Here is a 57,671-nt window from a genome sequence, read left to right on the forward strand (position 1 = left end):
GTCTGGACGACGGTTTTGGTAGTTTAAGTAGTAAGCATGCTCCCAAACATCTAAACCGATAACTGGCGTTTTACCTTCAGTTAAAGGAGAATCTTGGTTTGGAGTGCTTGTTACTTCTAACTCACCATTGTTTACTACTAACCAAGCCCAACCAGAACCGAAGCGAGTTGCGCCAGCTTTTGCGAATTCTTCTTTGAATGCATCGAAGCTACCGAATTTTGCTTCAATTGCAGTTGCAAGTTCACCTACAGGTTGTCCTCCGCCGTTTGGAGATAGGATTGTCCAGAAGAATGTATGGTTAGCATGTCCGCCACCATTGTTACGTACTGCTGTACGGATTGCTTCTGGTACTTCGTTTAAGTTTGCAACTAATTCTTCTACGCTTTTGTCAGCTAATTCTGCATGACCTTCTAAAGCAGCGTTTAAGTTTGTAATGTACGTGTTGTGATGTTTTGTATGATGGATGTTCATTGTTTCTTTGTCAAAGTGAGGCTCTAAAGCATCATACGCATAAGGTAAATTTGGTAATTCGTGTTTTGCCATTGTTATATTCCTCCCAGTTTATGTATTGCCACTTAAGTGACATACAACTTCATTCTACCCTAATTGCCATAGGGTGCAAACAAATAAATCACATTGTCTTGCTATCATTAAAGTAGCAAAATTCCCACTTCTTTTCAATTAAAATGCTCATATATTCCGTAAAAAAAGCTTCCTTCTACAAGGAAGCTTCCTGCTAACATAATAAACATGCGAAATGGATATGGACCCTGTAGGACTCGAACCTACGACCGGACGGTTATGAGCCGTCTGCTCTAACCAGCTGAGCTAAGGGTCCACAATTATGTATGTAACAACATATCAAATAAAGGAATTCCTATCGGATATGCCCTTTAAGAAATGTAAGATAAATTTACCATATAGAAAAGAAAAGTGTCAATTGTATTTTTCTTATTTAAAAGAAGAAAGTTAATAAAAAGAAATTTAGTTATCTCCACTATATGTAAATATAATATATCTTGAGATTCTCTAGATTCCTACGTTACAATGATTTTATACATACATAAAGGAAGTGAATCTATGTCCATATTTACCCAATTCGTAAAAAGCATATACTCGCCTAAAGATATGGCGCTATTCCGTTTTCAAAAAATCGGTAAAACCATTTTGTATATTATGCTACTTTGCTTAATTACTACTATTCCAAGAACTTTTTTGTACGGTAGTTTTATCCAAGATGGTGTAGGCATGGTAAATCAAGTCATCGATAAAGATTTACCTGATTTTAAAATTGAAAATGGCGAACTAAAAGCCGATATTGATCAGCCTATTGAAAAAGAAGAAGGAAATGCACTTTTCGTATTTGATCCAAATTCAACAGACCTAGAAAAATATCAAAATAAAACAGGTTTATTTGTTTTAAAAGATAAAGTAGTCTCTATGGGAAATGGTCAAACACAAACGTATTCTTATAACGATTTGTTAGGTGCATCTCTTGAGAAAAAAGATCTACAAGAATTTATTTCTTTATTCGATAATATTTATCCAATTTTATTATTTGTTATTGGATTCTTAGTGTACCTATTCCAATTATTCATCACTTTTGTAGGCGTGACTTTACTTGCGTTCATCGGTTCTGCTATGAGCGGTCAACGTAAACTATCCTATAAACAAGTTTGGACACTAACTGCATACAGCTACACAATCCCAACCATTTTCTTCATGATTATGGATTTATTCAAAATCGTCGTACCTGGCGCAACATTCATTTATATCGCTGTTGTTTTAATCGTTCTATACTTAACGATTAAAGAGGTACCCCAACCGAAAGAAAAATAAAAAAATGCCTAAATAGGCATTTTTTTTTTGGACAAGCATATATTCCTAGCAAAGGAGTGAAGAATATGAAGAGGTTAGGTATATTCCTATTCGTGCTTGTTCTCGGTTATATATTTTATTACGATATAAAAATCGGTACTTTACCGATGTTAAGTTCATATAAAAAAACAACTGCTGCCCAAACGATTAAAAAAGAAAACACAGACAGCCAACAAAATAAAGAGAATAAAACAGAAAAAGAAACGGATACATCTTATAAAACAATTGAAGTAAAAACTGGCGAGACAGTTCTTTCTATTACAGAACAAATTAACAAGAAAAAAATTCCTTCCATAGAAAAAGTCATTGACGACTTTAAACAATTAAACAAAAGTACATCTGCTACAAAAATACAAATTGGAAAGTCTTATAAATTCCCGTTATATCAATAAGCCATCACTTAATCCTTGTCAATTACATAAAGGCGCTGATACAATAGTAAAAGTGAAACCGAGCACTTCGGTTTCTATAGCCCTATATCACGTATACTATCATTGATATGAGGGACTAAATAAGAAACTTCTTTTATAAGGAGAGCGATCTATTCGTGAATGAAATGACTCATCGTACAAAAACACGTCCAGTTAAAGTCGGTAATTTAACAATTGGCGGTAATAATGAATTAATTATACAAAGTATGACAACAACAAAAACACATGATGTTGAAGCAACAGTTGCTGAAATCAAGCGTTTAGAAGAAGCTGGCTGTCAAGTCGTCCGCGTTGCCGTTCCAGATGAACGCGCAGCTAATGCTATTGCTGATATAAAAAAACAAATCAACATTCCACTTGTTGCTGATATTCATTTTGATTATCGCCTTGCTTTAAAAGCAATTGAAGGTGGCATTGATAAAGTACGTATCAATCCAGGTAATATTGGTCGTCGCCATAAAGTAGAAGCTGTTGTAAATGCAGCAAAAGAGCGCGGTATTCCAATCCGTATTGGTGTAAACGCTGGTTCATTAGAGCGCCACATTTTAGAAAAGTACGGATACCCAACTGCTGATGGTATGGTTGAGAGCGCGCTACATCATATTAAAATTTTAGAGGACTTAGATTTCCACGATATTATCGTATCTATGAAAGCCTCTGATGTTAACTTAGCAATCGAAGCATACGAGAAAGCTGCTCGCGCTTTTGATTACCCATTACATTTAGGTATTACAGAATCTGGAACATTGTTTGCTGGAACTGTAAAAAGTGCCGCTGGTCTTGGAGCAATCTTAAGTAAAGGCATCGGAAATACACTACGTATTTCATTAAGTGCTGATCCAGTTGAAGAAGTAAAAGTTGCTCGTGAATTATTAAAATCATTCGGTCTTGCGTCTAACGCAGCGACACTTATCTCTTGTCCAACTTGTGGTCGTATTGAAATCGATTTAATTAGCATCGCTAACGAAGTGGAAGAATACATCTCTACACTTCAAGTACCAATTAAAGTTGCAGTACTTGGTTGCGCTGTAAATGGTCCTGGTGAAGCTCGTGAAGCTGATATCGGTATTGCTGGTGCACGTGGAGAGGGATTATTATTCCGTAAAGGGCAAGTCGTTCGTAAAGTACCAGAAGAAACAATGGTAGAAGAACTGAAAAAAGAAATCGACGTAATTGCTGCTGAAATGGCTGCTGAACGAGAAAAAGAAAAAGAGACACAAGAACAATAAAAAGAAGGTTGCCACAATATTTGTGAGCAACCTTCTTTTCTACGTAAAAAAGCTCGTCAGTTATATAACCGACGAGCTTTTACTTTGCACATTTTGGACAACGACCATATATTTCAAACTTATGACCCGTTACTTCATAACCAGTAAAGTCTTTATTCATAAAATCCATTGGGCAGGAAGTAATCTCTTTCGTCCCACCACAATCCAAACAAATAAAATGATGATGATGTTCCATAATAGAACAAGTGAAACGAAAATGTTTTTCACCATTTAATTCCGTTTGTTCTAAAACACCAATCTCAGCAAAAACTGTTAAGTTACGATAAATCGTATCAAAACTAAGCCCTGGATAATCGTCTTTCATATGCTCTAAAACGTCTTTCGCAGTTAAATAACGATTATGTGCTGCAAATAATCTGAGCATCTCTTCTCTTTTTCCAGTATGTTTGTATCCTTTTTCCTTCATTAGGCGTAAAGCTTCTGTTAGATTCATACCTATCCCTACTTTATGCAGTTTTTTTCTTCTTCCATAAAATCGCACCGATTAAAATAAGAACTGCTATCATAACAATTGTACCACCTGGTGCTAGATCAAGTTGATACGAAGCAAACATTCCACCAATTACTGCAATTTCACCAAATAAAATGGAAAAGAAAATTGTTTGTTTAAATCCTTTAGCAATACGAATACTTGCTGCAACTGGTAACGTCATTAATGATGATACGAGAAGGACCCCTACTACACGCATTGATACTGCAATGACAAGAGCAACTAATATAATGAAAATAAAGTGAATCCATTTCGCTCTTAAACCAGTTGATACTGCGTATTCCTCATCAAATGATAGTAGAAACAGCTCTTTATATAATAAAATAATTGTCGCAACAACAACAATTGCTACAATCCCAATAATAATTAAATCCGTACTTGTTACAGCACTGACACTACCAAATAAATAACTAAATAAGTCTGTGTTAAATCCATTTGCAAGTGAAATGAAAATAACTCCAACTCCCATCCCTGCCGAAAGGATAATTGGAATTGCTAATTCTTGATAGTGCTTATATACAGTTCTTAACTTTTCGATTAATAGCGCTCCACCAATTGAAAAAACCATCCCCATATATAAGGGGTTTAAAAATCCACCTGTAAAAATGGTTTTTTCAAGTAATAAACTTGCTGCAATACCTGATAACGTCACGTGACTTAATGCATCCGCAATAAGAGATAAACGACGAATAACAACAAACACACCTATTAGCGGTGCAACAAGTCCAATTAAAATACCTGCATATAAAGAATTACGTAAAAAGTCATATTGTAAAAAATCTTGTATCATTATATCCTCCCGTGATGCTCATGTTCGTGTTCTAAACGATGAACATGATGTCCATATAAGACGGACATTTCTGCATCTTCTAACTCTCGGAACTTCTCTACATTTCCATGGAAATGTAGATGTTGGTTTAGACATGCAACATGTGTTACTTTTTCGGTAACAGCTCCCATATCATGAGTAACAAGAATTAATGTGATCCCGAGCCTTTTGTTTAAATCCTCTAATATTTCGTAAAAACTTTCCACATTTTTTACATCGATTCCAACAGTAGGCTCGTCTAAAATAAGCAATTCAGGATCACTAACGAGCGCACGAGCAATAAATACACGCTGTTGCTGTCCACCAGAAAGCTCTCCAATATTACGACCTTGAAACTCACTCATCCCTACATCAGCAATTGCTTTTTCTACCTTTTTCTTATCCTCTTTTGTGAAAAAGCGAAAAAGCCCTTTTTTCGAAACAAGTCCCATTGACACAACTTCAGAAACAGTTGCTGGAAAACCAGAATTGAAACTATTTGCTTTTTGGGATACATAACCAACTTTATTCCATTCCTTAAACTTCTTACTATCAACGCCAAACACACGAATGCTTCCTTCTTTTGGCTTTAAAACGCCTAATAAACACTTAAGTAAAGTTGATTTACCTGAACCATTCGGTCCCACTAAACCTAAAAAAGCTCCCTTCGGAACTTGCAAATTAATATTTTCTAACACATTCCGATCTTCGTATCGGAATGTTAAACCTTCAATCTCTAATATATTATTCATAGCATCTCACCTATTTTAATTCAGAATGATTCCGATTTATATCTATTTGAATTATAGTACAGCTTATTATAGTTGTAAACCAATCTGCCTAAAATATATCTATTTTTTCAAGAAACCTTACTATTATAACAAAAAGCAGAGAAAAATTCTCTGCTTTCGAAAAATATTCCTATATACGTTTAGTGAATAGCCGATTTAAACTTACCACCATTTGTCTCTTGCGTGCTCATAATCGTAACAAACGCATTTTCATCAATTTCATGCACAATTGACTTTAACTTCGTCACTTCTAGACGCGTTACAACTGCATAAATAACTTCTTTTTCTTTATCTGTATAACCACCTTTTGCTACAAGCTTTGTAGTTCCACGACCGAGTCGATGTAAAATCGCATTTGATACTTCCTCATATTGATCAGATACAATTAAAACTGCTTTCGTTTCATCTAGCCCTTGAATTACTGTATCGATTGTTTTAAATGCAATATAGTACGTCATAACAGAATACATCGCTTGTTCCACACCAAACACAAATGCTGCCCATGCAAAAATAAATAAGTTCACAAACATTACGAATTCACCAACAGAGAACGGTAATTTCTTCGTTAATAAAATCCCCATAATTTCAGTTCCATCTAACGATCCACCATGACGAATTACAAGTCCTACACCAAGACCTAAAATAAGACCACCAAACACAGTCGCTAAAATAGGCTCTGTTGTAAACGGTGGCACCGCATGTAACGTTGACTCAATGAATGCTAGTGCTACAATACCAAATGCCGAAGATAACATGAATGTTTTTCCAATTTGCTTATAACCCGAATACATAAATGGGATATTGAGAACAACGACTAAAGTAGAAAAACTTAACCACCAAATATTAGGAGTAAGGTAATCTAATATAAGAGAAATACCAATAATTCCACCATCAATAATTTTATTTGGCATTAAAAATAGTTCAATCGCTACCGCTGCGCATGCTGCCCCAAAAATAATCATAACTAAACGATAAATGAGATGAATAACACTTTCTTTTCGATGTTGCTTTTGCTCCATAGGTCCTCCCTTTACTCTTTTTCTGTAGTTTTGTCCTTATATTATAACATACGCTTCTTTTCCTCATGAAAAAAGAAACTCTATACGAATATGTACAAGCTATATGCTCATATATTTCGATAGAAGAACGCCTGAAGGAGGATAACAAGATGAACCTCATTAAACAAATTGTTAATAAAAAATTAAATCATATTTCTACAAAAGAGTTATTAAAATATAGCAAAGAATATGAAGTTTCTATTACGACTGCACAAGCTGACCAAATCGTTTTACTTATGAAAGGTAAAAATATTAATATTTACGATAACAACGAGCGACTAGAGCTCTTAAAACAGATTGCAAAAGTAACTTCCCCTGCCACTGCCCAACAAGTAAATACATTATTTCAGCAATTACTAAAATAAGGAGGGGAAATCCCCTCCTTATTGCGCTTTAATTTTTTCAAGAAGCCCTTCATCAAAAGTACCGTTTTTCAGCATTTCGATTTCCAATTTGTATGGTGGCTTCTTATCTTTTTTATCTTCCCCTACATACGGTGTTTCAAGAATTTTTGGTACATGCATTAACTGTGGATGATGTACAATGTGATGCAACGCTTTATACCCAATGTGACCAAATCCGATGTTTTCATGACGGTCTTTTCCTGCTCCGCGTACATTTTTACTATCATTAATATGAAGTACTTGTAAACGATCTATACCAACGATCTTATCAAATTCGTTTAATACACCGTCAAAATCATTTACAATATCATATCCTGCATCGTGCGTATGACACGTATCAAAGCATACAGATAGCTTTTCATTATATTTTACGCCATCAATGATCTTTGCAATTTCTTCAAAGCTACGACCACATTCTGTTCCTTTTCCTGCCATCGTCTCTAACGCAATGTTAACCGTCTGTTCTGACGTTAGTACTTCATTAAGCCCTTTAATAATTTGTTGAATACCAGCATCTGCTCCAGCACCAACGTGCGCTCCTGGGTGAAGAACAATTTGTTTCGCTACACCTAATGCCGATGTTCTTTCAATTTCCATACGAAGGAAGTCTACGCCTAATTGGAATGTTTCTGGCTTCGTCGTATTCCCAACATTAATAATATACGGCGCATGGACGATAATTTCCTCAATACCATTCAGCTCCATATGTTTTCTTCCTGCTTCTATGTTCAATTCTTCAATTGGTTTTCTTCGTGTATTTTGCGGTGCACCTGTATAAATCATAAACGTTGTTGCACCGTATGAAACAGCCTCTTCACTTGCTGCTAATAACATGTTCTTACCACTCATGGAAACATGAGATCCAATCTTTAACATACAATCACCTCTTCAATATACAATAGATATAATGATAGCATAATTTGTAGAAATATGTAGTGAATTGTTTGTTCACAAAAGACGCACTACACAAATTTATATGAGTATTTAAACAGACTATACTCTTCATTTAAATTAGCGGGATTAAAAAAAGATAAGGGAAACCCCTTATCTTTTTTTATTGCTATATTTTCTCTTCACTTTGTCACGTTCTGTTGCAAGTTTACGTTTATAGTTTGGTTTTACTTTTTTCGGTTTTTTAATAACTTTCGTTGCCATAACGTCAAGTTCGTCATTTGGTTTTTTACGGCTCTTACGACGACGACGCTCACCTAAATCTGCCCACTCATCTCCGCGTAAATCTACATGTTTAAACTCGATATGACGTTGTTTTTCTAAGCTATCTAATGCTTCTTCGTTTGCTGGATCATAAATCGTCACTGCAATACCAGAATGCCCGGCACGTGCTGTTCTTCCAACGCGGTGAACGAAGAAATCTAAATCTGATGGTAGCTCATAGTTAATAACATGGCTAATTCCTTCAATATCGATACCACGTGCTGCTAAATCAGTCGCAACAATATATTGGAATTCAAGGTCACGAATTTGTTTCATCATTTTTTTACGATCACGTGGTGATAAATCCCCGTGAATTCGTCCAACTTTTAAGCCGCGTTCCATTAATCCATCAGCAACTTGATCTGCCATTTTTTTCGTATTCGTGAAAACAACTGCTAAATACGGTTTAAATTGAAGTAGCATTTTATTCACTAAATCAATTTTATTACGATGTTTAGAAGGCACTAAATAGTGTTCAATGTTTCCAGCTGCAACTTGTTTTGGATTGATATGAATATGCTCTGGATTCTCCATATATTTCTTCAGAAACGGTTTTAGTTTTTGAGGAATTGTTGCAGAGAAAACTAGCATTTGCAAGTTTTTAGGCATGCGTGCTGCAATTTTATCTACATCGTGAATGAATCCCATATCAAGCATTAAGTCAGCTTCATCGACAATAATCGTATTTGCTTTATGAACAAATAATGCTTGTTCTTCTACTAAGTCTTTAATACGTCCTGGTGTCCCGACTACGATATGAGGTTGTTTTTTCAACTTTTCAATTGAACGTTGTTTATCAGTTCCACCAATTAAACAACGCGCTGTAATCATTTGATCTTCCGCACAGAATTTTGTTAATTTCACAATCTCTTCGTAAATTTGTTGTGCTAACTCACGAGTAGGTGCTGTAATAACAAGTTGTACTTCTTCACGGCTTGCATTAATTCTGTTCAATGTAGGAAGTAAGTATGCATGTGTTTTCCCAGAACCTGTTTGGGATTGTCCAATTACACTTACACCTTTTTTCACGACCGGGAAAATTTTCTGCTGAATTCCTGTCGGCTCTGTAAAGCGTAGTTCACGAACTGCATCTATTAAAAATGGTTTAAAATCATACTGTGTAAAAGTTTGTTGTGTCATAAGTTACACCTTCTTTCTAAATTTCTACTGCGCGCACAAATCAGTCAAGTCTACATTATATCGAAATCTACAAGTAAAATCCATCTTTAGTTTAGGTTTTCCCTTCAAAAACTAACCTTCTTCCCCCTTATTGCATATTGTATGTGTATATACCTAACTGAAGAAAGGAGGATTTCTCACATGTTTCCAAAATCCCCTACAAGACAAATGTATCCAAATCAAGGGCAGCAACCTTATACACCATATCCAATTCCACAACTACCACCAATGGCACAAAAAAAGAAAGGGTTCCTTGCTAAACTCTTTAAAAAACACGATCCAACCGAACCTTACATGCAAATGGTTCCGCCTTATCGACAAATGGAAGGACCACCACCAATGATGCACCAGCACCAGCAACCGCCACCTCAATATCGGCAACAATATCAACCCCAATATCAACAGCAATACCCACAGCAGTACTCACAGCAATATCAACCATACATGCAGCAGCATCCAGAGCAAATGATTCCCCCTCAAATGTACGAATCAAACGAAACGCGCGGCGGTGCAACAACTACAGCAGCATCCAGTAGCGGCATCGGCAGTTTTTTTGCGAATTTAATTTCGAATCCAACTAATATGATAAACAATATAGAAAAAGTATCCCAAGTCGTTCAATCTGTAAGCCCTGTCGTCGAACAGTACGGCCCTATTATGCGTAACCTACCAAGCATTGTTAAAATCCTCACCTCTGGAAAAAGTACGGAAGAAGATTCAACTAAAAATCAGGCTGAAGACATAACAGAAAAGGTTGAGGTAGCAACTCCGCCTCCTCCACAAAAAAAAAGAAAAAGAAAAAAAATAGTGATTGAGCCAGTCATAGAAAAAGAATTACGAGAGGAGCCTGTTCAAAAAACAGCAACAAAACCAAAACTATATGTGTAACAATCCTTTGTTTTCTATCCACTCCTCCTTTATAATGTAAAAGACTATGCACAAAAGTATCCCTTGTTTAGAAGGAGAGGATTACTCATATGAAAATTGTTAAAATTTCCCCTCGTGGTTATTGCTACGGTGTTGTCGATGCAATGGTAATTGCACGTAACGCCGCATTAGATAAATCATTGCCGAGACCCATTTATATTTTAGGTATGATTGTTCACAATAAACATGTTACAGACGCTTTTGAAGAAGATGGAATCATCACATTAGACGGTCCAAGTCGCTTAGAAATTTTAGATAAAATTGATTCTGGTACTGTTATTTTCACTGCACACGGTGTTTCTCCAGAAGTTAAACAACGCGCAAAAGAAAAAGGTTTAACAACAATCGATGCCACTTGTCCAGATGTTACCAAGACACATGACCTTATCGAAGCTAAGAAAGCGGAAGGGTATCATGTCATTTATATCGGTAAAAAAAATCATCCAGAGCCAGAAGGCGCAGTTGGTATTGCACCTGACATCGTTCACCTTATCGAAAAAGCCGATGATTTAAAAACATTAGAAATCCCAACAGATAAAATTTTAGTAACGAATCAAACAACGATGAGTCAATGGGATGTTCAACATTTAATGGAGGACATTCAAAAAAAATTCCCAACAGCAGAATTCCATAAAGAAATTTGTTTAGCAACTCAAGTTCGCCAAGAAGCTGTCGCTAAACAAGCTGATGTTGCAGACTTAACAATTGTTGTCGGTGATCCGAAAAGTAACAACTCAAACCGTTTAGCACAAGTGTCACAAGAAATTGCTGGTACCAAAGCATACCGCGTTGCAGACGTAAGTGAGATTAAATTAGAGTGGCTACAAGGTGTAGAAAACGTAGCTGTTACAGCAGGTGCTTCTACTCCAACTCCAATTACAAAAGAAGTTATCGCTTTCTTAGATCAATATGACCCAATGAATCCCGCTACATGGGAGAGAGTTCGAAAAGTACCGTTACAAAAAATATTACCTCGTGTAAAAGTGAAAAAAGAACAATAATAAAAACCGTTGCCTATATGAGCAACGGTTTTTATTTTTCTTATACAAATGTAAATGGATCTGTATGTAATTGCGAAGCATGAATGTGTACATTGAGTTTCTTTGCATCCACTTTTTCTTGTAATTGCTTTTGCACACCTTGCTTCATTACTTTTTCAACGTTATGTCCTGGGTCAACTATATTTAAACCGAGCATCATCGCATCATGAGCAACATGATAATACATGTCACCTGTTACATATACATCTGCTCCTTTAAATTTAGCTTGATTGATGTATTTGTTACCATCACCACCAAGTACAGCTACTTTGCGCACTTTATCATCTAATTTCCCAACAACTCGTGCACCCTTTACATCTAATGATTGCTTTACATGTTCTGCAAACTGTCCAAGTGTCATTTCTTCTTTTAAGTATCCTATTTTCCCAAGCCCTAATGTTTCGCCTTTGTTATCAAGTGGATACACATCATACGCTACTTCTTCATATGGATGTGCCGTTACCATTGCTTTAATCACTTTTCGTTGTAGTGAAACTGGAATAATCGTTTCGATCCGCACTTCTTCTACGCGCTCTAACTGTCCAGTTTCCCCTACATAAGGATTTGTCCCCTCTTGAGGTACAAACGTACCTGTACCCTCGCTACTAAACGTACAGTGGCTATAATTGCCGATATGACCAGCACCTGCGTCTCCTAATGCTTTTCGTACTTCCTCTGCATGAGTTACTGGCACAAACACAACAACTTTTTTCATTTCTTCTGCATATGTCGGTGCCAAAACTTCTGTATTTTGCAACCCTAACGCCTCAGCAAGTAAATCATTTACCCCGCCCTTGGCAACATCCACATTTGTATGCGCTGCATAAATGGCAATATCATTTTTAATACACGTTTCAATAATTCTTCCGTACGCTTTATCTGTATGAATCGCTTTTAACGGATTAAAAATTAAAGGATGATGCGCGATAATGACATTCGCTCCTAATTGAATCGCTTCCTCCACAACTTCCTCCGTTACATCTAATGCAATTAATACGTGTTGTACAGATTTATTAAGCGCTCCAATCTGCAGACCAATTTTATCTCCTTCCATCGCCAGATGCTTCGGATACATACTTTCAAATAAAGAAATAATTTCATGGCCGTTTGGAATTTTACTCATGATAAAATCTCCCCTATCATTTTCATTTTCGCTTCTACTTCTGCACGTTTCGCTTTTGTTTCTTCAGAATTAGCCGCACGTTCTAACTGTTTTAAAATATTTTGGAAGTTTTTCAATTCCCCTTCCCATTTTTCAACGAAAGCTTCACTTTTTTCTTTTATTAAAAATGGCCCCATAAACAATCCCGCTTGTTTATTTTCCGAGTAAGGTGCTTCGACATTTCCTCGCTCTCCTACTAAAATCTCATAAATTTTCCCATCTTCTTTTACGATTTTTTCATGGATAAGCTCCCAACCATTTTCAACAAACCATTCACGAATATGATGTGCTGCAATATTCGGCTGTAAAATTAAACGTGTTACACCTTCTAATTTTTCTTTACCACTTTCTAAAATGTCACGAATTAACGCTCCGCCCATTCCAGCAACCGTAATTACATCTACTTCTCCTGGCGCTATAACAGCTAATCCATTCCCTTTACGCACATCTACTTTATCTTGCAAGCCACTTTCAGCTACAGTTGCTTGTGCAGAGCGAAACGGTCCATCTACAACCTCTCCAGCAACTGCTTTTGTAGCAATATTATTTATAATTGTATAACACGGTAAATACGCATGATCCGATCCAATATCAGCAACTGTAGATCCTACCGGTATTTCACGCACAACTTCTTCTAATCGTTTTGAAAGCTTTACTTCATTCATGTATTTCCATTACTCCTTCTCTTGTCAGTCTGTCTCCATGATAATGAATTTATAGTAGTTGTTGCAAGCCCATAACAACAATTCACTTCTCTATCATTCATCGTATTTTAGAAAATATAGAAAAACAAGCCCTTTGCATAAGCAAAAGACTTGTCATACGGAACTTTATTTTTTCTTCGATAACCAATCAGCTACTTTAGTGGCTTGATCAGCTGGAACTATATTAGCAGGCATATTGCCCTTTCCTTTCGAAAGAATTTCTTTAATTTCATCCTTTGAAAGTTTCCCACCAATTTTTTGTAAGTTAGGTCCTACTGCCCCTTGTAACTGATCACCGTGGCAGCTCGTACAGCTTTGCTTCACAATATCCTCTGGTTTTGATGCTGTTTGTGCTGGCTTCCCGCCATTTTTTGCATCAGCTAACTCTTTAGATTTATTTAGCCCCTGAAATGAAAATACAAACATAACGATAATACCCAATGCTGCAATAAGAGCGAACGGAATCAGCGGATTACGTTTCATATCTCTTCTCCCCCCTCTATACCCCTAAATAGTTAGATGATTCAGTCATTTCCATTGTACTTGAAAACGCTCTATCAGAAAAGAGAAAACTACTACTTGTTAAAAATATTCCATAAATTCAGTTTATTGTTTTTTATTGTCATATAGCTTATTATTTCGATAATTATTAACGTTTCTCATCATATTTTTCGCTTTTCTACATATATTTTTGTATAGAATAAACAAAATTAATCGAAAAATCGAAAAATGAGCATTTGCAAATCAAAAGACAATTCTGTAAAATAAATTACAAGAAATTGTAATCGTTGCCGATAGCTAAATTTTAACAAAAATTAACAAAATAAAAAAGTTTACTTCACAAAGGTGAAGTAAACTTAAAAAATAACCTATTCTAAGAAATCCTTAAGACGCTTACTACGACTTGGATGTCTTAATTTACGAAGTGCTTTTGCTTCAATTTGACGGATACGCTCTCTCGTTACGCCGAATACTTTCCCAACTTCTTCAAGCGTACGAGTTCGTCCATCATCTAAACCGAAACGAAGACGCAGAACATTTTCTTCACGATCTGTTAGTGTATCTAACACATCTTCTAATTGTTCTTTTAGCAATTCATAGGCTGCATGGTCCGCAGGCGATGTTGCTTCTTGGTCTTCAATAAAGTCACCTAAATGGGAGTCATCTTCTTCACCAATTGGTGTTTCAAGAGAAACTGGCTCCTGTGCAATTTTTAAGATTTCACGTACTTTTTCTGGAGCAAGATCCATTTCTTCACCAATCTCTTCAGGAGACGGTTCGCGACCTAAATCTTGTAATAATTGACGTTGTACACGAATTAACTTATTAATCGTTTCAACCATATGAACTGGAATACGAATTGTTCGCGCTTGGTCCGCAATCGCACGTGTAATAGCTTGGCGAATCCACCAAGTTGCATACGTACTAAATTTGAAACCTTTACGATAATCGAACTTTTCAACAGCTTTAATTAGACCCATATTACCTTCTTGAATTAAGTCTAAGAAAAGCATACCACGGCCTACGTAGCGCTTTGCAATACTTACTACAAGACGTAAGTTTGCTTCTGCAAGACGACGTTTCGCTTCTTCATCGCCTTCTTCAATACGCGTTGCAAGTCGAATTTCTTCTTCTGCAGATAGTAAGTCTACACGACCAATTTCTTTTAAATACATACGAACAGGATCGTTGATTTTAACCCCAGGTGGTACACTTAAATCATTGAGGTCAAACTCTTCTTCTGTTTTTGTAATTTGGCGATTATTAGGGCCTTCTTCGTTGTCATTATCACCAACTAAGTCAATGCCTTGTTCACCTAAATATTCATAGTATTCATCCATTTGATCGGATTCAATTTCAAATCCATTCATGCGTTCTGCAATCTCTTCATATGTAAGAACGCCACGTTTTTTTCCGAGCTCAGTGAGTTGTTCTTTCACTTGCTCAAGGGTCATTTCAGTTTCAATTTGTTTAGAACGAGCTGGTTTGTCAGCCATCTGTTCCCCTCCTTACGCGAGATACAAACATTCATTATACTAAAACTTTATCAAAAAAGCTATTTTCTCGCTTTTTGATTTTGTAAATATGCTACATAATATTTAGCAGCCTCTACAGGATCTGTTTTTTCCATTTGTTTCACTTTAAAGATAATCTCCATCTTTTCAAGTTTTTCCTGATGCCGTCTAAGCGTCTCCAAATGGCCTTGCAACACTTCTTCTGTGTATTCTGGATTAATAAATTCATCCGTCGAAATATCAGTGATAATATTTTTCAACTTTTCATCAGAGAGCCAACTTAAAAATGTTCCGACTGAAGGTTCATTTCCCTTTTCATAATATGCGTATAGTTCATATAAAATCCCTTTATGTTCTTCTGTATGAAAATCTTCTATATGGGATTCCATACGAACAGCTACTTCTGCACTTTGCAACATATGGTAAATAATTTCTCTTTCCGCTCTTTCAAAACCTGTTAACTTCGGTTTTGTTTGAACGACTTGAGACGGTTTAGCAACCTGCTTTATTTGTTTTTGCTGTACCTTTTGTTCTTTGCGATATTGGTGCAATTGATTCAAAAGTGTTTCCATTGAATACGAAAATTCTTGCGATAATGACTTCAAATATGACTCTGCCTGCATCGCATCTTGTAACAACGATAACTCTTTTAAAACACTTTTCACATATTCTTCTTTGCCAGACTCATCTTGCAAATTTTTCCCTAAACGCAAATAATTTATTTTAAAACCAACAAAACTCACACTTGATTTCACAAGATTTTCAAAAGCGGTAGTCCCATATTGTTGCACATATTCATCAGGATCAAGCTTATCTGGCAAGGATGTGACTTTCACTTGGCAACCAACTTTCAGCAATAATTGCCCTGCTTTCATCGTCGCTTCTCGCCCTGCTTTATCACCATCATAGCAAAGAACAACAGTTTCAACGTTACGTCGCAGAAGTTTTGCTTGTTCTTCAGTTAAAGCTGTTCCCATTGTCGCAACAGCTTCTTCCACACCACTTTTTACCGCAGCTAGTACATCGGCATATCCTTCAAAAAGAACCACTTGCCCACGCTTTCTAATAAACGGTCTTGCTTGGTGGAAGTTATACAACAATTTACTTTTGTGAAAAATCGGTGTTTCAGGGCTATTTAAATATTTCGGAGTGTCATCCCCTAACGCCCTTCCACTAAACGCTATCACCTTACCTTGTAACGTATAGATCGGGAACATAACTCTTCCACGGAAGCGATCGTAATGACTACCATCCTTCTCACTTCTTATTAGAAGGCCAGCTTGTTCCATACTAGACAGCGATAAACCTCTTTTTTGTAAAATTTTCGTCGCTGCATCCCAAGCAGGTGATGCATAACCAATTTCAAACTTCTCAATCATCTCTTTCGTAATACCACGGTTTAATAAATATGAAAGTGCTTCATTTCCCTCTTCCGTATTTACTAATAAATGATGATAATACTTTTTCAATAATTCATGAGCTTGTTGCATGATGACAGTGTCATCAGATATGTCTTCTTGTTGTCCTTGTCCTGATGTGTACTCTGCAACCGCAATTCCATTTCTTTCGCCTAGCTTTTGAACAGCCTCGGTAAAAGCCAGTCCTTCCATTTTCATTAGAAAGGAAAATACATTTCCACCTTCTCCACATCCGAAGCAATGAAAAATTTGCTTATCAGATGAAACAGAGAATGAAGGAGAATTCTCACCATGAAATGGACAAAGGCCGAAATAGTTACGCCCCTGTTTTCTAAGTTGAACGTATTCACCAATGACTTCTACAATATCGGATGATGTCCGAATCTGTTCAACAACTTCTTCGGGAATTCTGTTCCCCATAACTCCATCTCCGTGTCGTATTTTGTATTCGATATAAATTAAAAAATTCCTTTATAATTCGACAATATTTTTCTAAACTTGTTAGAAAGTGTTGCCGATTACATTGTATAAACGATTTTGAACCTTTCCTATAGGTCCTTTATCTGCATAAATCGCATATACATACTTGCTATATAAAATTGTATACATTTGCTCATCTGTTACAAATGTATCTCTTAGAAACAATACATATACACCTTTTTACAAGAAGAGTAGCAAGCCACATATACTGTTTGATCTTGAGATCTGTAACTTTTTCATGTTGATCCATATAACAATCAACTCCATTTTGTTCAGTATCTACAATGATCCAATTGCCTTGCTATTTCCTTAAAGGATGAGCATATGATGCGACAAACAAAATTCCGACATGAAATTCCGCTCCAACTTGCACAATTTCAGCCTTCACGGGATATACATCTACACCAACTAATATGTTGTTGATGTTTTGCATATTTCTGTATTCTACATCCCTTCTGTGAATCCTTCCATAATGTGCGTTTTCTTGTATAGATTTTGTCGATTTAACGTAATTACATGTCTTTTTCGTAAATCCTATCCCTAGTTTATTCTGAAAAATTAAAGTCTAAACGTAAAATATAGGTTTTTATCACAATTTTTTATTATAATATATTTTCTTCAACTACGCTACATATCCCTTTATTTTTTCAGCTTACATTTCAGGATGACAAACTCACACCTTGAATATACTAAAAGACAAAGGAGTATAAGTATAACCATTACACTACAATCTATTACAAAATCCATAGGTATCATATTTCACACGAGCGAAAAAAGCACATTCACCTTTGGTAAATGTGCTAAAACATTTTTTGGTTTTGCACTGCATTCACAATAATATTTGCTGTTTCTTCAATCGCTTTATTCGATACATCGATTACTTGGCAATTTATTTTACTAATTACTTCCTCAAAGTGATCAATTTCTTCTTGAATACGATTAATATTTGCATATGTTGCTCCATCACTTAATCCAAGTGATTTTAATCGTTCTTTTCGAATATGATTTAACTTATCTGGCGTAATTTTCAAACCGAAACATTTTTCTTTTGCCACTTGATATAGTTCTTCAGGTGGGTCAACTTCTGGCACGAGTGGTACATTCGCAACTTTCAAGCGTTTGTTATGAGCTAAATATTGGGAAAGTGGTGTTTTTGATGTACGCGAAACACCAATCAACACGATATCTGCTTTTAAAATACCTCGTGCATCTCTGCCGTCATCATACTTCACAGCAAACTCAATCGCTTCAATCTTTTTAAAGTATTCTTCATCTAACCTACGGACAACACCTGGCTCATATCTCGGCACTTGCCCCGTAATTTCTTCAATTTGATCAATAAGAGGGCCGATAATATCGTATGCCTCTACCCCTTCTTTTGCAGCCTCTGTTACTAAATACTGGCGCATATCAGGCTTAACTAACGTAAAACATATAAGTGCTTGATTACTCTTAGCAATCGAAATCACTTCTTTTAATGTCCCTGTATCTTCTACATACGGTACACGTCTAATATCAGGAGCAAACGGGAATTGCCCCATTGCTGCTCGAACAACCAAATCAGCCGTTTCCCCTACAGAGTCAGATACGACATATACGATTTTATTATCCATTACATTACCTCACTTTAAACAAATTACACTTATTCGTTATTTACTAAATTTACAAACGCACGTGTAATATTTGTCTTTGTAATTCGCCCAATCACTTCTAAACCTTGTTTCGTATCTTTTACAACTGGCATTGCATCAATCTGTCTTTCTATTAATTCCATCGCAATATCATATAAAGAATCCTCTCTACGACACATCGCAATGTTTGGCATCCTTGTCATGATAATATTAACCGGAAGAGAGGTTAAATCCTGCTTTCCTAAGCTCGCTCTTAATAAATCTTTACGAGACACAACACCAACTAATAGAGTCATCTGATCTACAACGAACAATGTACCAACGTCCTCTAAAAACATCGTACAAATTGCATCGTATACGGAAACATTTTTATCAATTACAACCGGTCTAGATTGATAATCTTGTACTTTAATTTTCTTAACAGCTTCAGATAATAGCTGCCCCCCAGTTTTACCCGTATAAAAATAACCTACGCGTGGACGTGCTTCTAAATAACCAGCCATCGTTAAAATTGCTAAGTCTGGTCTTAGCGTCGCACGTGTTAGACCCAATTGCGCTGCAATTGATTCCCCTGTAATAGGACCGTGATCTTTTACAATCTGAATGATATGTTCTTGCCGTTTATTCAGCTCTATGATAATCACCACCTTTAATGCACAACGAAAAAAGTTATACTATCTCTTAAATATTATATACTAAATATGCTATTCGAAAAAGAAAGTATGTAAAAAGGACCGTATACGGCCCAAAATTATATTTGAAACTTATCAAGTTGTTCTAAAAAACGTCTTGATTTCAAATAAATTCCGCAATATTCATCATAATATGTATTCAATACTAAACGCATTTGTTTTTTTGTGCTATCCTTTACTGATACATTTCCGAGCCTATGTAAATCGAAATGGAAGAAAAGACGTAATAATTTATGAACAGCTTCTCCTACCGGTATACGATATGGGTCTTGCTCTGCATGACGTGAGCACAGAAAACCGCCTTCCCTTACGGAGAAGGCGACAAAGTCTGTTTCTTGATGACAAATCGCACATGTATCAAAGTACGGGCGCATCCCTAATACCGGAAGCATTTTCGTTTGATAAATTAATGATAATACTTCTGGATCAACACCCTCACACATATAATGCAACGTTTGATATAACATTTCAAATAAATACGGATTATGTTTTTTATCTTCTGTTGCTTTATCAGTTAACTCAACAATAAATGATGCATAAGCAGTTAAAAATATATCCTCGCGAATTTCTTTCATAGTTGAAATAATCTCGCCTTGTTGCAATGTTCCAAGCCCAGATCCCATTTGAATAAGAAAATGGCCATGTGTCATTAATTGCGACACAGATGCTAATCGGCTTTTCGGTTTTTTTGCCCCTCTTGCCATTGCACTTACCTTACCAAGTTCTCTTGAGAATATTGTAACAATCTTGTTCGTTTCTCCGTAATCTGTCGTACGGATAACGATGCCCTCAACTTTTTGAAACATGTTCGTCACCATCCAAGGTTTGAACAAAACGGGTCAAGAAATTGGAGAGTCTAGATGCGCTAGCTCCTCTTCATGTTGATCCATCTCATCGTTTACGTCTTTTTCCATTTCTTTCAAAAGCAAGTACGTTTCAATGCTTCCTGTTTTGGAGAAAAACTTCCAGGTAAAATCTAGCATAAGAATCCACCTTTCTCAATAAGCGTAGCCTATAAACCAATTTCCTTTGTTGTTATTAAATTGACCCATTTTGTCCATTTTCATGTGAGAAAAATTTTTCCTAATTTATCAAAGTTCATAAAAACCAATAATCAGTGGATGAACCAACCATCCACTGATTACAACTTTACTCTATTTTAGTACTCATCCTCGCGGAAACCTAGGTCACGAAGCTGAGACATTTTATTACGCCAATCTTTTTGCACTTTTACCCATACTTCTAAAAATACTTTAGAACCAAGTAGCGCTTCAATATCAAAACGAGCTCGCTTACCAACTTCTTTTAACATTTTCCCTTGTTTTCCGATGATGATTCCTTTTTGTGATGCACGTTCAACAACAATCGTTGCATTTATATAAACTGCCCCGCCCTCACGCTTTTGAATCGCATCGATAACAACAGCCACAGAATGCGGCACTTCTTCACGTGTTAAATGTAGTACTTTCTCACGAATAAGCTCTGCAATAATAAATCTCTCCGGATGATCCGTTACTTGATTCTCTGGATAGTATTGTGGTCCTTCTGGTAAATACTTTTTAATTGTTCCAATTAAAGCGTCCACATTATTACCGTCTAACGCAGAAATTGGTACAATCTCTGCAAACTCATGTAGTTTACGATATTGATCAATTAACTCTAGTAATTGCTCTGGATGAAGTTGGTCAATTTTATTAATGACTAAAAATACTGGTTGTTTCGTTTCTTTTAATTTCTCAATGATGAATTCCTCACCACGACCAAATCCTTCAACTGCATTAACCATAAACAGAACAATATCAACTTCTTTTAATGTCGTTTGCGCCATCTTTACCATAAAGTCGCCTAATTTATGTTTAGGTTTATGTATTCCTGGTGTATCAATGAAAATAACTTGTGCATCATTTTCTGTATATACACCTTGAATTTTATTACGAGTCGTTTGTGGCTTATCACTCATAATAGCAATTTTCTGGCCGATAATACGGTTTAAAAATGTAGATTTTCCAACATTCGGTCTGCCAATAATAGAGACAAAACCTGATTTATAACCTTTTCTATTCATGTAAATCCTCCGCTAAAAATGCTCCTGGTAACAATTCTCCGACTGTCGTCTCTTGAACGTCACCATGTAAGTTTGATAAGTATACTTTCGTATCCTGTTTACATAATTCTACCATAACTTGTCGACATGCTCCACAAGGAGGTACTGGGCGCTTTGTATCTGCTACAACCGCAATGGCTACAAATTCTTTATCTCCTTCAGAAATCGCCTTAAATAAAGCTGTTCTTTCAGCACAATTACATAAGCCATATGATGCATTCTCAACATTACATCCACGATATACTTTTCCACCGCGCGTTAATAATGCTGCACCTACTTGAAATTTAGAATATGGTACGTACGCTTGTTTACGCGCTTCGATTGCTTCTAGAATTAATTGTTTACTATTCATATTCCCGCATCCTTCCTGTTCACAGCTATGAAGAGATACACTCTCTCATTAAAGGCCCTTACAGCACTTCCAAAGCTTAATAAAAGCTTCGGAATGCAACTATACCATATACGGTAAAAAGATAATAGCACCAATTATAACAGCTATAATTGCAAACAATAAAACCGCTCCTGCCGCAACATCCTTTGCAATTTTTGCAAACGGATGAATATCGGCAGTCGCTAAATCTACCGTTTTTTCCACAGCCGTATTTACCATCTCTAAACTCATTACACTCCCTATTACAATAAGTAATATCATCCACTCTATTTTCGTAATATGGAAATAAAAGCCGCAGCATATAACAATGACTGCGGCTAAATAATGGATTTTCATATTTCGTTCATGACGAAAACAAAAGAATATACCAGCTATAGCATATCCAAAACTATCTATAAGTTTTCCTTTTTTCATCGTCCTAATCCAAAAGCTTCTAAAATTTCTTTTTGTCTTCCGAACATTTCTTTTTCATCTTCTTCTGTCATGTGATCATAACCAAGTAAATGTAAAAAGCCATGTAACGCCAAAAATCCAAGTTCACGATCGAAAGAATGTCCGTACTCTTCAGCTTGCTCTTTCGCTCTTGGAATAGAGATAATAAGATCCCCTAACATGCGCGGCATCTCTGCACCAACAATCTCCATTTCTCCTTCTCCCATCTCTTCCATGGCAAAGGATATTACATCTGTAGGTTGATCTTTATCTCGGTAATCACGATTAATTTCTCTAATGCGCTCATTATCTACAAATGTCACCGATACCTCCGCACCATCCTCGATATTTTCCATTTGAGCTGCTTTTTCTAACACTTCACGAATTAAACTCATATACTCTTCTTTTACTTCTTCTGTTTCATCAATAAAATCAATTAACAAACTCATTCTTTCTCCTTTTCTTCCGGAGGTTCCGGATATGTAATACGCGAATGGAAAATACCATTTAACGTTTCACACAACGTTTTTCCAACGATTTGTAGTTCCTTAAACGTCAAATCACATTCACTAAATTGACCGTCTTGCAGTCGATCTTTAATAATACTTTGCACCAAATTATTAATTTGTTCTGGCGTTGGGTGATTCATAGAACGTACCGCAGCTTCTACACTATCAGCAATACCAACAATTGCCGATTCTTTCGAAGTTGCTTTTGAACCTGGATAACGGAACATCTCTTCTGTATATTTTTCTTTATCTTCTTTAATAGCTTTATAATAAAAATATTTCAGTAACGTTGTACCGTGATGTTGCCCAGCGATATCAATAATTTCTTGTGGAATATGATATTCTTCGAGCATTCTTACTCCATCCGTTACGTGAGCAATTATAATATCTTTACTCGTTACAGGATCTAATTTATCATGCGGGTTTTTAATTCCCATTTGGTTTTCAATAAAGAATTGCGGTTGTACTGTTTTTCCTACATCATGATAATATGCCCCTACACGCGCTAATACACCATTTGCCCCAACTGCTTCACAAGCAGCCTCAGAAAGATTCGCTACCATTACACTATGATGATATGTCCCTGGCGCTTCTAACAAAATTCTGCGTAAAAGCGGATGATTTGGACTTGATAGTTCCATAAGCTTCATACTTGATACGATTCCAAGTCCACTTTCTAAATATGGTAAAATCCCCATAGCCAAAACGGATGATATAATCCCTGAAAGTGAAGCCATTAATAATTGCGTACCAATTTCAAGAGGCGAAAAATTCCCATTACGTAATAATAAGAGCGCCGCTAATACGACTACATTTAATACAGAAACGAGTATACCAGCTTGTAAAATCATTGTACGACGATTTTTTTCTCGCAAGAAAATACTAACCGATAATGAACTTAACAATACGTAAATCCCTACACTATAATTTAATGTACTCGTTACTCCTTCATTAAACATAATACTTCCGCATACAGAAAAAATCATACTCGTTAAAAAGACAAATCGATCACCAATCATTAGTTTTACAAGTATTGTTCCCATCGCAACTGGGACAACATATGCAATCCCTGCGTATTCAAGTTTTTGAAACAAACTAATGATTTTCATTAAGACGATTGTGATAGACAAAATTGTAATATACGCTAAAACATACGGTCTATCTTCTCTTTTTCTCTTTAAAAATAATTCAAATTGTTTATGCATAAAGTATAGTAATACACCAATGAGTACCGCTAATCCAACATAAGGTTGAAAGCCGTTCCCTTTTTCTAACAAACCAACTAATTTCAACTGATTATACACATCACTTGAAATCGTTTCACCTTCTCTAACAAGAACTTGTCCTTGAAGAATATAAACAGGTGGAACTAAATCTTCCTCTGCTTTTCTCTTCTCTTTCGTTAAGATCGGGTCATAAAAATAGTTCGCTGAAATTGCATATCTTCCTAGCGCCTTAATTGACTCTTTTAAACCATTATCAACATTAACACTATTCATCTCACTTACATATCGTTCTTTCGCATCTTTCAATTCGTCCATTTTAATATGCTCAGTCATGATACTATTAATCGCTGTGACCGCAGCATCTTTCGCTAATACTAATTGGCTCGAATCTGCATTAATCAAATTTAGTAAGTTTGAATCAGATAATTCTTTCGTTAAGTCAGCGGGTAGTTTCTTTTTTAACTTATCCACTTTCTCAGCATCAGTCATCTTTTTTTGATCATCCGGTCCAACAGCTTTAATCTCTTGCACCACTTCATCCACTTTAGCAAAGACGTCATTCACAATATCAACTTTGTTTTGTTTATACTCACTTTTATATGTATATTGATCTTCAACTTTTGTAGCGGCTTCTTTTTTCTTTTTATCCGTTGTAACTTTATCTTCAATTTTTATAGGAGAATGGATTGTCTTTTTCGCAATAGAATACATATTAACATCTAATTGTTCTGGTTTTACATTATTCATAAGCGCAAAAAACAGCACTGCTCCTAACACAACGTAAGAAATCCAACTTAGTTTTTTCGAATGTTGTAAATTACGAAACCACTTAGAAATTTCTTGAGATCTTGACATGATTTCAATACCTTCTCCTCTCCAGAAATAAAGTGAAACTATTTATAGCTTTCATTTCTTCTACCCAACGATACTTTGAGGCAACATTTTACACACCAGTACCTATAGTTTATTTTCCTTATCTTTCATGATAGTAAAAAATATGACATTCGCCAACCTTATCATACAAAAAGAAATGATCCTGACAAATAGGATCATTCCATTTTATCATATGCCTCAATAATACGTTGCACCAATGGATGTCTCACAACGTCCGTTTGTTCTAATGTAATAAATGACAGACCTGATACACCAGATAAAATATTAGCAGCTATAGATAGCCCTGATTTTACCCCTTTTGGCAAGTCTACTTGTGAAGGGTCCCCTGTAATAACCATTTTAGAGCTAAAACCTAATCTTGTTAAAAACATTTTTATTTGAGCACCCGTTGTATTTTGAGCCTCATCTAAAATAACAAATGAATCATCAAGCGTACGCCCCCTCATATAAGCAAGCGGAGCTATTTCAATTACTCCTCGCTCCATCATACGCTGCGTATATTCTTGTCCAAGAATATCATGTAAGGCATCATATAATGGACGTAAGTATGGATCTACCTTCTCTTTCAAATCCCCTGGTAAAAAACCTAAATTTTCTCCAGCTTCTACAGCAGGTCTTGTTAAAATAATTTTCTTTACATATCCTTGTTTTAAAGCTCTCACAGCCATTACTACAGCTAAGTATGTTTTTCCAGTTCCTGCAGGCCCTATCCCAAAGACAATATCATTCTTCTTCATCGCATGAATATATCTTCTTTGCCCCATTGTTTTTACACGAATGGATTTACCTTTTGCAGTCTTGAAAATTTCTTCTTCATATAACTCTTCAAATTGAGCAATTTTCCCTTGTTGCGCGAGCTGAATTGCATACGCAACATCTCTCTCTGAAATTGATATACTTTTACGAATTACAACAAGTAATTGCTGTAAGATTTTTTCTACGAGTGTCACCGTTTCAACTGCTCCAGATACATGAACAGTTTCTCCTCTAGTTACAATCGATACATTCATTTCTCGTTCAATTACTTTTAAATGTGCATCATTGACTCCAAAAAGAGCGATTGCTTCGTTAGTATTTTCCAATTGTTGGTTCATTTCTACTAATTGTTCTGCCATTACTCAGTCTCCTTGAATATCGGATTCGGATATTGGTTGTGGCTCTGCAATATTTTCAACCACAGTATAATGCAATGTGACTTTTAGTTGATCCGCCTCAACCTCTTTACTCAAAATCTTATCACTTACAATCATAGCATGTTCATCCAATTTTTTCTTTAGTTCTTTTTCGGCCATCTCCTTCGCTACTTTCAGCGCTTGCTTTTCTGTATATTCTCGATTCGCTTCTTCCTCTTCTCTCACAACATCTTTTTCATATGCAATCGGCAGTGTAAAACCAAATAATTTCACATCATGCTTTACACTTTCAGTACGAGAGCGTTTATACTTATCATGCTGAAATCCCCATATTTTTATTTTCGTATCCCCGAATTTAAGAAAATGTTCATTGTATACATTACCAGTATACACTTGGAATTGCGTCTTTAGCGGAACATCTACCTTAGATGTATACCACGTTTCGCCATACACAATACCTTTCGCTGAAACAATCGTCGGACTTTCCTCATTACCATATATTCCCGATACGAGAATCTGCCCTTTTTCTACATGATCATTCTTCAGTACAACCGGCTTTCCAACTTCTACAAACGTTTTTGTAATAATCGCTTCTTTTTTTGCTACTAAATTTTGCGGCCTTTGTTCCTTTTCTTTTTTCGGTTCGTTTTTTTCAACAATTTTAAAATGATACGTCGTCCCTCTTACTTCTAGTCCCGCCCAAGTAATGGCATTAATATTATCTGTCAAATGGCGTTGTACATCTTCTACATTCGGCATTTGAAATTGTAGTTTCCCTTTTTTAATACCCATTTTATCCAATTCTTTCATCAATATATATTCTGTTTCGGGTTTTGCTCCTGTAATTTCAATTTTCCAAACCATATTTGACATTGCAATCACGCCAAAAAAGAAAATTAAAAACCCAATTAAAAATCCACTATTTTTAATTAAACGCTTATTCCAAAAAGGAAAACCATAACGTCCAATAAAATATAATTTACATTCATTTTTTCTATAAATTGGTTTTATTTTTTTCACATCGCGTAACAACATACAAAAAACTAACGTTTCATCAGCTATTTTCTTAACATCCCAAACTAACAAATTCCTCCGTACACATTCATTAACAAACCGTTCCGCTCCTCTACCTTCAATCCGCACTTTTACATATCCAAGCCACTTTATAAACCATTTATTTTTCATTTACCACCTTCACTGCCTTTCTAAAAGTAGATATACTACTTTTTATTTGAAGCATTAAAATAGCTCGTACTAAAATGAAACAAATTAAAACTGTAATCGGTCTCTATCAACGAAACTTTTACAGGATAAAGAAGAAAAACTTCACAAATGGAAGTTTCACTTCAATCACCTTTTTTTTCATTTTCTAAAAATGTTACTTGCTCAATTATCCCTTCAAGCAAAAGCTCTTCTGGAAGAATCGTTTTAATAACAAAGGATTGTCCTTTAATTAGTAATTGACCATGTTTTAAAAGCAATCGCACTTCTTTATCTGAAAACACTAATAGCCCCCGATGATTTTCTATATAAATATGTATTTGCCCAACAAGAGTAATCCGAGGCAGATCCATTAATACATCCACTGGTAGGTCTACTTGTTTTGTTAACCAATTTTTCATTTGTTCTAATTTCTTCATCTCGAAAGACCCCCTCCTCATCCCATATATATGTATTTCTTCACAAGTGCCTATCGTGTTATAACGACTTCACTAACATAACTATATTCTGTAAGAGTTCATCTCATGTTAATTAAAACAATCGCTATATGAAATCATATTTATCAGGACAATGATGGATCAGAGAATGTTACCCATAATAATAGAAGTATTAATACAAGAATATGCGCCCTCAGGGGATATCAGTACAAGTTAAATTAAGAAATTGAGCCTAGCAAGAAGTTGGAAACTTGAAAAAACCTGTTACAATTCGTTCTGGACGTGACATACTGACCATAGAATAAGTAGTTGTCATTCATTAGACAAATGAGATAAAATCCGAAAAAGGAAATTGCTCCACTCTGAATTTTGCGGTGTAAGTAAGAATATTTTATAGGTGGTTGTTATATGAATTCCAAAAAAATATTAGGATTCATTAAAAAACAAAAAAATGAATTAATAAGCGAGGAAATACGAAAGGAAATTGGATTTAGTCAAGAAATTTTGAATGTTATAAAACAAGTTACTAACAGCAGCATCCAGCCCTTTTATGCAACTGATTCAAAATCTAAAATAGCCGGAGTCTCTTTCGTTACCTTTGAGGATTCTGCTGAACAGCAAGTTATAAAACTTCAATCTGAGGTTCAGAAACTTGGATACTTAGCTTTTATTTGCGAAAGAAGTTTTAGTCAAGGAAGTAAGAGTGAGTGTACAATTGCAATTACACAAGGAAATGACCAATTTGATATCCTTACAATCCAACAAACAAATGGCGTTAATTACGAAGTTAGCAATATAGATGTTATTTTTAAACTAAGAAAATGGAATGATCGCTATCCTTTTATCATAATCGGTGCAGATCATGACTAGGTTGATGCCATTTTTAGCGCGTTACCTACAGACGAAGAAATGCAATCTTTCGCGCAAGAAATGTATGAATTTTGTCCAGATATAGTGGAACAAGGAACAGAAAGCATTGAGGAGTTAGTCGAAGAAATTAAGAAAACGAAAAAGCTTTTTTTATGGTGGGATTAATCATAACTAAGGCCGTTACCTTTTTTTACATACCAGAGGCGTTTCTATCACTTACAGAAACGCTTTTTAAGCAATATAGCGTTTTTCCTTAATAAGAACAATAAAAAAACGTCTCATACGAAATGAGACGTTTTTTTATGCTAATAGCTGGATAACCAACTTATTCACAAGTGATCCGTCTGTTTTACCTTTTACTTTCGGCATAACAGCAGTCATCACCTTACCCATATCTGCTTTAGAAGTCGCACCAACTTCAGAAATAACGTGCTTGATTACATCAACTAGTTCTTCTTCAGTTAATTGCTCTGGCAAATATGCGCTTAAAATCTGAATTTCACTTTGCAGTTTATTAACAAGGTCTTCACGACCAGCTTTTTTAAATTCAAGGAGGGAGTCCTTATACTGTTTTACTTCACGAGCTAAAACTGTTACTTCCTCTTCTTCAGTAAGAGTATGTTGCAGTTTAATACCTTCATTTTGTAAAGCAGCCTTAACCATACGAATAACGGTTAATTTTTCTTTTTGTTTATTCTTCATCGCTTGTTTCATATCATCGTTTAAACGACCGAGAAGACTCATAACTTACACCCTCTCTTAGAATTTACGCTTTCTTGCCGCTTCAGATTTCTTCTTACGTTTTACACTTGGTTTTTCATAAAACTCGCGCTTTCTTGCTTCAGCAAGTGTACCAGTTTTAGAAACCGATCTTTTAAAACGGCGAAGTGCATCCTCCAAAGACTCGTTTTTACGAACGACTGTTTTTGACATTCTCTTTCCCTCCCTCCGAAACATCACACTTACATACTAACTTCAGCATGCAAAAAGAAACACTTCTTCAGCATGTCTTTTACGATTATAATACATTTTATCACTTCAGGTCAACTATTTGGCAGAATAAAAGAAGAATAGAAGCATTTCCTTTTCAAAAGTTATACAAATAGCTAGTATCCTTCTTTCATGAAGACAACTATATTTTTATCATTTCAACTTTTTTCATACAGAGATGCACGAAACGCCTCTCCACCTTCTAGTACTTAACCGCTTCAAATAAAGAAAGCATGCAAACCGTTTCCGGTTGCACGCTCTTTTTTATGCGCTTGCTGATTCATTTTTCACATCATCTTCAAGAACACGAACAAATTGCGCTTCGTTATATGGATAGCCAGCTTTCGTAATTTTCACTTTCACTAGCTTACCAATTAATTCTTCTGATCCTTCAAATACAATTTTCAAGTAGTTATCTGTATACCCTACATATAACCCTTCACGGTCGCCGTCTTTAAATTGCTCTTCTGGAATGATTTCAAGCACTTCACCTTCAAACGCTGATGCATATTCTTTCGCTAATTGATTAGATAGCTCAATTAAACGATGAACACGATCGTTCTTCACATCTTCAGGAACTTGATCTTCCATGCGTGCTGCAGGTGTTCCTGTACGTTTTGAATAAGGGAACACGTGTAACTCAGAGAAGCGGTTCTCTTTAATGAAATTGTATGTTTCCATGAATTCTTCTTCTGTTTCACCCGGGAAACCAACGATTACGTCAGATGTAATCGCAAGGCCTGGTAACGCTTCTTTCAAACGATCTAAACGCTCTTGGAAGAATTCCATCGTATATTTACGACGCATACGTTTTAATACAGTATTAGAACCAGATTGCAACGGAATATGCAAGTGACGTACAACTACTTCAGATTTATCTAACACTTCAATTACTTCATCTGAAATTTGACTCGCTTCAATAGAAGAAATACGAAGACGTTTTAATCCGCCTACTTCCGCTTCCATATCACGAAGTAATCCAGCTAAGTTATAATCTTTTATATCTTCGCCGTATCCACCTGTATGAATACCCGTTAATACGATTTCTTTATAGCCTGCATCCACTAATTGTTGTGCTTGTTTAATAACCTCTTTTCCATCACGAGAACGCATTAAACCACGCGCCCAAGGAATGATACAGAATGTACAGAAGTTATTGCAACCCTCTTGTATTTTTAAAGACGCACGTGTACGATCCGTGAAATAAGGTACATCAAGTTCTTCGTACACACGTGTTTTCATAATATTGCGGACAGCATTAATTGGTTGACGCTCTTTACGGAATTCTTCGATGTAACCTAACATCTTTTCACGATCCTGTGTACCAACTACAATATCTACACCTGGAATCGCCATAATTTCAGCTGGAGATGTTTGTGCATAACATCCCGTTACGCAAATAACTGCATCTGGGTTTTGACGCACAGCACGTCTGATTACTTGACGGCTTTTTTTGTCCCCAGTATTCGTTACTGTACATGTGTTAATAACATATACATCAGCTTTCTTTTCATATTCTGTTCTTTCATAACCACCTTGTTTAAACAATTGCCAAATGGCTTCTGTTTCATAGTGGTTTACTTTACAACCTAACGTATGGAACGCAACAGTTGACATTGATCATCACCCCATCAATTCAAAATGATACGAAGCAGCACTTAACGCGTATAACGGCGCCGTTTCTGTTCTTAAAATTCTTGGTCCTAAACTACATGGTACAAATTTATGTTCACGAAGCGCTGTAATCTCTTCCTCAGCTAAACCGCCTTCTGGGCCAAATACAATCAATAGCTTTTGACCTGGTTTCATTGTCGTTAAAGCTTTCGCAAAATTAGATTTCTCGCCTTGTTTCGCTTCCTCTTCGTAAGCAACAAGACAAACATCATACTCACCACTCATTGTAAGCAGTTGCTTAAATGATGCCGGAGCATGTACTTCCGGAATTTCACTTCTATGTGATTGTTCCGCAGCTTCTTTCACAATTTTTCTTAAACGCTCAACTTTTTTATCAGCTTTTTTCGCATCCCATTTTACGATAGAGCGAGATGCTTGAAATGGTAAGAATGCAGCTGCCCCAAGCTCAGTTCCTTTTTGAAAAATCAACTCTAGCTTGTCTCCTTTTGGCAGTCCACTTGCAATCGTCACGAAAACAGGAAGTTCACTTGACGCCTCTACCCATTCTACAATAGCCGTATTAATAAATTCACTGGTAATTTCATCAATTGAACATACTGCTGTTTTTCCGTTTACACAGCAATAAATTTGATCGCCAGCTGTCATACGCATTACTCTCGCAATGTGATGTACATCATCACCTACAATGCGAATCTTTGCTTCACTTACATGTTTTTCTTCTACAAAATAACGTTGCATATAATCACCTTAGTAGAGTTTCGTTCCTTTCGTAAGTCAACACTTACGAAAAGAACGAAACATTATCATTTTTCATATAACAAACGGCAAGTCCCTCACCTTATAGTGAGAGACTCCCCTTTTCATTATAGACTAAAATCTATATTACGCATTTCGTGCAATAATTGCTACCCAATCTTCCATTCGTAACACTTCTTCAATTGTAAATCCAGCTTGTTCTAACGCCTCAGAAATTACTTTTTCCTTCGCAGCAATAATGCCCGATGTAATAAATAATCCACCTGACTTCACAACTCTCGCTGCATCTTCAGGGAATAAAAGAATAATTTCTGCTAATAAGTTAGCTACAATTAAATCAACAGGACCTTCAATACCTTCTAAAAGACTATTTTGCCCAACAGACACGATATCATCTGTTTTATTTAAACGCACATTCATTTCTGCACTTTCAACTGCAACCGGATCTAAATCATATGCTTGAACAGAAGACGCACCTAATTTTGCCGCTGCAATACTAAGCACACCAGAACCTGTTCCTACATCAATGATAGTGTCACCTGGCTGTACTGTTTTTTCTAAAGCACGAATACACATCGTTGTTGTTGGATGAGTTCCTGTACCAAACGCCATACCTGGGTCTAATTCAATGATTTTTTCATCAGGAGAAGATGCTGTATATTCTTCCCACGTCGGTACGATTGTGAATGTATCAGAAATTTGTACTGGATGGTAATATTTTTTCCAAGCAGTAGCCCAATCTTCTTCATTGACTTCGTTAACGGTAATATTTCCAGTACCAATTTCAATGTCGTAAGATGGAAGCACATCAATAGATGATTTTACACCTGCAATCGTTTCATGTAAAGAATCCGTTTGCGGGAAATATGCTTTTATTAATACACCTTCCGCCGGATATTCATCTGGATTCAATGCATAAATTTCACCATATTGTTGCTCGCGCTCTTTCGTTAACTCCGCTGGATCCTCAATCGCAACTCCGCTAGCACCAGCTTCATGTAAAATATGAGAGACAGCTTCTACTGCTTCTTCTGTTGTATGAATACTAATTTCTGACCATTTCACAATTTACCAACTCCATTTTTTATTTCCATTATTCCCCTTTGAAAGCACGTTTAAGCTTTCCGAATAAACTATCATCCTGCTCTTCTTGTCCTGCAAATTCACGTAATAAATCTTTTTGCTGTGAAGTCAATTTCGTCGGTACAACAACACGAACGACTACATATTGATCTCCTTGGCCGTATCCACGTACGTTCGGAGCACCTTTTCCTTTTAAGCGGAATTCTGTTCCAGTTTGTGTTCCTGCTGGAATTTTCAGCTTCACTTTACCATGAACAGTAGGAACTTCCACTTCATCACCAAGCGCCATTTGCGCAAATGTTAATGGCATTTCGCAAATAATGTGATCTCCTTCACGCTCGAAGAATTCATGATTTCTTACATGAACGACAACATATAAGTCTCCTGCTGGTCCGCCATTTACGCCGGCTTCACCTTTTCCAGACACACGAATTTGTTGACCATTATCGATACCCGCTGGAATTTTAACATTGATTTTTTTACGCTTACGAACTTTACCTGAACCGTGACATGTCGTACATTTTTCTTTAATAATTTGTCCAGTTCCTGAACAATGACCACAAGCTTGACGGTTTACGATACGACCAAACGGTGTGTTTTGTTCTACACTCACTTGACCAGAGCCTGAACAATGTTTACATGTTTCTTTTGAAGTTCCTGGTTTTGCTCCACTACCTTTACAAGTATCACATGGATCTTCTACTGGAATTTCCACATTTAATTCCTTACCAAAAATAGCTTCTTCAAAATCTAAAGTGACTTGATATTGTAAGTCAGCACCTTGGCGCGGAGCATTTGGATCACGACGTCTGCCGCCGCCACCGCCAAAGAAAGAACTAAATATATCTTCAAAACCGAAGCCACCGCCGAAGTCTCCTCCGCCGCCAAATCCACCGAATCCTTGATTTGCACCAGCATGACCAAATTGATCGTACTGCGCACGCTTTTGATCATCACTTAACACTTCGTATGCTTCTTGTACTTCTTTAAACTTTTCAATTGCATTTTCTTCTTTGCTTACGTCTGGATGGTATTTTTTAGCCAAACGACGATACGCTTTTTTTATTTCATCTGTTGAAGCGCCCTTGCTAAGTCCAAGGACCTCATAATAGTCTCGTTTACTCATAAATTTACAACCCCCGAATCTTTCACATAAACGTAATTTTAACACCGAAAGAAAGTGCTTTGCAACAAAGTTTCCTCACTTACAGTATGCAAAGCGAAAAACTTAAGATCCTCACACATCGCTTCTCATTCGTGAAAAAAGCCAAAGTCAAGGCACGCTTGACTTTGACTTTTTGTCATCTTACTTATTATGTTTACAGTTGAATTACTTGTCTTCTTTTACTTCTTCAAACTCAGCGTCAACTACATTGTCTTTCTTCGTGCCAGCGTCTTGTGCACCTTGCGCACCTTCTGCTTGACCAGCAGCTGCTTGAGCTTGCTCGTATAATTTAACAGTTAATTGTTGTACGATTTCTTGTAAAGCATCTTTTTTCGCACGAATTTCTTCAAGCTCGTTTTTCTCAATTGCAGCTTGTAATGCTTCTTTCGCTTCTGTTGCTTTTGCAACTTCAGCTGCATCTACTTTACCTTCTAAATCTTTTACAACTTTGTCTGTTTGGAATACAAGTTGGTCAGCTTCGTTACGAAGTTCAACTTCTTCCTTACGTTTTTGGTCAGCGTCAGCATTTGCTTCCGCTTCTTGTACCATACGTTCTACTTCTTCATCAGAAAGACCTGAAGAAGATTGGATTGTAATAGCTTGCTCTTTGCTTGTTCCTAAGTCTTTCGCACGTACGTTAACGATACCGTTCGCATCAATATCGAATGTTACTTCGATTTGTGGAATACCACGTGGTGCTGGTGGAAGGTCAGTTAATTGGAAACGACCTAACGTTTTGTTGTCAGCTGACATTGGACGCTCACCTTGTAATACGTGAATGTCTACTGCTGGTTGATTATCAGCAGCTGTCGAGAATACTTGTGACTTACTTGTTGGAATTGTAGTGTTACGCTCGATTAATTTCGTGAACACGCCACCCATAGTTTCAATACCTAAAGAAAGTGGAGTTACGTCTAATAATAGAACGCCTTCTACATCACCAGTAAGTACGCCACCTTGAACTGCAGCACCTAATGCTACAACTTCATCAGGGTTTACACCTTTATATGGCTCTTTACCAGTTTCACGTTTAATAGCTTCTTGTACAGCTGGGATACGAGTAGATCCACCAACAAGAATAACTTTATCTAATTCGCTTGGAGCAAAACCAGCGTCTTTTAATGCACGACGAGTTGGCTCTAATGTTCTTTCAACAAGACCTGCTGAAAGCTCTTCGAATTTCGCTCTTGTTAACGTTAATTCTAGGTGTAATGGACCAGCAGCTCCAGCACTAATGAATGGTAATGAAATTTGAGTTTGTGTTACACCAGAAAGATCTTTTTTCGCTTTTTCAGCTGCATCTTTCAAGCGTTGAAGCGCCATTTTATCTTGGCTTAAATCAATGTTATTTTCTTTTTTGAACTCAGCTACTAAGTGATCGATGATAACTTGGTCAAAGTCATCGCCACCAAGACGGTTGTCACCAGCAGTTGAAATAACTTCGAATGTGCCGTCTGCTAACTCAAGGATAGATACGTCAAATGTACCGCCACCTAAGTCATATACTAAGATTTTTTGTTCTTCGTCTTGTTTTTCTAAACCGTAAGCAAGTGCTGCTGCTGTTGGCTCGTTAATGATACGCTCAACTTCTAAACCAGCGATACGACCAGCATCTTTCGTTGCTTGACGCTCTGCATCGTTGAAGTATGCAGGTACTGTAATAACAGCTTTCGTTACTGTTTCACCTAAGTATGCTTCAGCAGAAGCTTTTAAGTTTTGTAAAATGATTGCAGAAATTTCTTGAGGTGTATAATCTTTACCTTCAACTTCTACTTTGTAGTCTGTACCCATATGACGTTTAACAGACATGATTGTATTTGGGTTTGTAATTGCTTGGCGCTTTGCAACTTCCCCAACTTGACGTTCTTCATTTTTGAAAGCTACAACAGAAGGTGTTGTACGGTTTCCTTCTGGATTTGGGATAACCTTTGGTTCTCCACCTTCCATAACAGCTACACAAGAGTTTGTTGTACCTAAGTCAATACCGATAATTTTACTCATGGCGAATCCTCCTAGTTTTATGTAAATTATTGATTTACTTTTACCATTGATGGGCGAATCACACGGTCTTTTAATTTATAACCTTTTTGGAATTCTTCCACAACCGCGTTTGATTCAAATTCACTATCTTCCACTTGCATAATAGCTTGGTGTTCATTAGGATCAAACTGTTTACCAACAGCTTCAATCACTTCCACACCTTCTTTAGTCAGCGCTTCTAACAATTGACGATGCACCATTTCCATGCCTTGTAACAAGGATTTCGTTTGCTCATCAGTCGCTTCCACTTGCATTGCTCTTTCAAAATTATCAAGAGCTGGCAAGATGTCTGAAACTAGACTTTGTGCTCTATATTTTTCAGCAGCCTGTTTATCCATTTGGACACGGCGCTTATAATTTTCAAAATCAGCTTGTAGACGTAATGTGCGACCTTCCGTTTCCGTTAGTTTCGCTTGTAACTCATCTACTTTTTCTTGTAAAAGAGCAGCCTCACTTTTTTCTTCTACAGTTTCTTCACTGTTTTCTGGCGTGACAGCTTCTTCAACTTGCGCTTCTTTTACTTCTTCTACCACTTGTTCGTTACGCTCTTCCACAATATTCACCTCCTTAAAAGGTATTAGGTATCATGCATAGCATGATTACCTAAGCATTATATATTACACACAGCAATGAAAATTTCATCACTTGAGCGAATGTATTACTCTCATTTACTTTTTAAGTCCATCAGTAAATTGTCTCGTAAATAACTGTAACAAACTAATTACACGAGAATATTGCATTCTCGTAGGACCTAAAATAGCAATTGTTCCAAGTTGCTCTTCGCCGATCGAATATGTTGCAGAAATTAAACTGCAATCCTCCATAGCCGTCGAAGTGTTTTCCCTACCAATTTTCACTTGAATCCCGACTTGTTTATGACGCAAAATGTCATAAAATTCGGCTTCATTATCAATCATGGTAAGCAAAGATCTAACCTTTTGAATGTCATGGAACTCTGGCTGCGAAAGCATATTTGCTTTTCCTCCAAAGTATATCTTTTCCGATAACGGAACTTGAAATGTACCATCTAACATTTTTATTGCACTATCGTAATTATGAACATACCCACGTAAAACTGTAACAATCTCCTTAAAGATTTTATTATGAAGTTCTTCCATCGGTACGCCAGATAGCTTTTCATTTAAAACATTAACCATTTTTTCTAAATCTGATAAATCAACAGATTCCGGAACGGTAATCGTTTTACTTTGTACATGCCCTGTATCAGTTACAATAATAGCGACTGCAGTTTGACGATCAAGCGGCACAATTTGTACATTTTTAAGTTTATTTGTACTTAACTTCGGTCCAAGAACAATGGCCGTATAATTCGTAAGTTCTGATAAAATTTGAGCAGATTGCTGTGCAATTTTTTCCGCTTCAAAAATTCTTTCAGCAAATAAATCTTTAATTTGTACAATTTCAGCGTTCGGTAAGTTTTGCGGCGCTAAAAGATGGTCTACATAAAATCGGTAGCCTTTCTCAGAAGGAACACGTCCAGAAGAACTGTGCGTTTTTTCAATAAAACCTAATTCTTCTAAGTCCGCCATTTCATTTCGAATAGTAGCTGAACTAAATGTAATTTCATCTTTTTTAGCCAACGTTCTAGACCCAACAGGCTGCGCTGATCCAATAAAGTCATCAATAATTGTTTGTAAAATTAAGAGCTGACGTTCCGTAAGCATCTCATCATCACCTCTGTTAGCACTCTTTGTCTTTGAGTGCTAAATCTATTAATAACTTACCAAAATTGACATTCAATTGTCAACGGAAACGTCACGAAATAATGAAACTTTTTCACGCCTATGGAACATTTAATTAGTCAATCAAAAATGATTGGAATACTTCATTCCCTAATAATTTTCCTTTTCGCGTTAAACGCACATGTCCATTTTCCTCTTCAAGTAATCCTTGTTCTTGATTGCTTTGTAACTGCTTCGCGAAAACTTGATCCATCTCCACATTAAATTTATTGCGGAATGCCGTTTTAGAAACACCTTTTGTTTTTCGAAGTCCTAAGAACAGTTCTTCTTCCATTCTTTCTTTCTCCGTCACCTTATGAACATCTAAATACGGAAATCCTGTTTCATCAATTTTATTAAAATATTGCTTCAGCGGACCTACATTTTGAATACGTTCCCCATTCACATAACTATGAGCTCCAGCTCCAAAGCCATAATACTCTTCATTATTCCAGTATGTGAGATTATGTCTACTTTTATTGTCACCTTTTGAGAAATTACTAATTTCATACTGGTTATAACCGTGTTTCTCCATTTCATCCATTACCATTTCATACATTTTAGCTTCATGGTCTTCACCCGGAAGACGCAATTTCCCTTTATTCATTAAGTTATAAAACACTGTTTTAGGTTCCACAATTAATGAATATGCCGAGAAATGTTGTACACCAAGCGTAAAAGCAATGTCTAATGTTTCCTTCACATCTTCTATCGTTTGTCCTGGCAAAGCATAAATAATATCTACATTAATATTTTTAAAGCCTACTTCCTGAGCTTCTCGCATCGCTAGGAATGCATCTTCCCTCGTATGCTTGCGCCCGATTTTCTCAAGCAGTTCATCACGGAACGTTTGCACACCAAAACTAATTCGATTCACTCCACCTTCTAGTAGTACATTCAACTTCTCTTTCGGTAGATCTCCTGGATTCGCTTCAAATGTCAATTCACAATTCGGAGCAAACGGACGCAAATGACGATTAATAATCTCGAGTAATTTTTTTGTCTGTTCCATATTTAACGCTGTCGGAGTTCCACCGCCCACAAAAATCGTTTTCATACTATCAAACGGAACTTTTTGAACCGTATTTATTATTTCCTTCTCTAAATAATCTAAATATTGATCAACCGGTTGGCGTTCAATAAACACTTTATTAAAATCACAATAGTGACAAATGTGCTGACAAAACGGAATATGAATATATGCAGCTTGTACCAAATATAACTCCTACCTTTCTAAAAAGAAAACCTCCGCACTCCGGAGGATTCTCTACTTCTCTAACGTATTACGAATTTGTTCCATTCGCATTTTTCCCCAATCATACATCATTTCAACGATCGGTAAAAGTGACATGCCTAGTTCCGTCATATAATACTCAACACGAGGAGGAATTTCGGGATATACTGTTCGATCAACAATCCCATCTTCCATTAACTCTTTTAATTGGTTCGACAAAACTTTATGAGAAATGCTTGGGAATAACCGTTGTAATTCACTAAAACGATGAGGCCCTTCCACACCAAGATGCCACAGTATCACAACTTTCCACTTTCCACTAATAATAGAAAGCGTCAATTCCTTTTCACAATTAAAATTGCCATTTTGTATTTTATCTTGAATATCTTTTCGAATATTTTCGGACATTAACAATCTCCTAACTCTATATGAACTAAAAAGCTCTCTCATTATTGTAAATGAGAGCTGCTCAGATGTCTAAAAAGTAATTATACAGAAAAAAGAAGCCGCACAAACGACTTCTTTTTTATTTCAAATATTAGTTGTCATCCATTTTCAGTACAGCCATGAATGCCTCTTGTGGCACTTCTACAGAACCAACAGACTTCATACGTTTTTTACCTTCTTTTTGCTTATCAAGAAGTTTACGCTTACGAGAAATATCACCGCCGTAACATTTTGCAAGTACGTTTTTACGCATCGCCTTAATTGTAGAACGTGCTACAACTTTATTTCCGATAGTCGCCTGAATTGGTACTTCGAACTGTTGTCTCGGAATTAATTCTTTTAATTTCTCTACAATTACTTTACCACGGTCATACGCTGAATCACGGTGTACGATAAATGATAAAGCATCCACTTGTTCATTATTTAAAAGAATATCCATTTTCACAAGTTTAGATGGTTTATAACCAATTAACTCGTAGTCAAATGATGCATACCCTTTCGTATTTGATTTCAATTGATCGAAGAAGTCATATACGATTTCTGATAACGGGATTTCATATGTTAATGTAACACGCGTTTCATCTAAATATTGCATATCAATAAACGTTCCACGTTTACCTTGGCAAATTTCCATTACAGCTCCAACATAGTCATTCGGAACCATAATTGAAGCCTTCACAAACGGCTCTTCTACACGATCGATAGACTGTGGATCTGGCATATTAGATGGATTATCAACAATAACATCTTCACCGTTTGTTAAATAAACTTTATAAATAACGCTTGGCGCTGTTGTAATTAAGTCAATCTTAAATTCACGTTCAATACGTTCTTGAATGATTTCCATGTGAAGAAGTCCTAAGAATCCACAACGGAAACCAAATCCTAACGCTTGAGATGTTTCTGGTTCAAACTCAAGAGCAGAATCGTTTAACTCTAATTTTTCTAACGCATCACGTAAATCGTTATAACGAGCAGAATCAATTGGATACAGCCCACAGAATACCATCGGGTTTAATTTACGGTAACCTGGTAACGCCTCTGCAGCTGGACGTTTCGCATGTGTAATCGTATCACCAACACGTGTATCACCTACGTTTTTAATAGATGCTGCTAAGAAACCTACATCACCTACTGTTAACTCGTCACGTTGCGTAGTTTTCGGTGTAAATACACCTACTTCTGTTACTTCAAATTCTTTACCCGTTGCCATCATACGTACTTTATCGCCAACTTTTACCGTTCCATTTACAACACGGATATAAGCAATTACACCACGGTACGGATCATATAAAGAGTCGAAAATCATACATTGTAACGGCTCTTCTGAATCACCTGCCGGAGCTGGTACTTTTTCAACAATTTGTTCTAAAATTTCTTCAATACCAATTCCAGCTTTCGCAGAAGCAAGTACCGCTTCTGATGCATCTAAACCAATTACATCTTCTACCTCTTGACGTACACGTTCTGGATCCGCACTTGGTAAGTCGATTTTATTGATAACTGGTAAAATTTCTAAGTTGTTATCGAGCGCTAAGTATACGTTCGCTAACGTTTGAGCTTCAATACCTTGCGCTGCATCTACTACAAGAATCGCGCCTTCACAAGCCGCTAAACTACGAGATACTTCGTACGTAAAGTCGACGTGTCCTGGTGTATCAATTAAATGAAGAATATACTCTTCACCATCTTTTGCTTTATAGCTTAATTGTACTGCGTTTAATTTGATTGTAATACCACGCTCACGCTCTAAATCCATAGAGTCAAGCAACTGAGCTTTCATTTCGCGTTGTGTTAACGCATTTGTTTTCTCTAAAATACGGTCTGCTAACGTTGATTTTCCGTGGTCAATATGAGCAATAATAGAGAAATTACGAATTTTGGACTGTCTTTTTGCTCTTTCTTCTTTGTTCATCTATGTTCTCAACTCCTAATAGTCTCGCCAATATACACTAGCACTGATTATATCAATAGAGCAACAAAGATTCAATGAAAACTCGTGCTGCTTACGATACAAATCATTCTATCTATATCTTATGCGAATAAACCATAAGAGACAAACCCTTTTCAAATTTTAAAACGGTTGTCTTACAAATCAGTAAAACAACCATCTCCCATGCTACTCTTAGCTAAAAATCCCCTTTATTTTCCCAACAACTATATCCGTTCCGAACTTCGTCATTTCATAAGCTACACTTGCTACCGCCATCCCAATTCCTTCTACAACATTAAAACTTCTTAAACGTTCTAATTGTTGTTGTTTTTCTGAAGCTGAAAACGAACTACCCAAAATTTCTGATTCAGCACCTGTACTCTCTGTCCCTGTCATATGAGCTATTTGTTCATACGACAATTGCCGATAACCTTTCATACTTTTCAAACCATGATTAGCAAGTGACACTCCTGCTATCATCATAAGTAAACATAAAGCTACACTACATATACACAAAAGCGCAAAACGACTCAAACTATTATCATTTTTCTCCCTCAATGTGTATACGCTCCCGTATTATCTTGATCAATTTGATGATGCAGCGCTGCATTTAAACCACTCGCTATTACATTCGCCATATCCTCAATAAAAGTATCTACTTCTTTTGGGGTCACCATTAAGTTATGACCAAGAGGCGATAGCACTTCATAAATCAACCTTCTTTTTTCTTCTTCTTCTAACGTACCAACAGCACCTAAAAACATATTTCGGCTCTTTTCATCTGGCATATCTTCTTCTGTTAATTTTTTCTTTTCTCCAAATGAAAATCCCGCTGGTAACAAAGATCTTGAAGGTTTGTTTCCTTCTTTCATCTCTCGACCAAAATGTTTCAAAATAAAATCAATCGTATCACTTGTAATCGAAACTGCATCGACCACAGTCGGAACACCAATTGCGATAACAGGGATACCTAATGTCTCTTTACTTAGTTCCTTACGTTTATTCCCAACCCCTGATCCAGGATGGATTCCAGTATCAGAAATTTGTATCGTGCTATTTACTCGTTCAATAGAACGGGCAGCTAATGCGTCAATCGCAATTACAAAGTCTGGATTTGTCTTCTCAATAATCCCATAAATAACATCGCTCGTTTCGATGCCTGTAATCCCCATTACCCCCGGCCGAATTGCACTAACAGGCCTGAATCCTTCTTCTACACTTTCAGGCTGCAATTGAAACAAATGTCTCGTTACTAATACATTTTCTACAACTATTGGCCCAAGAGCATCCGGTGTTACATTCCAATTCCCAAGGCCTACAATTAAACAGCTCGCTTCTTTTGTAACACCAACCTCTTCTAAGAAATAAGAAAATTCTTTTGCAAAAATACGCTCCACTTTTTGTTGAAGTTCTGTATCTTGCTGACGTATACCTTGTACTTCAAGCGTTAAATAATTTCCAGGTTTTTTACCCATCGCTTCAGAGGCAGCTTCATCAATTGTTACTTTTGTAATTATAGTACCTTCTTCTTCCCTCTCTTTTACAATTACCCCCTGTACCCCTTTTTGTTCTTCTTGGCTTTCTTGCAACATTTGATGAGCTTCTACAGCAAGGTCAGTTCTAACGCTATATTTACTTAAATCCAATGGTTCTTTCATCGTATCTCCTCCGTAATTCATAGTAAATATCGTTAGATTTCCCAAAGTTATATAAGGTCATTCTTTCCTTTACGTGAAATTTCATGGATATACTATTGCAATTCTCTTCACCGTTTGATAGAATATCACTTGTTCTATGTAAGAATCGAGTCATTCGATTGCACCAGGGAGGTGAAAAGTATGGCAAACATCAAATCTGCTATCAAACGCGCTAAACTTAGCGAAGAGCGTCGTGCACATAACGCTTCTATCAAGTCTGACATGCGTTCTGCTGTTAAAACTGTAGAAGCTTTAGTTACTAATAACGATCTTGAAAATGCTAAAGAAGCTTTCAAAACTGCTTCTAAAAAACTTGACAAAGCAGCTCGTAAAGGTCTTATCCACCAAAACGCTGCATCTCGTCAAAAATCTCGCTTAGCGAAACAAGTAAACGCGTAAGGCGTTTAAAAAACGATCCATTTGGATCGTTTTTTTATATACAAAAAAAGTTCATGCACTAGGTACATGAACTTTTTTTGTGTCATCACATATGATTTAATCGCATTAAGAAAAACTCGAGCACAAGTTTCTTATCCATCTTTCCCGTCTTCATACTATAATCAGCTTCCGCTAATTCTATAATCACTTTTTTTAATTCTTCAAAAGAGAAAAATTTCGTTTGATTCATCGCCAATTTTACACGATACGGATGTACACCAATATGAGATGCAATTTGATTTTGCCCATAACCACGTTGCTGTAACTCTTTCACTTGATACAACAAACGGAATTGACTCACTAATAACGCAAGCAATTTAATCGGTTCTTCCTGCTGCGTAAATAATCCATCCAAAATTTGCATTGCACCTGCAATATCTTTTTTCACCACTTTTTCTGTCAAAGCAAATACATTTTGCTCAACTGATTTTGGCACAAGCTCTGCAACAAGTTTCGTCGTAATCTCTCCGCCCATACCAACGTATAACGTTAACTTGTCCATTTCCTTCGCCAACATCGTTACATTACTTCCCACAAGCTCTAGCAACAAACTAACAGCCGCGTTATCAATGTGCACATGCACTTCATCTGCACGAGCAATAATCCACTTCTGAACATCCTGCACTTGCATCGCATTCGCTTCTACTACATCTGCTGTTTTCTTTAATAGTTTTGTAATTTTTTTTCGCTCATCAAGTTTTTCGTAAGGCGCAACAAAAACAAGAATAGAAAATGGAGAAGGTTCACCAATGTATTCTTCTAAAATTTTTATATTTTGCTCTAACTTTTCTTTTTGCGAAGTCAGAAATAGCGGTGATTTTATTAACAGTACTTTCCGTTCTCCAAAGAAAGGAAGCGTACGCGCATCCTCAACCACATCTTCTAAATATGCTTCTTCCAAATCGTATGTCACAACATTAAACTCTCGATCTTCTTCTTCAAGTGCTTCTGTCGTAATAAGCTTTATCGTTTCATTTATAAAAAAAGCTTCCGTTCCATATAGTAAATATAACGAAGCAAACTGTTTCTTTTTAATTTTTTTATGTATATCACTCATACTTTTTCCTACTCCCTAACTTGGCAATATATATTTATACTAATGCCCTAGCTTTTGTTTTACAAGTACAAAGGAACAGGCTTTATAACCCGTCCCTTTATTTATATTAAACGCCACGCAATAAGCCCCGGGTTTCTTATTGGTGTGCGGTAATCACCTTCCCTTTATTATTCACAATAAAAATTCGAGTATAAGTGCCAACTGTTAACATGCTTGGAAACAAAAAACTCACGTTACTTCATGATCTAAAAGTAGCAAAAAAGCTCATTTTCTCTTCATATGGAAATTGTAGATTTTTTTCTGACAATATTTTATACTAAAGTGGAATGTTGGGGAGGGATTCTAAATGAATGATTTTGAACAAAACGTTCAAAGTAAACGCAATGACGCTATTGATTCAGGGGTAGGATTTATCGTCTCATTTGGTTTTTTCGCAACACTTTTCATCATTGCAACTGTTATTAAATTTATCGGTTCTTAAAGGCTGCCACTTCATGGCAGTCTTCTCTTTTTCACCTATTATATGTCTTATCGTATGTGATTTTACTTTGAAAGGTTCCATTTTCCCCTTTAAAAACATAGGAAATAGCACCTTGCTTGTCCGTGCGCCATATCGCACTCCCCATCTTCTCCAAACGCTCTATCACTTCTTTATGTGGGTGTCCATATCTATTCTGCTTACCAACAGATATAATCGCTACACGGGGCTGTATAACGTTCAAAAAAGACTCTATAGATGACGTGTTACTTCCATGATGAGCAACTTTTAAAACATCTACTCGCAAATCTGGATACGCAGATACTAAAAACTGCTCTCCTTCTTCTTCTAAATCGCCTGTAAATAGCCACGTCAATCCTCCAAATTTTGCCCATATTACAATTGAAGCATTATTTTCACTTTTTTCTTTTCCTTTTGGAGCTAAAACGAAAAATTCAGCTTCATTTACACTCCAACTTTCCCCTTCCCCCACTTCAGTTATTTTCATTTCCTTTTCTAATGCCTGTTTCTTTACTACTTTTTCTAATACTGCATCTTTTCCCTTTCGGCCAAATACAACTTCTTTTACAGGTATATATGATAATAATTCTTGCGCAGCACCTATATGATCTGCATCTCCATGCGTTACGATTAATTTATCAATTGTTTTAATACCTTCTTTTTGTAAATAGGGTATTAAAACATCATTTCCAACAGAAAATTCATGCTTTTTTTGTTGCCACTCTTCCTTATTGACACGAAGCGTTCCACCTGTATCAATAAGATAAACCCCTTTATCATACGGAAGGCGAATTAATATTGCATCACCTTGTCCAACATCAATAAATGTTACACTTCCACTTCCTCTAAAATATGGATATACATAATGACACGTGCTAATAAAAAGAAATATACTCACAACTATACAAACCATTTTTTTCGGCGCTCTCCTTTCCCAAACCATCAATATACTGACAATACTCGCGCAATATACAGCTACAAGATTGAAGGACGTTTTCCCGAAAATAAGCTGGTTAAATGGTAAACTTTCACAATAACTTAGAAAAACATTAGACATACTCAAGCCTATTGATAACACATCCGCAAATCCTTTTGCGAGAAACGGGACAATTGGCATACACAGTAAAATAATAATGCTACATGGTAATACAATGATAGATAAAAACGGAACGTATAAAAGATTGAGGAAAATGCTATATGGAGAAAAATAACCAAAGTGATATAACAAAATCGGAGTACTAACGAGCTGTGAAATGATAGAAATATAAATAGAATTTCGGATTACTCCGTTGCTACTCACTAACAATAACGGAGCAGACAAAAGTAAAGCGAAGCTACCTACAAAAGAAAACTGAAATCCAATATTAAAAACAAGATAAGGGTCATATATAAGCATACATATAGCTGTTACACTTAAAGCATCTAAACTAGATAAACGAATCGAGCACATAAAAGCAATCAACGTCAAAACTCCTGTTATAGAAGCCCTTATAACAGAGGGTGACGCCCCTGCTAAAACCATATACAAAGGAATACAAATGATAAGGCAAATTGTTGCTACCTCCCTCGTCGCACCACTTCTTAGCAAAATAAAATATACTATCACCATTAACAATACAATGTGCGAACCTGAAATTGCTAACAAATGTACAAGACCAAACTGTTGATATTGCTCTTCCACTTCAAACGTCATTTGTTGTCTATCACCAAATAGTAACGCATTCATAAAAGCACCTGATTGCTCTGGAAACATCTCTGTAACTTTCGAGATTACTTGTTGCCTCAAAAGGAGAATCCGTTGCATGAGCGACAGTGATGTTTTATAGCATTCAGAAATATATGCAGCCTCAAATGTGAAATGAATATGTTGCTTGTATAAATAATCACGGTAATTAAAACCATGAAAATTCCGAGCTGTTTGCGGTTCTTTCCTCTCACCCTCGAATACACATGATATCCCTGCGTATAATTGTTGCATTTTTTCCTTTTCCAAGGCTGATTTTATTCTATAACTTAACTGCACTATATTTTTATTGTGATCTTCAAACTGAAAAGATAGGCGATCTCCATTAACAAGCGGTGTGTTTTGTATAACCCCTCTTGTAACTCCATAGGGCTCTCCTAGAGACTTATTCCACCCTTGAACATAGGAAGTGTATACAGCGCCACTAAAGCACGCTACAATGCAAAAAAAGAAGGTTTTACGCGAAGTGCGATATAAACAGAAGAAACCATTTAAAAAGAGGTAAAAAACTATCAATAAAAGTGACGAGGAAAAGGCAATTGCAATCCCTATTATAAACGAGATTGCAACATACCCCCATTGTTCCTGCAACTTATACTCACTCCTTATAGCATCATTTTTGCTTTCGTGAATACATGCTGTAATTCTTCCATTGATAAATTATCTTTTTCTAAAGACGCAAATAATTCTTTTAACTCCGTATAACGTTTTTGCTCCTCTAATGCAGCGATATCATATTCTAGCGGAACGTGCTTCACTGTTACATTCGCTTGTTCAAATAACTCTATGGCGTATGGATGATTTTTATAATCCTGCGCATAATAAACCGCTGTAATACCACTTTGAATAATTGCCTTACAACATTGTAAACAAGGGAAATGCGTAACGTAAATTTCTGCTTCCTCTGTTTTCGCACCAAACTTGGCACATTGTAATAAAGCATTCATTTCGGCATGAATTGTCCGAACACAATGATTATCGATTACGTAACAACCATCATCTATACAATGTACGCCACCTTTAATCGAACCATTATATCCACCAGCAATAATTCGTTTATCGCGAACGATTGTCGCTCCTACCGCAAGCCTTGTACATGTACTACGTAACGATAGTAGATGGCTTTGCGTCATAAAATATTGATCCCATGAAATTCGTTCCATATTTTTCACCTACTTTTTTGTCTACTTGTAGTGTAGCGAAAGAAGAAAAACTTCGTCAATCTTTTACGGAATAATAATTTGATCTTTTATCTTTTCAAGAGACTTCGCACCAATCCCATCAATCTCTAATAAATCTTCTATTTTCTGAAACGGACCATGCTCTTCTCGATATTTCAAAATACTTTCTGCCTTTCGAGAGCCAATCCCTGTAATTTTTTCCAATTGCTCTTTCGCTGCTGTATTTATTCGAATCTTGCCATCTTCCTTAGAAGAAGTAAACATCCCTTGTTCTGGCTCATTTTTACTCGGTATATAAAGAAGCATTTGATCTTGTACAATTTGTGCTAAATTCACTTTTTTCATATCTACTTCTGATAAAAAACCACCAGCCTTTTGAACCGCATCCTTTACGCGATCTCCTTCCTTCATTTCATATACCCCTTCTTTATTAACCGCTCCTTTCACATCAATTATAATTGTTCTTTTCTGTTCCTTTGTATCCGATATTTTCGGTTTACCCTTTTTTTCTATCTCCTTCTCTTGCACATTCATTGTAATAGGCGTTCGTTCTACACTCTGATTCGTTTTCCAAAAAACAAGAAAAAGTAAAGTTCCAATAATAGCTACTAAACCTAACCACTTTTTCGGAAAATCCCACATCATTTTACACCTCTAATCATAAATTTATAACATCATTCATATTGTTTAGGAGAAAGCTGTTACGAAGGAGGGATGAAACTTTGAACATAGGAATTATAGGGACAGGAAACATGGGGAATATACTAATCGATGCATTTTTAGAAACCCGTGCTGTCAAACCTTCGTGCCTTACAATCATTAATCGGACGCCTGCCAAAGCATATCACATAAAAGAAAAATACCCTTCTGTTCATATAGCAAAAACAATCCCGGAAGTAATCGAACAATCACAACTTATTTTTATTTGCGTTAAGCCGATAGATATATACCCTATCCTAAAAAAATACGCTGAACATTTTTCTGATGAAACGTGCTTAGTTTCTATTACAAGTCCAATATCTCCATCACAATTAGAGACTCTCGTACCGTGCCACGTCGCACGTATCATTCCAAGTATCACAAATCGCGCCCTCTCTGGCGCCTCACTATTTACATTTGGAAATAATTGCTCTGAAGAATGGCAACAAAAACTACTTCGTCTATTCAAAAATATTTCTACACCTCTTGTAATAGAAGAAGATATAACACGTGTTTCATCTGATATAGCAAGTTGCGGTCCTGCTTTCTTTAGTTATTTACTACAATGCTTCATTAACGCTGCTGTAGATAAAACAAATATTACACACGAAGAGGCTACTACTTTAGTAAGTGAAATGGTCGTGGGGATGGGGAAATTACTTGAAAAAGAAATCTTCACATTACCTACCTTACAAGAAAAGGTTTGCGTGAAAGGCGGCGTTACCGGGGAAGGCATTCGGGTTTTAGAAGAACACGTTGGAGATATGTTCCATAAGTTAATCGAGCGAACACATGAAAAATTTGATGAAGATTTAGAATGCGTTGATCAGCAATTCAATAAACACACATAATAAATACGTCATTTTCATTCCAAATCCTTTTTATAAATACTTACTTTTTTACAATACATTTTCACTTCAACTACTATTCCCACACTTTACGCATACGATCTTCAGATTATGCTAGAACTAAAAATACATCTTCTTTATAAAACAAAAGCAACCTTCTCGGTTGCTTTTGTTTTATTTGTTTTATTTGTTTTATTTGTTTTTCTTCGCCATGAAGAAAATACGCTCTGTTTGTTCTGTAACTTCAAGTCGCTCAAAATCACCTGTTACACGAAGAACTGTAAAACCTGCTTCTTCAAGCCATTTCGTTAACTCTTCCACTTGATATGCACGTTGCACGTGACATTCATCAAACCGATGGTACACATCTTCTTCCGGATCTTGAACAAAGAATGTCAAATCATGCTCTACACTATTTGATTCTTCACCAGGGAAGCAATTCCAAATAAGAGATATTTCTTCTCCATTCACTGTATACGTTTCATTTTGAAATACATGATGTATTTTATATAAAGAATGTACATCAAATAAAAACAAACCATCTTGACGCAAATGGTGAAACACTCTTCTAAATGTTTCTTGTACTCCATCTTCTTGCAATACATAATTTAATGAATCACAAAAGATAGTGACACAGTCAAACTCACCTGGAACATCAAGCTCTCGCATGTCTTGTTGGTAAAAAGGAATAAAGTATCCCTCTCCTCCTAGTTTTTGCTGAGCGACTGTTAACATTTCTTCTGAAAGATCGACACCTATTAAATCGTAACCCTTTTGCACAAGCGGAAGGGTTACATTACCCGTACCGCATGCTACATCAAGAATTTTTGCCTCTTTCATATCTGCCTGCTGCAGGCTTTCCTCTGTGAATTCTACCCATTTATCATAAGGGACATCATTCATCAGTTCGTCGTACAACAATGCAAATTGTTCGTATTTCATTGGCCTAGCTCTTCTGTTATATCTTCACGTGGCACATCGCCCCATAGACGCTCTAAATTATAGTGATTACGCTCATCTTTATGGAATACATGGGCAACTACATCTCCAAGATCAACTAATACCCAACGTGCTTCGTCAAAACCTTCCATACGTTGTACGTCGATTTGGAACTCATGTGCTTTTGATTTAATTTCACGTGCAATTGCTTGCACTTGTTTATCTGAATTACCGTGACAAATAATGAAATAATCTGCAATTGGTGAAATACCTTGCATATTTAGGACAACCATATCTTCTGCTCTTTTATCATCAGCTGCTTTTGCCGCTAACACTAATAAATCTTTATCGTTCATTTACTCATTTCCTCCTTGATAACTGCATTGTATGTTTGGAATGTTAATGGATAAATCGTCTGATTTTTTTCCATTAAAAATTGAATTGTTCTCTTTAAGGCAAATAATAAAGCTTGATTTATATCCGTATATGCGAGTTTACGAGCCTCTTCCACACCTGGAAACTTTCGCCCTGGCTCAATGTAATCAGCTACATAAATCACTTTATCTAACATCGTCATGTTCTCATGACCACTTGTATGATATGTAATAGCTTGCAATATTTCAGAATCCGTAATGCCTACCTCTTTTTCTACTAAGTATGCCCCAACAGGCGCATGCCACAACTCTTTATTATAGCAAAGTAAATCTTTCGGCAAATCTTCACGTTTAATAATCTCTTCCATCTCTGAAATTGCTCTACATTTCGCATAATCATGGAATATAGCTGCCATCTCTGCTTTTTTCTCGTCCACACCGTATAACTTAGCAAGCTCAATCGCTGTCTCCATTACACCAATTGTGTGTATATAACGTTTTTCATGCATTTGTTGTTTGACAATATGCAGTGCATTCTCACGATTCATACAACCCATTCCTCTCGATATATACCTGTACTTTTTCAGGAAGTAAATATTTACACGTTTTCTTCTCCTTATATCTCTCACGTAATAAGGATGAAGAAACTGCAAATTCCGGAATTTCCACTGTAGTAATCTTATATGGTGTATGCAATGTATACCCAGGTCTTGCAACTCCAACAAATGTTACAAGATTAAGTAAAGCTTCAATGTTATACCACTTCGGTAAATACTCAACCATATCCCCACCGATAATAAAGTGAAACTGCACATCCGGATACTTCTTCGTCAATTGTAACATAGTGTCATACGTATAAGATGGGCCCTTCCTGCTTAGCTCTTCTAAACAAATAGAAAAGTGTTCTTCTGCCTCAGTCGCAAGCTCTAACATATGTAAACGACTTTCTATACTTGTAATATTACGTCCTTGTTTATGTGGCGGAATCTGGTTTGGCAAGAACCATACTTCTTCCAATTCCAAAGCGTGATATACTTCATTTGCAATTAGCAAATGTCCATAGTGAGGCGGATCAAATGTACCGCCAATGATGCCAATTTTCCTCAAAAGAAACGCCCCTTCCTTTTACATACAGCAACTCTCCTTGGTTAGGAACGAAGAGAGCTGCTATTAATAAAAGTTCAATTGGTTTCGCTCTCTACATCATTACGCATCAGCGATAAAAAATAGCGCATGCTAATCTTTTTATCGAGGAAGCTTAATTTGTTTATTTTCTCTTGATTCTTTGTATAAAACGATTGTGCTTCCAATTACTTGAACGATTTCAGCACGTGCACCTTTTGCAAGTTCTTCCGCAACCTCACGGCGATCAAATTCACAGTTTTGTAATACGCTCACTTTAAATAGTTCACGAACTTCTAACGCTTCTCCAATTTGTTTTACCATATTTTCATTTACTCCGCCTTTTCCTACTTGAAAAATTGGTGTTAAATGATGTGCTTGTGCACGTAAAAATCTTTTTTGTTTTCCTGTTAACATATATGTTAGCCTCCAAGCTTTTCTATAACTAATTGTTTCATTCGATTAATATTTGGTACACGTCCTGTCCACATTTCAAATGCAAGTGCTCCTTGATAAACAAACATATCAATACCATTTTGAATGATTGCGCCTTGCTCTTTTGCCTCACATAAAATTTTCGTTTCAAATGGATTATAAATTATATCTGATACAATCGTTCCTTTTTTTAACGAACACATTTGTAATGGCGTATGTTCGACGTGTGGATGCATACCTATCGTTGTCGTCTGAATGATAATATCATAATTTCCTTGTTCTTCTGTCGCTTTTTCTAACGACAAAGCAACAGAATTAACATCGGCCGTACGTGCAGCAATAAGTTCTTTCGCCTTATCTACTGTACGATTGGCTACATCAATCTCTTTTACACCTACATCAGCAAGAGAAAAATAAATAGCTCGGCTAGCACCACCTGCACCAAGTAACAAAATACGTTTCCCTTGAAGTGGTTCATTACTAATTGACTGCAGCGCTCGAACAAAACCAATTCCATCTGTGTTGTAGCCAATTAACCTTCCATTCTTATGAACCACTGTATTTACTGCACCGATTTTCCTTGCCAATGGATCAATCTCATCCAAATACTCCATGATAGCAACCTTGTGCGGAGTTGTTACATTAAATCCTGAAATACCTAATGCTTTTAAACCTCTTACTGCTTCCCCTAGCGCTTCCTCTTCAACAAGGAATGCATGATAATGGGCATCCATATTCAAGTGTTCAAATGCATCGTTATGCATAACGGGTGATAATGAATGTCCAATTGGATTTCCGATTACACCATATAATTGTTTCATAAATCCCTCTCCATATTAAATTAAAGATTTACGTAGTGAAACACTTACTCCTTTTGGTACGTGTGCAACAATTTTTGCGCCTGGTTCGTTCACAGTAACCCATCCTAATCCAGAGAATACAACATCCGTCTTTGGTTCACGAATATTAAATTCGTATTTCACTAACTCAGGCATATTTGCTAATTCTTCTGGCGTTGGCGGGCTTAGTAAATCTCCAGCATGATTTTTATATAATTCATCTGCTTTCTCAAGCTTTGTACGATGGATTGTTAAACGATTCGAGAAGTGACAAGTAAACGCACGACGACCACCACTTACATAATCAAAACGTGCCAATCCACTAAAGAATAACGTTTGTTCTTCATTTAATTGGAATACCATCGGCTTAATTTCTTTTGTTGGTGTAATAAGCTTTAAGCTTTGCTTCCCAACATAATGAGCCATTTGGTGGTGGTTAATAATACCTGGCGTATCATATAAAGAAGATTCTTCGTCTAATGGAATATCAATTAAATCCAGTGTTGTTCCTGGGAAATGAGATGTTGTAATTACATTTTCAGTCTCATCACTAAATTCTTTAATCATACGATTAATAAATGTCGATTTCCCTACATTCGTACATCCAACAACGTAAACATCTTTGCCGCCGCGATAATACTCAATAGCATCTGCTAGTTCAGCAATTCCTTGTCCCTTCGCTGCACTAATTAAAAAGACATCTTCTGGTTTTAATCCTAGCTGCTTTGCACTATAGCGCATCCAATGCTTTACTTTATCATGTTTTACTGACTTTGGAATTAAATCAGCTTTATTTCCAACAAGTAATACTTTATTATTTCCTACGAAACGATGTAAGCCAGGTAACCAGCTACCATTAAAATCAAAAATATCTACAATTTTGACTACTAATGCATCTGATTTTCCAATTCCATTTAAAATGCGTAGGAAGTCATCATCTGTTAACGATACATCTTGAATTTCATTGTAATGCTTCAAGCGAAAACAACGTTGACAAATGACTTGTTCTTTCTCTAAAGATGAGGTAGGAGCATACCCCACTTCGTTTTTATTTTCTGTTTGAATTTCTACACCGCAACCAATACATTTAATTGTTTCAGTCAAACTTTATTCCTCCCAGTTAATTAAACCTTTTTTCTTCATATTTTTCATGATTCTTCGTTCAATTTTTCGATTAAAGCGCGTCACTAATCCGTCCGTTTGTGCTACCGGTACAACTAAAATTGTATGAAGCCCTACTCGGTTTCCACCAAGCACATCAGTCAGTAACTGATCTCCAATTACTACAACTTCCTCTGCCTGCAGATGCATCTCTTGTATCGCACGCTTAAACGCTCGAACAAATGGTTTACGTGCACTATGAATAAATGGAATACCTAATGGATCAGCAAAATCTTTTACACGTTGCTCATTATTATTTGAAACAACCGTTACTTGGATGCCTTGCTCTTTCATTTTTAAGAACCATTCTTCAAGTTGCGGGGTTGCATTTGGACGATCCCATTCAATTAAAGTGTTATCTAAATCAGTAATAACACCTTTAATCCCACGTTTTTTTAAATCTTCTGGTTGAACATGATATACATTTTTCACGTATTCATTTGGTAAAAATAGCTTCAATTTCTTTCACCTCTTTGAGGATTTTTCATAAAATTTTTCGACAACATTTTTCGATATATAACCTGTGGATAAAATTGTACACATTTTCCACATTAATCTTTCAGTTAATTTGGAATTTACTAACAAACTATACACACTTTATCCACCTAGGTATGTGGATAACCACTCGTTTGTGACTGTCATACTTTTTTGGTACATTAAATGCATCAACGAATCAATCCTTATATTATTAGGAGGTGACTCACCTTGAAAACAAAACATATGGAACAGTTATCCACTGAGTTACTCACTGAGTCTTATTATAAAGCAAAAGAACTAAAATTAAATCCCGACTTCATTTTACTTATAAAACAAGAAATCATTAGACGCTCATTAGAGGACAAGCTTGTCAAATCTTCTTGATTACATATAAAGTGAAAGTTTAATCAGCCCGTACCAATCAAACAGTTACAGGATACATTATTGAATGCCCTGTAAAAAGAGCCATCCTACGATGGCTCTCGAATAAACAAGTACTCCCATCTAGGGGATTTCATCATTAAGTATCTTTGCCCATAACTCTTACTTACGGTTATAAAAGCTTTTCTTTATTTATGAGCTAATCGAGTAGCTATTTTTTCACCAAGACGCAGCTCTTGTCCACTCTTTAATTCCTGCACTACTTCTATCATATCTTTTTCAAACAATAACACAACTGTTGAACCAAATGTAAAGTATGCCATTTCTTCACCTTTTTGAACAGTGTCTCTCTCATGCAAAAGCTCAATACTATTAACAAACATGGCCCCTACTTTTACAAGAGCCATATGTTCGCCATCACTGCTTACTTCTGTAACAGAACGATAATTTTTTGACAGCGGTTCTTTCCCGTATTCCATACCAGCTGCATTTACCGGATACGATTTTCTACCGAGTACAAATCTTTCAGTCACAGAACCAGAAAGCGGACTATGAATGCGATGATAGTGACTTGGACTCAAATAAATTACCATATATGTACCGCCTGCATATCGCGTTGCACGTTCTTCATTACCTAGCATATCCACAATTGAATAGCGCTTTCCTTTAATGTCAAATGTTTTTGTATCCTCAATAGGACCATGATCTGCAAAAACACCATCAACAGGACTAACGATACTCGATGCATCTGTATCAATACTACGCTTTCCTTCTTTTAGCTTACGCGTAAATAATTCATGCAATGTTCTATATTCCTTCAAACCCTTTTCCATCTCATCTTGATTAATTTGAAAAACTTTCGCATACGATGGAATAATGATAGAGCTCAAACGAGATTGTGCAAATTTACGTAATATATAAGAAGTAAAGCGACCATTTGTAAGTTCTATCATAAGTCGATATAATGTACGTCGCAAATTGCGAAACCCCCTAATCAGTCTATAACTTTAGTTTTCCCTTATTTTCTTTCTATATCATACGTAAAATTGGTTCTTATTCCCACATATCATATAAAGCAGCCTTATTATACATACAGAAAACTAAGTATGGTATTATTCTTAAATTATTTAGCACCTTCTAATATTACAGATAGAATCCGTCATTTTCAACAGTGAACATGTATTTCTTCTTAGCATAACGCGTTTTCTTTTCTTATTTACAATAAGAAAAGCAGCCTATTTTAAAATATGGCTGCTTCTAATACACTTTACTCTTTCGCTTTTTTCTCTTTCTCTGCCCTTACAAACTCGTGGAACATTTTCATTAAAGCACGCTTTTCGATCCGTGATACGTAACTTCTAGAAATGCCAAGCGCCTTAGCGATTTCCCGCTGTGTTTTCTCCTTATCTAGCCCAAGTCCAAAACGTTTCACAATCACTTCTTTTTCTCTTTCGTCTAAAATATCGATATACTCTTTAATTTTTTCTAACTCCATACTAAGCTGAATCATATCAATTACATCTTCAGACTCTGATTTTAATATATCAATAAGCGATATTTCATTGCCCTCTTTATCTTGCCCGATCGGATCATGAAGTGAAACATCTTTTTTCGTTTTCTTTAGTACACGTAAATGCATCAAAATTTCATTTTCAATACAGCGTGCTGCATACGTCGCAAGCTTCGTTCCCTTTCCTGCAGAATAGCTCTCGATCGCTTTAATGAGCCCGATCGTACCAATTGAAATTAAATCTTCTGCATCTTCTCCTGTGTTCTCAAATTTTTTAACGATATGAGCTACAAGCCGTAAATTATGTTCAATTAAAAGATTTCTCGCTTGAGCATCACCTTGCTCCATTAACTCTAAGTACTTTCTCTCATCATCTGATGATAACGGCTGCGGAAACGCATTATTTTTCACATAAG

Annotated in this window: 64 protein-coding genes, 1 tRNA gene and 1 pseudogene (2 of these 66 running past the window's edge); 11 read left to right on the forward strand and 55 right to left on the reverse strand. The window is 36.3% G+C overall.

Annotated features, from left to right (window positions below; all coding sequences use genetic code 11):
- Nucleotides 1-543: the 5' portion of a superoxide dismutase [Mn] gene (gene sodA, locus ACUXVC_RS21535; protein ID WP_001052031.1), read on the reverse strand. The gene continues 69 nt to the left of window position 1, outside the view; the window shows 543 of its 612 coding nt (coding positions 1-543); it begins with the start codon at nt 541-543; its stop codon lies beyond the left edge, outside the window.
- Nucleotides 544-764: 221 nt separating this feature from the next.
- Nucleotides 765-838 (reverse strand) — tRNA-Ile (locus ACUXVC_RS21540).
- A 242-nt stretch (nt 839-1,080) separates the two neighbouring features.
- Here ACUXVC_RS21540 and yqgB point away from each other — a divergent pair.
- The 3 genes from yqgB to ispG all read left to right on the forward strand — a co-directional run bounded on the left by yqgB (nt 1,081) and on the right by ispG (nt 3,538).
- On the forward strand, nt 1,081-1,839 hold the full coding sequence (gene yqgB / locus ACUXVC_RS21545; RefSeq protein WP_000021895.1) for a protein YqgB: 759 nt from the start codon (nt 1,081-1,083) through the stop codon (nt 1,837-1,839).
- 65 nt (nt 1,840-1,904) lie between these two features.
- Complete coding sequence (gene yqfZ / locus ACUXVC_RS21550) at nt 1,905-2,270, forward strand: protein YqfZ (protein ID WP_000825415.1); 366 nt, start codon at nt 1,905-1,907, stop codon at nt 2,268-2,270.
- A 164-nt stretch (nt 2,271-2,434) separates the two neighbouring features.
- Nucleotides 2,435-3,538, forward strand: a complete 1,104-nt coding sequence (ispG, locus tag ACUXVC_RS21555) for a flavodoxin-dependent (E)-4-hydroxy-3-methylbut-2-enyl-diphosphate synthase (RefSeq protein ID WP_161114734.1) — start codon at nt 2,435-2,437, stop codon at nt 3,536-3,538.
- A gap of 79 nt (nt 3,539-3,617) precedes the next feature.
- On the opposite strand, the gene ACUXVC_RS21560 is transcribed toward ispG, so the two are convergent.
- From ACUXVC_RS21560 to ACUXVC_RS21575, 4 genes are all read right to left on the reverse strand, one after another.
- On the reverse strand, nt 3,618-4,031 hold the full coding sequence (locus tag ACUXVC_RS21560; protein ID WP_001054516.1) for a Fur family transcriptional regulator: 414 nt from the start codon (nt 4,029-4,031) through the stop codon (nt 3,618-3,620).
- 13 nt (nt 4,032-4,044) lie between these two features.
- Nucleotides 4,045-4,878, reverse strand: a complete 834-nt coding sequence (locus ACUXVC_RS21565; protein ID WP_000613817.1) for a metal ABC transporter permease — start codon at nt 4,876-4,878, stop codon at nt 4,045-4,047.
- Complete coding sequence (locus tag ACUXVC_RS21570; RefSeq protein WP_001059662.1) at nt 4,878-5,648, reverse strand: metal ABC transporter ATP-binding protein; 771 nt, start codon at nt 5,646-5,648, stop codon at nt 4,878-4,880. Before ACUXVC_RS21570 ends, ACUXVC_RS21565 begins: the two co-directional genes overlap by 1 nt.
- A 179-nt stretch (nt 5,649-5,827) precedes the next feature.
- Nucleotides 5,828-6,706 carry a YitT family protein gene (locus tag ACUXVC_RS21575; protein WP_000435960.1) on the reverse strand — a complete coding sequence of 293 codons (879 nt, stop codon included), beginning with the start codon at nt 6,704-6,706 and terminating at the stop codon, nt 5,828-5,830.
- Between the two features lie 149 nt (nt 6,707-6,855).
- On the opposite strand from ACUXVC_RS21575, the gene ACUXVC_RS21580 reads away from it, so the two are divergent.
- A complete protein-coding gene (locus ACUXVC_RS21580) occupies nt 6,856-7,110 on the forward strand; it encodes a DUF2624 domain-containing protein (RefSeq protein WP_001048958.1) in 255 nt (84 codons plus the stop codon).
- 18 nt (nt 7,111-7,128) lie between these two features.
- Here the strand turns inward: ACUXVC_RS21580 and ACUXVC_RS21585 are convergent, their stop codons facing one another.
- Nucleotides 7,129-8,025 (reverse strand): deoxyribonuclease IV, encoded by an 897-nt coding sequence (locus ACUXVC_RS21585; protein ID WP_095690204.1) that lies wholly within the window; start codon nt 8,023-8,025, stop codon nt 7,129-7,131.
- Between the two features lie 168 nt (nt 8,026-8,193).
- On the reverse strand, nt 8,194-9,504 hold the full coding sequence (locus ACUXVC_RS21590) for a DEAD/DEAH box helicase (protein WP_000194023.1): 1,311 nt from the start codon (nt 9,502-9,504) through the stop codon (nt 8,194-8,196).
- A gap of 180 nt (nt 9,505-9,684) precedes the next feature.
- Here ACUXVC_RS21590 and vrrA point away from each other — a divergent pair, with 180 nt between their 5' ends.
- Both vrrA and ACUXVC_RS21600 read left to right on the forward strand, forming a co-directional pair.
- Nucleotides 9,685-10,431 (forward strand): VrrA/YqfQ family protein, encoded by a 747-nt coding sequence (gene vrrA / locus ACUXVC_RS21595; protein WP_000484179.1) that lies wholly within the window; start codon nt 9,685-9,687, stop codon nt 10,429-10,431.
- 89 nt (nt 10,432-10,520) lie between these two features.
- Nucleotides 10,521-11,471: a 4-hydroxy-3-methylbut-2-enyl diphosphate reductase gene (locus tag ACUXVC_RS21600; RefSeq protein ID WP_000706657.1), complete on the forward strand. Its 951-nt coding sequence runs from the start codon at nt 10,521-10,523 to the stop codon at nt 11,469-11,471.
- Nucleotides 11,472-11,511: 40 nt separating this feature from the next.
- On the opposite strand, the gene ACUXVC_RS21605 is transcribed toward ACUXVC_RS21600, so the two are convergent.
- From ACUXVC_RS21605 to yqfC, 19 genes are all read right to left on the reverse strand, one after another.
- Nucleotides 11,512-12,633 (reverse strand): Nif3-like dinuclear metal center hexameric protein, encoded by a 1,122-nt coding sequence (locus tag ACUXVC_RS21605; protein WP_000036248.1) that lies wholly within the window; start codon nt 12,631-12,633, stop codon nt 11,512-11,514.
- Nucleotides 12,630-13,337, reverse strand: coding sequence for a tRNA (adenine(22)-N(1))-methyltransferase (locus ACUXVC_RS21610; RefSeq protein WP_001006547.1), 708 nt, complete (start codon nt 13,335-13,337; stop codon nt 12,630-12,632). Before ACUXVC_RS21610 ends, ACUXVC_RS21605 begins: the two co-directional genes overlap by 4 nt.
- Nucleotides 13,338-13,502: 165 nt before the next feature.
- Nucleotides 13,503-13,859: a cytochrome c550 gene (cccA, locus tag ACUXVC_RS21615; protein WP_000828142.1), complete on the reverse strand. Its 357-nt coding sequence runs from the start codon at nt 13,857-13,859 to the stop codon at nt 13,503-13,505.
- 386 nt (nt 13,860-14,245) lie between these two features.
- Nucleotides 14,246-15,373 (reverse strand): RNA polymerase sigma factor RpoD, encoded by a 1,128-nt coding sequence (gene rpoD / locus ACUXVC_RS21620; RefSeq protein ID WP_000764066.1) that lies wholly within the window; start codon nt 15,371-15,373, stop codon nt 14,246-14,248.
- A 59-nt stretch (nt 15,374-15,432) separates the two neighbouring features.
- On the reverse strand, nt 15,433-17,229 hold the full coding sequence (gene dnaG / locus ACUXVC_RS21625) for a DNA primase (protein WP_000528221.1): 1,797 nt from the start codon (nt 17,227-17,229) through the stop codon (nt 15,433-15,435).
- 81 nt (nt 17,230-17,310) lie between these two features.
- The gene (locus ACUXVC_RS21630) at nt 17,311-17,454 is read right to left on the reverse strand and encodes a hypothetical protein (RefSeq protein ID WP_000479733.1); all 144 of its coding nucleotides are present in this window, start codon (nt 17,452-17,454) and stop codon (nt 17,311-17,313) included.
- Between the two features lie 136 nt (nt 17,455-17,590).
- Nucleotides 17,591-17,722, reverse strand: coding sequence for a hypothetical protein (locus tag ACUXVC_RS21635; RefSeq protein ID WP_002024806.1), 132 nt, complete (start codon nt 17,720-17,722; stop codon nt 17,591-17,593).
- A gap of 367 nt (nt 17,723-18,089) precedes the next feature.
- Nucleotides 18,090-18,902 carry a pyruvate, water dikinase regulatory protein gene (locus tag ACUXVC_RS21640; RefSeq protein ID WP_000368944.1) on the reverse strand — a complete coding sequence of 271 codons (813 nt, stop codon included), beginning with the start codon at nt 18,900-18,902 and terminating at the stop codon, nt 18,090-18,092.
- A 29-nt stretch (nt 18,903-18,931) separates the two neighbouring features.
- Nucleotides 18,932-19,564 carry a helix-turn-helix transcriptional regulator gene (locus ACUXVC_RS21645; RefSeq protein ID WP_000583756.1) on the reverse strand — a complete coding sequence of 211 codons (633 nt, stop codon included), beginning with the start codon at nt 19,562-19,564 and terminating at the stop codon, nt 18,932-18,934.
- 107 nt (nt 19,565-19,671) lie between these two features.
- The gene (recO, locus tag ACUXVC_RS21650) at nt 19,672-20,418 is read right to left on the reverse strand and encodes a DNA repair protein RecO (RefSeq protein WP_000487009.1); all 747 of its coding nucleotides are present in this window, start codon (nt 20,416-20,418) and stop codon (nt 19,672-19,674) included.
- Nucleotides 20,419-20,451: 33 nt separating this feature from the next.
- A complete protein-coding gene (locus ACUXVC_RS21655) occupies nt 20,452-20,595 on the reverse strand; it encodes a YqzL family protein (RefSeq protein WP_000883924.1) in 144 nt (47 codons plus the stop codon).
- 176 nt (nt 20,596-20,771) lie between these two features.
- Nucleotides 20,772-21,677, reverse strand: a complete 906-nt coding sequence (gene era / locus ACUXVC_RS21660) for a GTPase Era (protein WP_001080230.1) — start codon at nt 21,675-21,677, stop codon at nt 20,772-20,774.
- Nucleotides 21,670-22,068: a cytidine deaminase gene (locus tag ACUXVC_RS21665; RefSeq protein ID WP_088022801.1), complete on the reverse strand. Its 399-nt coding sequence runs from the start codon at nt 22,066-22,068 to the stop codon at nt 21,670-21,672. Before ACUXVC_RS21665 ends, era begins: the two co-directional genes overlap by 8 nt.
- A 99-nt stretch (nt 22,069-22,167) precedes the next feature.
- Nucleotides 22,168-22,521, reverse strand: a complete 354-nt coding sequence (locus ACUXVC_RS21670; RefSeq protein WP_000715464.1) for a diacylglycerol kinase family protein — start codon at nt 22,519-22,521, stop codon at nt 22,168-22,170.
- Nucleotides 22,518-22,988, reverse strand: coding sequence for an rRNA maturation RNase YbeY (ybeY, locus tag ACUXVC_RS21675; RefSeq protein ID WP_000054684.1), 471 nt, complete (start codon nt 22,986-22,988; stop codon nt 22,518-22,520). Before ybeY ends, ACUXVC_RS21670 begins: the two co-directional genes overlap by 4 nt.
- Complete coding sequence (locus tag ACUXVC_RS21680) at nt 22,985-25,129, reverse strand: HD family phosphohydrolase (RefSeq protein WP_000091513.1); 2,145 nt, start codon at nt 25,127-25,129, stop codon at nt 22,985-22,987. Before ACUXVC_RS21680 ends, ybeY begins: the two co-directional genes overlap by 4 nt.
- A gap of 194 nt (nt 25,130-25,323) precedes the next feature.
- A complete protein-coding gene (locus ACUXVC_RS21685) occupies nt 25,324-26,283 on the reverse strand; it encodes a PhoH family protein (protein ID WP_098125784.1) in 960 nt (319 codons plus the stop codon).
- 3 nt (nt 26,284-26,286) lie between these two features.
- The gene (gene yqfD / locus ACUXVC_RS21690) at nt 26,287-27,486 is read right to left on the reverse strand and encodes a sporulation protein YqfD (RefSeq protein ID WP_000792498.1); all 1,200 of its coding nucleotides are present in this window, start codon (nt 27,484-27,486) and stop codon (nt 26,287-26,289) included.
- A gap of 161 nt (nt 27,487-27,647) precedes the next feature.
- The gene (yqfC, locus tag ACUXVC_RS21695; protein WP_000732269.1) at nt 27,648-27,941 is read right to left on the reverse strand and encodes a sporulation protein YqfC; all 294 of its coding nucleotides are present in this window, start codon (nt 27,939-27,941) and stop codon (nt 27,648-27,650) included.
- Between the two features lie 426 nt (nt 27,942-28,367).
- On the opposite strand from yqfC, the pseudogene ACUXVC_RS21700 reads away from it, so the two are divergent.
- Nucleotides 28,368-28,994 (forward strand): annotated as a pseudogene (locus tag ACUXVC_RS21700) (DUF4253 domain-containing protein).
- A gap of 135 nt (nt 28,995-29,129) precedes the next feature.
- Here ACUXVC_RS21700 and ACUXVC_RS21705 read toward each other — a convergent pair.
- From ACUXVC_RS21705 to gpr, 14 genes are all read right to left on the reverse strand, one after another.
- Nucleotides 29,130-29,573, reverse strand: coding sequence for a GatB/YqeY domain-containing protein (locus tag ACUXVC_RS21705; RefSeq protein WP_375853020.1), 444 nt, complete (start codon nt 29,571-29,573; stop codon nt 29,130-29,132).
- Between the two features lie 15 nt (nt 29,574-29,588).
- Nucleotides 29,589-29,762, reverse strand: a complete 174-nt coding sequence (gene rpsU / locus ACUXVC_RS21710; protein WP_000048061.1) for a 30S ribosomal protein S21 — start codon at nt 29,760-29,762, stop codon at nt 29,589-29,591.
- 321 nt (nt 29,763-30,083) lie between these two features.
- A complete protein-coding gene (mtaB, locus tag ACUXVC_RS21715; protein WP_078401053.1) occupies nt 30,084-31,436 on the reverse strand; it encodes a tRNA (N(6)-L-threonylcarbamoyladenosine(37)-C(2))-methylthiotransferase MtaB in 1,353 nt (450 codons plus the stop codon).
- A 6-nt stretch (nt 31,437-31,442) separates the two neighbouring features.
- Entirely contained in the window at nt 31,443-32,192 is a 750-nt protein-coding gene (locus tag ACUXVC_RS21720) for a 16S rRNA (uracil(1498)-N(3))-methyltransferase (RefSeq protein WP_001190142.1), read from the reverse strand.
- A 144-nt stretch (nt 32,193-32,336) separates the two neighbouring features.
- A complete protein-coding gene (prmA, locus tag ACUXVC_RS21725) occupies nt 32,337-33,275 on the reverse strand; it encodes a 50S ribosomal protein L11 methyltransferase (protein WP_375853017.1) in 939 nt (312 codons plus the stop codon).
- A 28-nt stretch (nt 33,276-33,303) separates the two neighbouring features.
- Nucleotides 33,304-34,419, reverse strand: a complete 1,116-nt coding sequence (gene dnaJ, locus ACUXVC_RS21730) for a chaperone protein DnaJ (RefSeq protein ID WP_000043947.1) — start codon at nt 34,417-34,419, stop codon at nt 33,304-33,306.
- A gap of 204 nt (nt 34,420-34,623) precedes the next feature.
- A complete protein-coding gene (gene dnaK / locus ACUXVC_RS21735; protein WP_000034701.1) occupies nt 34,624-36,459 on the reverse strand; it encodes a chaperone protein DnaK in 1,836 nt (611 codons plus the stop codon).
- Nucleotides 36,460-36,485: 26 nt separating this feature from the next.
- A complete protein-coding gene (gene grpE / locus ACUXVC_RS21740; protein WP_000392711.1) occupies nt 36,486-37,052 on the reverse strand; it encodes a nucleotide exchange factor GrpE in 567 nt (188 codons plus the stop codon).
- Between the two features lie 114 nt (nt 37,053-37,166).
- The gene (gene hrcA, locus ACUXVC_RS21745; RefSeq protein ID WP_000954942.1) at nt 37,167-38,183 is read right to left on the reverse strand and encodes a heat-inducible transcriptional repressor HrcA; all 1,017 of its coding nucleotides are present in this window, start codon (nt 38,181-38,183) and stop codon (nt 37,167-37,169) included.
- Nucleotides 38,184-38,316: 133 nt separating this feature from the next.
- Entirely contained in the window at nt 38,317-39,456 is a 1,140-nt protein-coding gene (gene hemW, locus ACUXVC_RS21750; protein WP_144465074.1) for a radical SAM family heme chaperone HemW, read from the reverse strand.
- Nucleotides 39,457-39,507: 51 nt separating this feature from the next.
- Nucleotides 39,508-39,882, reverse strand: a complete 375-nt coding sequence (locus ACUXVC_RS21755) for a winged helix-turn-helix transcriptional regulator (RefSeq protein WP_001293539.1) — start codon at nt 39,880-39,882, stop codon at nt 39,508-39,510.
- Nucleotides 39,883-40,012: 130 nt separating this feature from the next.
- On the reverse strand, nt 40,013-41,836 hold the full coding sequence (gene lepA / locus ACUXVC_RS21760; protein WP_375853014.1) for an elongation factor 4: 1,824 nt from the start codon (nt 41,834-41,836) through the stop codon (nt 40,013-40,015).
- Between the two features lie 210 nt (nt 41,837-42,046).
- On the reverse strand, nt 42,047-42,412 hold the full coding sequence (locus tag ACUXVC_RS21765) for a YqxA family protein (RefSeq protein WP_098976532.1): 366 nt from the start codon (nt 42,410-42,412) through the stop codon (nt 42,047-42,049).
- The gene (gene gpr, locus ACUXVC_RS21770; RefSeq protein ID WP_075719071.1) at nt 42,409-43,512 is read right to left on the reverse strand and encodes a GPR endopeptidase; all 1,104 of its coding nucleotides are present in this window, start codon (nt 43,510-43,512) and stop codon (nt 42,409-42,411) included. The genes ACUXVC_RS21765 and gpr overlap by 4 nt, the downstream gene beginning before the upstream one ends.
- Nucleotides 43,513-43,692: 180 nt before the next feature.
- Here gpr and rpsT point away from each other — a divergent pair, with 180 nt between their 5' ends.
- Entirely contained in the window at nt 43,693-43,950 is a 258-nt protein-coding gene (gene rpsT, locus ACUXVC_RS21775) for a 30S ribosomal protein S20 (protein WP_001274012.1), read from the forward strand.
- Between the two features lie 85 nt (nt 43,951-44,035).
- On the opposite strand, the gene holA is transcribed toward rpsT, so the two are convergent.
- A complete protein-coding gene (gene holA, locus ACUXVC_RS21780; RefSeq protein WP_001279933.1) occupies nt 44,036-45,046 on the reverse strand; it encodes a DNA polymerase III subunit delta in 1,011 nt (336 codons plus the stop codon).
- A 346-nt stretch (nt 45,047-45,392) separates the two neighbouring features.
- Here holA and ACUXVC_RS21785 point away from each other — a divergent pair, with 346 nt between their 5' ends.
- On the forward strand, nt 45,393-45,527 hold the full coding sequence (locus ACUXVC_RS21785; protein ID WP_000997609.1) for a YqzM family protein: 135 nt from the start codon (nt 45,393-45,395) through the stop codon (nt 45,525-45,527).
- Nucleotides 45,528-45,558: 31 nt separating this feature from the next.
- On the opposite strand, the gene ACUXVC_RS21790 is transcribed toward ACUXVC_RS21785, so the two are convergent.
- From ACUXVC_RS21790 to ACUXVC_RS21800, 3 genes are all read right to left on the reverse strand, one after another.
- The gene (locus ACUXVC_RS21790; protein WP_098976534.1) at nt 45,559-47,880 is read right to left on the reverse strand and encodes a DNA internalization-related competence protein ComEC/Rec2; all 2,322 of its coding nucleotides are present in this window, start codon (nt 47,878-47,880) and stop codon (nt 45,559-45,561) included.
- A gap of 14 nt (nt 47,881-47,894) precedes the next feature.
- Complete coding sequence (locus ACUXVC_RS21795; RefSeq protein WP_000439773.1) at nt 47,895-48,452, reverse strand: ComE operon protein 2; 558 nt, start codon at nt 48,450-48,452, stop codon at nt 47,895-47,897.
- 63 nt (nt 48,453-48,515) lie between these two features.
- Nucleotides 48,516-49,115, reverse strand: coding sequence for a helix-hairpin-helix domain-containing protein (locus ACUXVC_RS21800; RefSeq protein ID WP_053563636.1), 600 nt, complete (start codon nt 49,113-49,115; stop codon nt 48,516-48,518).
- 77 nt (nt 49,116-49,192) lie between these two features.
- Here ACUXVC_RS21800 and comER point away from each other — a divergent pair, with 77 nt between their 5' ends.
- The gene (comER, locus tag ACUXVC_RS21805) at nt 49,193-50,020 is read left to right on the forward strand and encodes a late competence protein ComER (RefSeq protein ID WP_053563635.1); all 828 of its coding nucleotides are present in this window, start codon (nt 49,193-49,195) and stop codon (nt 50,018-50,020) included.
- 189 nt (nt 50,021-50,209) lie between these two features.
- Here the strand turns inward: comER and ACUXVC_RS21810 are convergent, their stop codons facing one another.
- The 8 genes from ACUXVC_RS21810 to ACUXVC_RS21845 form a co-directional block, all read right to left on the reverse strand.
- Nucleotides 50,210-50,959, reverse strand: a complete 750-nt coding sequence (locus ACUXVC_RS21810) for a class I SAM-dependent methyltransferase (protein ID WP_144465075.1) — start codon at nt 50,957-50,959, stop codon at nt 50,210-50,212.
- Nucleotides 50,956-51,312: a ribosome silencing factor gene (gene rsfS / locus ACUXVC_RS21815; RefSeq protein WP_000998173.1), complete on the reverse strand. Its 357-nt coding sequence runs from the start codon at nt 51,310-51,312 to the stop codon at nt 50,956-50,958. The genes ACUXVC_RS21810 and rsfS overlap by 4 nt, the downstream gene beginning before the upstream one ends.
- Nucleotides 51,309-51,878, reverse strand: coding sequence for a bis(5'-nucleosyl)-tetraphosphatase (symmetrical) YqeK (yqeK, locus tag ACUXVC_RS21820; RefSeq protein WP_001078478.1), 570 nt, complete (start codon nt 51,876-51,878; stop codon nt 51,309-51,311). Before yqeK ends, rsfS begins: the two co-directional genes overlap by 4 nt.
- On the reverse strand, nt 51,868-52,437 hold the full coding sequence (nadD, locus tag ACUXVC_RS21825) for a nicotinate-nucleotide adenylyltransferase (RefSeq protein WP_001226037.1): 570 nt from the start codon (nt 52,435-52,437) through the stop codon (nt 51,868-51,870). The genes yqeK and nadD overlap by 11 nt, the downstream gene beginning before the upstream one ends.
- A gap of 138 nt (nt 52,438-52,575) precedes the next feature.
- Entirely contained in the window at nt 52,576-52,869 is a 294-nt protein-coding gene (yhbY, locus tag ACUXVC_RS21830; RefSeq protein WP_000955227.1) for a ribosome assembly RNA-binding protein YhbY, read from the reverse strand.
- A gap of 5 nt (nt 52,870-52,874) precedes the next feature.
- On the reverse strand, nt 52,875-53,708 hold the full coding sequence (gene aroE, locus ACUXVC_RS21835) for a shikimate dehydrogenase (protein ID WP_053563633.1): 834 nt from the start codon (nt 53,706-53,708) through the stop codon (nt 52,875-52,877).
- Nucleotides 53,709-53,723: 15 nt separating this feature from the next.
- Nucleotides 53,724-54,830: a ribosome biogenesis GTPase YqeH gene (yqeH, locus tag ACUXVC_RS21840; RefSeq protein ID WP_000140807.1), complete on the reverse strand. Its 1,107-nt coding sequence runs from the start codon at nt 54,828-54,830 to the stop codon at nt 53,724-53,726.
- 3 nt (nt 54,831-54,833) lie between these two features.
- On the reverse strand, nt 54,834-55,346 hold the full coding sequence (locus ACUXVC_RS21845) for a YqeG family HAD IIIA-type phosphatase (RefSeq protein WP_000765307.1): 513 nt from the start codon (nt 55,344-55,346) through the stop codon (nt 54,834-54,836).
- Nucleotides 55,347-55,592: 246 nt separating this feature from the next.
- Between ACUXVC_RS21845 and sda the strand changes: the two genes are divergently transcribed.
- A complete protein-coding gene (sda, locus tag ACUXVC_RS21850; protein WP_000850094.1) occupies nt 55,593-55,748 on the forward strand; it encodes a sporulation histidine kinase inhibitor Sda in 156 nt (51 codons plus the stop codon).
- Nucleotides 55,749-55,933: 185 nt separating this feature from the next.
- Here sda and ACUXVC_RS21855 read toward each other — a convergent pair whose 3' ends face one another.
- Both ACUXVC_RS21855 and sigK read right to left on the reverse strand, forming a co-directional pair.
- Nucleotides 55,934-56,722 (reverse strand): phosphatidylserine decarboxylase, encoded by a 789-nt coding sequence (locus ACUXVC_RS21855; RefSeq protein WP_001255000.1) that lies wholly within the window; start codon nt 56,720-56,722, stop codon nt 55,934-55,936.
- A gap of 290 nt (nt 56,723-57,012) precedes the next feature.
- Nucleotides 57,013-57,671: the 3' portion of an RNA polymerase sporulation sigma factor SigK gene (sigK, locus tag ACUXVC_RS21860; protein WP_000051382.1), read on the reverse strand. The gene runs 55 nt beyond the window's last position; 659 of the gene's 714 nt are visible here — the last part of the coding sequence; the start codon falls outside the window, past its right edge — the gene reads right to left on this strand; the stop codon is at nt 57,013-57,015.

The organism is Bacillus sp. N6, from assembly GCF_052805735.1.

What these genes read in the sequence shown, in the direction of transcription:
- ybeY (WP_000054684.1), bottom strand. Translation starts at nt 22,988, where the DNA reads ATGAGTTTGTTAATTGATTTTATTGATGAAACAGAAGAAGTAAAAGAA.
- ACUXVC_RS21575 (WP_000435960.1), bottom strand. Translation starts at nt 6,706, where the DNA reads ATGGAGCAAAAGCAACATCGAAAAGAAAGTGTTATTCATCTCATTTAT.
- recO (WP_000487009.1), bottom strand. Translation starts at nt 20,418, where the DNA reads ATGTTTCAAAAAGTTGAGGGCATCGTTATCCGTACGACAGATTACGGA.
- ispG (WP_161114734.1), top strand. Translation starts at nt 2,435, where the DNA reads ATGACTCATCGTACAAAAACACGTCCAGTTAAAGTCGGTAATTTAACA.
- ACUXVC_RS21785 (WP_000997609.1), top strand. Translation starts at nt 45,393, where the DNA reads ATGAATGATTTTGAACAAAACGTTCAAAGTAAACGCAATGACGCTATT.
- ACUXVC_RS21670 (WP_000715464.1), bottom strand. Translation starts at nt 22,521, where the DNA reads ATGAAAAAAGGAAAACTTATAGATAGTTTTGGATATGCTATAGCTGGT.
- ACUXVC_RS21560 (WP_001054516.1), bottom strand. Translation starts at nt 4,031, where the DNA reads ATGAATCTAACAGAAGCTTTACGCCTAATGAAGGAAAAAGGATACAAA.
- ACUXVC_RS21705 (WP_375853020.1), bottom strand. Translation starts at nt 29,573, where the DNA reads ATGAGTCTTCTCGGTCGTTTAAACGATGATATGAAACAAGCGATGAAG.
- hrcA (WP_000954942.1), bottom strand. Translation starts at nt 38,183, where the DNA reads ATGCTTACGGAACGTCAGCTCTTAATTTTACAAACAATTATTGATGAC.
- ACUXVC_RS21640 (WP_000368944.1), bottom strand. Translation starts at nt 18,902, where the DNA reads ATGGATAATAAAATCGTATATGTCGTATCTGACTCTGTAGGGGAAACG.
- ACUXVC_RS21600 (WP_000706657.1), top strand. Translation starts at nt 10,521, where the DNA reads ATGAAAATTGTTAAAATTTCCCCTCGTGGTTATTGCTACGGTGTTGTC.
- vrrA (WP_000484179.1), top strand. Translation starts at nt 9,685, where the DNA reads ATGTTTCCAAAATCCCCTACAAGACAAATGTATCCAAATCAAGGGCAG.
- rpsT (WP_001274012.1), top strand. Translation starts at nt 43,693, where the DNA reads ATGGCAAACATCAAATCTGCTATCAAACGCGCTAAACTTAGCGAAGAG.
- era (WP_001080230.1), bottom strand. Translation starts at nt 21,677, where the DNA reads ATGAATAGAAAAGGTTATAAATCAGGTTTTGTCTCTATTATTGGCAGA.
- ACUXVC_RS21720 (WP_001190142.1), bottom strand. Translation starts at nt 32,192, where the DNA reads ATGCAACGTTATTTTGTAGAAGAAAAACATGTAAGTGAAGCAAAGATT.
- ACUXVC_RS21580 (WP_001048958.1), top strand. Translation starts at nt 6,856, where the DNA reads ATGAACCTCATTAAACAAATTGTTAATAAAAAATTAAATCATATTTCT.
- yqgB (WP_000021895.1), top strand. Translation starts at nt 1,081, where the DNA reads ATGTCCATATTTACCCAATTCGTAAAAAGCATATACTCGCCTAAAGAT.
- ACUXVC_RS21655 (WP_000883924.1), bottom strand. Translation starts at nt 20,595, where the DNA reads ATGCTAGATTTTACCTGGAAGTTTTTCTCCAAAACAGGAAGCATTGAA.
- rpoD (WP_000764066.1), bottom strand. Translation starts at nt 15,373, where the DNA reads ATGGCTGACAAACCAGCTCGTTCTAAACAAATTGAAACTGAAATGACC.
- ACUXVC_RS21585 (WP_095690204.1), bottom strand. Translation starts at nt 8,025, where the DNA reads ATGTTAAAGATTGGATCTCATGTTTCCATGAGTGGTAAGAACATGTTA.
- ACUXVC_RS21795 (WP_000439773.1), bottom strand. Translation starts at nt 48,452, where the DNA reads ATGGAACGAATTTCATGGGATCAATATTTTATGACGCAAAGCCATCTA.
- ACUXVC_RS21755 (WP_001293539.1), bottom strand. Translation starts at nt 39,882, where the DNA reads ATGTCCGAAAATATTCGAAAAGATATTCAAGATAAAATACAAAATGGC.
- ACUXVC_RS21800 (WP_053563636.1), bottom strand. Translation starts at nt 49,115, where the DNA reads ATGATGTGGGATTTTCCGAAAAAGTGGTTAGGTTTAGTAGCTATTATT.
- yqeK (WP_001078478.1), bottom strand. Translation starts at nt 51,878, where the DNA reads ATGAATCGTGAGAATGCACTGCATATTGTCAAACAACAAATGCATGAA.
- gpr (WP_075719071.1), bottom strand. Translation starts at nt 43,512, where the DNA reads ATGAAAGAACCATTGGATTTAAGTAAATATAGCGTTAGAACTGACCTT.
- ACUXVC_RS21590 (WP_000194023.1), bottom strand. Translation starts at nt 9,504, where the DNA reads ATGACACAACAAACTTTTACACAGTATGATTTTAAACCATTTTTAATA.
- mtaB (WP_078401053.1), bottom strand. Translation starts at nt 31,436, where the DNA reads ATGTCAACTGTTGCGTTCCATACGTTAGGTTGTAAAGTAAACCACTAT.
- ACUXVC_RS21610 (WP_001006547.1), bottom strand. Translation starts at nt 13,337, where the DNA reads ATGAATGAAGTAAAGCTTTCAAAACGATTAGAAGAAGTTGTGCGTGAA.
- cccA (WP_000828142.1), bottom strand. Translation starts at nt 13,859, where the DNA reads ATGAAACGTAATCCGCTGATTCCGTTCGCTCTTATTGCAGCATTGGGT.
- ACUXVC_RS21605 (WP_000036248.1), bottom strand. Translation starts at nt 12,633, where the DNA reads ATGAGTAAAATTCCAAACGGCCATGAAATTATTTCTTTATTTGAAAGT.
- yqfC (WP_000732269.1), bottom strand. Translation starts at nt 27,941, where the DNA reads ATGAAGAAATTAGAACAAATGAAAAATTGGTTAACAAAACAAGTAGAC.
- rsfS (WP_000998173.1), bottom strand. Translation starts at nt 51,312, where the DNA reads ATGAACGATAAAGATTTATTAGTGTTAGCGGCAAAAGCAGCTGATGAT.
- aroE (WP_053563633.1), bottom strand. Translation starts at nt 53,708, where the DNA reads ATGAAACAATTATATGGTGTAATCGGAAATCCAATTGGACATTCATTA.
- yqfZ (WP_000825415.1), top strand. Translation starts at nt 1,905, where the DNA reads ATGAAGAGGTTAGGTATATTCCTATTCGTGCTTGTTCTCGGTTATATA.
- ACUXVC_RS21570 (WP_001059662.1), bottom strand. Translation starts at nt 5,648, where the DNA reads ATGAATAATATATTAGAGATTGAAGGTTTAACATTCCGATACGAAGAT.
- yqfD (WP_000792498.1), bottom strand. Translation starts at nt 27,486, where the DNA reads ATGAAAAATAAATGGTTTATAAAGTGGCTTGGATATGTAAAAGTGCGG.
- ACUXVC_RS21680 (WP_000091513.1), bottom strand. Translation starts at nt 25,129, where the DNA reads ATGTCAAGATCTCAAGAAATTTCTAAGTGGTTTCGTAATTTACAACAT.
- holA (WP_001279933.1), bottom strand. Translation starts at nt 45,046, where the DNA reads ATGAGTGATATACATAAAAAAATTAAAAAGAAACAGTTTGCTTCGTTA.
- ACUXVC_RS21685 (WP_098125784.1), bottom strand. Translation starts at nt 26,283, where the DNA reads ATGGCAGAACAATTAGTAGAAATGAACCAACAATTGGAAAATACTAAC.
- ACUXVC_RS21565 (WP_000613817.1), bottom strand. Translation starts at nt 4,878, where the DNA reads ATGATACAAGATTTTTTACAATATGACTTTTTACGTAATTCTTTATAT.
- dnaG (WP_000528221.1), bottom strand. Translation starts at nt 17,229, where the DNA reads ATGGGGAACAGAATTCCCGAAGAAGTTGTTGAACAGATTCGGACATCA.
- dnaK (WP_000034701.1), bottom strand. Translation starts at nt 36,459, where the DNA reads ATGAGTAAAATTATCGGTATTGACTTAGGTACAACAAACTCTTGTGTA.
- lepA (WP_375853014.1), bottom strand. Translation starts at nt 41,836, where the DNA reads ATGAACAAAGAAGAAAGAGCAAAAAGACAGTCCAAAATTCGTAATTTC.
- dnaJ (WP_000043947.1), bottom strand. Translation starts at nt 34,419, where the DNA reads ATGAGTAAACGAGACTATTATGAGGTCCTTGGACTTAGCAAGGGCGCT.
- ACUXVC_RS21810 (WP_144465075.1), bottom strand. Translation starts at nt 50,959, where the DNA reads ATGAAATACGAACAATTTGCATTGTTGTACGACGAACTGATGAATGAT.
- rpsU (WP_000048061.1), bottom strand. Translation starts at nt 29,762, where the DNA reads ATGTCAAAAACAGTCGTTCGTAAAAACGAGTCTTTGGAGGATGCACTT.
- ACUXVC_RS21635 (WP_002024806.1), bottom strand. Translation starts at nt 17,722, where the DNA reads ATGCAAAACATCAACAACATATTAGTTGGTGTAGATGTATATCCCGTG.
- yhbY (WP_000955227.1), bottom strand. Translation starts at nt 52,869, where the DNA reads ATGTTAACAGGAAAACAAAAAAGATTTTTACGTGCACAAGCACATCAT.
- ACUXVC_RS21665 (WP_088022801.1), bottom strand. Translation starts at nt 22,068, where the DNA reads ATGAATAGTAAACAATTAATTCTAGAAGCAATCGAAGCGCGTAAACAA.